Source organism: Pseudomonas fluorescens group sp. PF-1, assembly GCF_054481335.1.
The window spans coordinates 737384-795054 of the sequence record NZ_JBTMNG010000002.1 but is presented as its reverse complement, the minus strand read 5'-3'; the positions used below and the strand labels follow the sequence as shown (position 1 = coordinate 795054).

The following is a 57671-nucleotide window of genomic DNA, read 5'->3' as shown; positions in this document are numbered from 1 at the left end:
TGGCCGACAGCGTTCAGGACATCCACGTTCCGGACATCGGTTCGTCGGGCAAGGCCAAGATCATCGAAGTCCTGGTCAAGGCCGGCGACAGCGTTGAAGCCGACCAGTCGCTGATCACCCTGGAATCCGACAAGGCGAGCATGGAAATCCCGTCGCCTGCCGCTGGCGTGGTGGAAAGCGTTTCGATCAAGCTGGACGACGAAGTCGGTACCGGCGACCTGATCCTGAAGCTGAAAGTCAAAGGCGCCGCACCGGCTGCTGCTCCGGCACCTGCCGCCGCTGCGCCGAGCGCTCCAGCTCCAGCCGCCGCTGCTGCTCCTGCTGCGGCCGCACCGGTTGCTGCCCCGGCTGCAGCTCCAGCCAAGCCAGGCGCCAAGGTTCACGCCGGCCCGGCCGTGCGCCAACTGGCCCGTGAATTCGGTGTCGAGCTGAGCGCCGTGGGCGCCAGCGGTCCACACGGTCGCATCCTCAAGGAAGACGTGCAGGTCTACGTCAAAGCCATGATGCAGAAGGCCAAGGAAGCACCGGCCGCTGCTGCCGGCGCAACCGGTGGCGCCGGCATCCCGCCGATTCCGGTCGTGGACTTCAGCCGCTTCGGTGAAACCGAAGAAGTGCCGATGACCCGCCTGATGCAAATCGGCGCGTCGAGCCTGCATCGCAGCTGGCTGAACATCCCGCACGTGACTCAGTTCGATTCGGCTGATATCACTGAGCTGGAAGCGTTCCGTATCGCTCAAAAAGCCGTTGCAGAGAAGGCTGGCGTCAAGCTGACCATCCTGCCGCTGCTGCTCAAGTCCTGCGCCCACCTGCTCAAGGAACTGCCGGACTTCAACAGTTCGCTGGCGCCAAGCGGCAAGGCGATCATCCGCAAGAAGTACGTGAACATCGGCTTCGCGGTCGACACGCCAGAAGGCCTGCTGGTACCGGTCATCAAGAACGTCGACCAGAAGAGCCTGCTGCAGCTTGCGGCTGAAGCGGCTGCGCTGGCTGCCAAGGCGCGCGACAAGAAGCTTACCGCTGACGACATGCAAGGCGCCTGCTTCACCATTTCCAGCCTCGGCCACATTGGCGGCACCGGCTTCACGCCGATCGTCAACGCGCCGGAAGTGGCGATCCTCGGCGTTTCCAAGGCAACCATCCAGCCAGTCTGGGACGGCAAAGCCTTCCAGCCGAAACTGATGCTGCCGCTGTCGCTGTCCTACGATCACCGCGTGATCAACGGCGCCGCTGCTGCACGCTTCACCAAGCGTCTGAGCGACCTGCTGGCGGACATCCGTACCATCCTGCTGTAACACCGGCCAGCCCTCCTTCACCGGAGGGCCTGTCGCGTTCTGTTTTCCGAGCGCCACGCTCGTACCTCAACCCCGCCAATTTGGCGGGGCTTTTTTTGCCTGCGTTTTTTAATCGAAAAGAATGCCTTCCTACATTTGTGGCTGATATCGCCCACAACTCCAATCCATTTCGGCTCGATATTTTTCAGGGTTCAATAATTAGTCTTAGTTACACCGTTATTGCACACCCCCAAAACAACTTCACCTGACCGAATGGCAGAACGCCGAATGGAATCGAATATGTTCCAACCAACAGTGGGCCCAATTATTGGCCATACGACAACTAACCATGTCCGAATATTCTTGCGCGGAGATAAACATAAGGGCGCCCTGGTATTTGCCGGCATTCGCTATCGACGACGCGGTGAAGAACGCTGGTCAAAAGGCACTTTCGCAAAACTCGACAGCCTGCGCGACATGTCCGAAGTCATTGCGCTCAACGATCTGGCTGCCGACACCGACCATGAATACCAGGCCGGCTGGTTCAGCCCGATGAACCCGGTGCACACCGTGGAGACGGTTCAGGAGCTGCCGCTGCAATGGCCGCGACAGATCCACCGCTTTCGCACCCGCTCCAGCCAGCAGACCCTGCCCAGAGCCTACATTGTGGGGTCTTGCCGCTATCTGCGCATCACCGCGGGCATTGCCGCCGCGCCTCATGTGGGCGACAGGATTTTTGCCTCGATATCCAATGTGGTCGAACAAGCCGAGCCGCCCGTCAGCGCCATGTTAATGACAGGCGATCAGATTTACGTCGATGATCTGAACTTCCTCGCCCCCGACCGGGAACTCGGGGAAATTCTTCACAAGTACCGCGTGGCATTCTCGCAACCGAACATCGCAAAGTTAATGTCCAGCCTGCCAACTTATATGATCCTCGATGATCATGAAATCGAGGACAACTGGCCAGCCAACAAGAACACATTCGACGACGACTTATATGCCAACGCAACAAAGGCCTACGAGTTATATCAAGCCAGCCACAGCCCTGCGTACGAACTTTCTGCCAGCGGGAAAATAAATAGAAAACTGGACAAATATTGGTATCAGTTCACAGAAGGCGATATCGAATGGTTTGTCACCGACAGCAGAACACGGCGCAATCTTTCGGCAGCCGACCGCCGCATTCTGGATGCCGAGCAGGAATACGCATTGTGCAAATGGCTGATCCACAGCCCGGCGCGGGTCAAGTTCGTGGTCACCAGCGTGATGTTCTACCCTGACTGCAAGCGCTCGGACGATGACGCCTGGCAAGCCTTCCCCGAGCAACGGCTACGACTGCTGGAGACGATTCGTACTCACCGCATCAAGAATGTCGTCTTCGTTTCCGGTGACGTCCACGGCTCCCTGACCAGCCGCCTGACCCACAGTGAAGACCCTGACTTCGAACTCCACACCATCGTCTCCTCACCGCTGTGCAACAGCAAAATGCTGCCCTACGCCAAAGCCGAAACCTTCATCCTCGACCAACCCTTGGTCAGAACCGCTGCGGGGGACTATCGCCAGCAACTGACCGGCAAAGTGATCAGCCAGGACAACTTCGCGCACGTGATCGTCGATACGCAGCACATTCATGTGCGCTATCACGATCGGGATGGCAACCTTCTACAGGCGACCCGCATTTCGTTGCGATAGGAGCAAAAGATCGCAGTCCGTGGCACTGCCAAAGAGGTCCGCCATTTCCATATATAGCTGCCAAAAGGCTGCGATCTGTTCTGCCAACACCTTTAATCCTGACGCCGATTGAAGAAATCTTCACTTCGAAGGACATATTCTTATAGCACTTGGCCTTCATGTCTCTTGTCAGTCGGTATCGCAATGATGCAACCTTGCGGCAGGCAACAGTAAAGGGGCGAAAGCCCGGCGCATTCAGCAAATTCGAAGCGAGTTTCCCTCCATGAAAAGCCAACCCGATGCCGCCAGCCGTATGGTGGCCGAGGTAGTGACGCAGTTGCCTGTGCCCTCGCGGCTCGGCATGCTGCGTTTCGAACGGCTGAATGAAGCAAGCTGGGCGCTGCTGTTTCTTGATCCCAATTGCGAACGCCAGTTCGGCCTGCCGGCCATGGAGCTGTGCGCTCTGGTCGGCTCGCCCTACGCCAGCCTGATGGAGCCGGAAGCGCGCTATCAATTGCATGATGCGATCCAGCACCAACTGAGCGAACACTCGCACTACCTGATCCGCTACACCCTGCACACTGCCTCCGGCTCGCTGAACCTGCTGGAAATGGGCGAACCCTACAAGCAACACAATCGACACCTGCTGCGCGGTTACCTGCTGGTGATCGACGGCCTGTTCGAAGATGACCCCTTGCTGCCGGCCCTGGATCTGGAAAACCAGAACTCGCGCCTGCAAATCGCCCTGGAACTCAACCAGCGCGCCCAGCAGGAACAACTGCAGCATCTGGAACGGGCGCGCGCCCAGCAGGACCTGATCCTGCTGCTGACCCGCCAGCGCTACAGCAGCAACAATTCCCTGCAGGAAGCCGCCGAGCTGATTACGCGAAGCGCCTGTGATATCTACGCAATCGACTGCGCCAGCCTGTGGAACCTGGAAGGCTCGATGCTGGTGCCCATCTCGGCCTATCACCGCACCAGCGGGGAATACCTGCTGCCGGCGCCCATCGACGCCAGCCATTTCCCCGACTACCTTGAAGCCTTGCAAACCGGCCGCGCCATCGATGCCCACAACGCCACTCGCGACCCGCGCACCCGGGACATGGCCGAAAGCCTGCTCCCGCGCAATGTCAACGCGATGCTCGACGCCAGCATTCGGGTCGATGGCCAAGTGGTCGGCGTACTGTGCCTGGAGCAATCCGGTGCGACCCGCCTCTGGCAGTCGGACGAAATCGCCTTTGCCGGCGAACTGGCCGATCAGTTCGCCCAGGTCATCAGCAATCACAACCGGCGCACCGCCACCAGCGCGCTGCACCTGTTCCAGCGGGCGGTCGAGCAAAGTGCCAACGCCTTTTTGCTGGTCAATTGCGATGGGGTGGTGGAGTACGTCAACCCGAGCTTCACCGCGATCACCCAGTACACCACCGAAGAAGTCCATGGCCAGCGGCTGTCGGAACTGCCGGCCCTGGAAAACCTCAGCGAACTGTTGTTCGACGCGCCCTCGGCGCTGGCCAAGAGCAACAGCTGGCAAGGCGAATTCAAGAGCCGGCGCAAAAACCTCGAACCCTACTGGGGCCAGCTGTCGATTTCCAAGGTCTACGGCGACAATCGCGAGCTGACCCATTACATCGGCATCTACGAAGACATCACCCAGACCAAGCTCGCCCAGCAACGCATCGAGCGCCTGGCCTACACCGACAACCTGACCAACCTGGGCAATCGCCCGGCGTTCATCCGCAACCTCGACGAACGCTTCGCCCGCGATGCCGACACCCCGATCAGCCTGTTGCTGGTGGACATCGATAACTTCAAGCGGATCAACGACAGCCTCGGTCACCAGACCGGCGACAAACTGTTGATCAGCCTGGCCCGGCGCCTGCGCAACAGCCTTATCCCGAGCGGCAGCCTGGCGCGTTTTGCCAGTAACGAATTCGCCGTGTTGCTGGACAACAGCGACCTGGCGACAAGCCAACAAGTGGCCAATCAACTGCTGGCAACCCTCGACAAACCCATGTTCGTCGACAACCAGTTGATCAGCGTGACCGGCTCCGTGGGCCTGGCCTGTGCGCCACTGCACGGACGCGACCCACAGACCCTGATGCGTAACGCCGGCCTGGCGCTGCACAAGGCCAAGGCCAACGGCAAACACCAGGTGCAAGTGTTCACCGAAGCCCTGAACGCCGAGGCCAGCTACAAGCTGTTCGTTGAAAACAACCTGCGCCGCGCCCTGACCCAGAACGAACTCGATGTGTTCTATCAGCCCAAGCTGTGCCTGCGCAGCGGTCGCCTGCTGGGGATGGAAGCGCTGCTGCGCTGGAATCATCCGGAAAAAGGCATGATCCGTCCGGACCAGTTCATCAGCGTGGCCGAGGAAACCGGCCTGATCATTCCCATCGGCAAATGGATCGCGCGCCAGGCCTGTCGCAAGAGCAAAGAGCTGACCGCCGCGGGCATGGGCAATCTTCAGGTGGCGATCAACCTGTCGCCCAAACAGTTTTCCGACCCGGACCTGGTGGCCTCCATCGCCAACATCCTCAAGGAAGAAGCGCTGCCCGCCCACTTGCTGGAACTGGAACTGACCGAAGGCCTGTTGCTGGAGGCCACCGAAGACACCCACCTGCAACTCGACCAGCTCAAGCGCCTGGGCCTGACCCTGGCCATGGACGACTTCGGCACCGGTTATTCGTCGCTCAGTTACTTGAAAAAATTCCCCATCGACATCATTAAGATCGATCGAAGCTTCATTCACGAAATCCCGGACAACCAGGACGACATGGAAATCACCTCCGCGGTGATCGCCATGGCCCATAACCTGAAACTCAAGGTCGTGGCTGAAGGCATCGAGACCGCCCAGCAACTGGCCTTCCTGCGTCGCCATCGCTGTGACGTTGGCCAGGGCTACCTGTTCGACAAACCGATCCCGGGCTCCGAGCTGATCGAAAAGCTCCAACGCTACCCGCGCGGCCCGATCGCCTGACAGCACACCAGCCCCCCACAGGGTTAGTGCGTAAATGGACGGTATTGGGCACACTGGCGGTCTGACGACATCTCAACCTGACTGAGAGGACTGATAATGGTTCTGCGCTCGGAAATTCTGGTGAACAAAAACGTGCTCCCTACTAAAGAACAAGCTCTGCCCGGCCGCGAAACCCCGATCAAGGTGCCGGACGAACACTTCGTCAACCACAACCCGCTACTGGGTCCGTTCCCCGGCAACGTCGAGTTCGCCATCTTCGGCCTGGGCTGTTTCTGGGGCGCGGAGCGTCGGTTCTGGCAGCGTGAAGGCGTGTACAGCACCGCTGTGGGTTATGCCGGCGGTTTCACGCCGAACCCGACGTACGAAGAAGTCTGCTCGGGCCTGACCGGCCACAGCGAAGTCGTGCTCGTGGTCTACGAGCCGGAAAAAGTCAGCTACGAACAGCTGCTGAAGATGTTCTGGGAACTGCACAACCCGACCCAAGGCATGCGCCAGGGCAACGACATCGGCACCCAGTACCGCTCGGTGATCTACGCCACCAAACCAGAGCAACTGGAGGCGGCGAAGAAGAGCGCGCAAGTGTTCCAGGCCGAACTGACCAAGGCCGGCAAAGGCATCATCACCACCGAAATCGATGAAGCCCCGACCTTCTACTACGCCGAGGCGTATCACCAGCAATACCTGGCGAAAAACCCTGAAGGCTATTGCGGGATTGGCGGTACGGGCGTCACCTGCCCGATTTAATCGGTCAACAAACCTGTAGGAGCGAGCCTGCTCGCGAAAAACCCGGGTGCACCGCGAAGCATCCGGGTTTACGCGTTATCGTTCACGACCTTCGCGAGCAAGCTCGCTCCTACAGGTACAGAATCAACTCTCGGCAATCAGCCAATCCATGCGCCACCCGCCCTGGGTCTGCCCGAGCTTCTCGGACAACCACGGCAGCAACTCACGCAACTCTTCCTCCAGCCCCCACGGCGGATTGGCAATCGCCAGCCCGGAACCGTTCAGGCTGTTGGGCGTATCCAGCGGATGCACCAGCAACTCCACTCGCAGCAACTTCGGCGCACCGGTGCCAGCCAGGTCCTGATAGAAACGGCGCAACGCACGCTGATCCTTCACCGGGTACCAGATCGCCGCCACGGTTTGCCGCATCCGGCCAATCGCCTCTTTCAAGGATGCCGCGCAGCGCTGCATCTCGTCGAGTTTTTCGAACGGCGGGTCGATCAACATCACCGCGCGCTTCTCCGGCACCGGCAGCAAGGCACGCGGCACATGCCAGCCCTCGCCCAAGTGCACCTTGACCCGACGATCGCCGGCCATGTTGTCCTTGAGCAATACGCCGTCTTCCGGGTGCTTCTCATTGAGCAGCACGCGATCCTGAGGACGGGTCAGACGCCGCGCCAACTCCGGCGAGCCCGGGTAATAGCGCAACTGGCCATCCGGGTTCATTTCGTGCAGCACCTGCATGTAATCGGCGGTCAGGAGCGGCAGGTCCGGCTGATCCCACAAACGCGCGATGCCCTCCAGGTACTCACCGGTACGACTGGCCTGATCGCCCTGGAGGTCATACAGACCAATGCCGGCGTGGGTGTCGAGATAGGCAAACGGCTGCTCCTTGCGCGACATCAGGGCGATGAGGCGGGTCAAGGTCAGGTGTTTGAACACATCGGCGTGATTGCCGGCATGGAAGGCGTGACGATAATTCATGGCTGCTCCTGCGAAGGCCGGGAAGTTTACCTTTTACCGGCCGGCAAGTCAGGGGTTGGCGACAGAGCGACCCCCTACACTACAGCGGTGACCGAGCCCGCAACCGCCGCCCAACCACATCCAGCACATCGCAGCCATCGCGCAACGAAATGGCGCAGAGCAAGGCGAAGTCGCTGAGGATGAAAGACTCGCACTCGATCGAACCGCGCATGGACAGGTTTTCAAGCACCTGGGTGACGGCGCGAATGCGGTGATTGGCCGCGTCATACAAAACATCAAGCGGCGCGTGGGTGTCGACAAACAGGGTGGGCATGTCGCTGCAGTTGCTGGTCAATGCCATGAAGCGGTTGTCGGGATGAGGGGTCGGTTTTTCGTAGGGGGGATCGGGGTGAATTTTTTTCATTAGTAGCTCCCAAAGATGAATCGGAGCTGCCATCAGCCTTCCTACAGGCTAGGGTGGCAGCTAAGCGCGGGGTAGGAATATCGAGACCTTTGGGAAAACTCGACCACGCCGAAGCGTGCCCGCGCATAGCCGCCGCAACTGATCTTACGGACGCATATAAACGACCGCAAACCAAGTATTGACGCTACGTGCTTCCCATTGGTGTTGAAGGGTTCCTACACCCCATCACTGAATGGTCAGTGACCGCCAAAGACTACCCATGAAACCGACGCGCCAACAGTTCACGGAAACCGTTACGTTTTGAAGGAAATGTCCGAAGACCTTGCCCGGAATTTTCGCAGCGGACCACATCCACAAAAGAGATTTGAGTCTGTTCAATCCTCTCCCGACCTTGGGCATAAGCCATCACGCCAACTCCCGCTCCGCCTGCGCGGCCAGTTCCGCCTCGCGCTGGGCGATGGCGGCTTCCAGTTCCGGGGAGCGTTTGGCCCACTGCTCGGGAGGCAAGGGTTTTGACCATTCGATGATGTCGGGATAGGGCAGGTCGGGGGGAGGATTCAGTTTCCAGCGTTCAAGCACGTCGATCAGCAGCGTGTTGAAAATGAAGATCCCGCAGAAACCTTCCCACAAGAGGGTTAAAGGCCAGCCTCGCAATTTTGCGGCTTTTACAAGATCGTCCAGATAGGTCGCCCATATCCCTTTAGACCAGTCGAAACGTGCCGTTTGATCCTCGACAGCCTCCGGCCCGATCTCCATGTAACTGCGCATGCACTCCCACAACGCCATCGCCGTGGTCCCGCCGCCGCAGTTGAAGCCCAGTGAAAAATGCTTGTTGTCCTCCCTGGCCTGCGGGTCCGGGTTTTCAAAGCCGATGATTAATAAACCCATTGTGGCGCGACCGGCCTGACTGACCGACGATTGCTGGGTGGCGGCGGCGGTCACGGTTTCCCACGGGACAATCCAGTATTCGCCATCGTCGCGCGGGACGCAGACTTCTCGGCGTTGGCGGTTGAAGCGCACGGGGAGAGGGACTTCGCGGAAGAGGCCTTGGATCAAGATCAGCACAGGAATACCCAAAATAACCGCCCCCAGGATCAAAATACCTTGGCTTAAATCAGGGTCGAGATTTCGAGTGAAGAAAGATATGGCTAAAAACACCATCAGCGTGGGCCACATCACCATCACCGCTGAACCGATGCTGTAATTGCCAATATCAATAAACACCCCGTTCTTGCGCCAGATGATGTTGAGTACGTCCTGTGGTTTTTCTCCGGTGGGTATAGGCAACGGCGCCAGGTAGTCATTGCGCGAAAGCAGCCGTTTCTTCGTGGTGCCTGCCGGTGGCGTGCTCATCGTTTGTCCTTCGGTTGCAGGTAAATCGCGCCGGGGTGGTCCTCGCCGAGCGGGTAGTTCGGCACCCGATCCAGTTCCGGCGTCGGGTCCGCCCATAGGGCTGTCACGCCCGTTGAGTGATTCAGGGTAAAGGCCAGCCCTCGCTCGCCGCCGATGAAGTGTTGGGCACCAAGCATCGCGATCAATGGCGTGCGATAACGCACACGCAGGCCTCGGGTGTGCGCCATCACGCCAACTCCCGCTCGGCCTGCGCGGCCAGTTCCGCCTCGCGCTCGGCGATGGCGGCTTCCAGTTCCGGGGAGCGTTTGGCCCATTGCTCGGGAGGCAACGGTTTTGACCATTCGATGATCTCGGGGTAGAGCAGGTCTGGCGGCGGGTACAGCTTTTTCCTTTGCAGGTAGGTGGCGAGTGGAGCATTGAAGATAAATATGCCAAACACTCCTTCCCACAGCACTGTTAAAAACCAGCCGCGTTCTTTGGCTTTATCGTTCAGGTAATCGATGTAGTAACGCAGGTTGGCGCCGGAGTTAAGCGCTGCAGCCTCCGGTGCGGCTTCCGGACTAACCTCCATGTAGCTACGCATACACTCCCACAACGCCATCGCCGTGGTCCCGCCGCCGCAGTTGAAGCCCAATGAATAGTGCTTATTGTCCTCCCTGGCCTGCGGGTCAGGGTTTTCGAAGCCAATGATCAACAAACCCATGGTGGCTCGACCAGCCTGACTGACCGACGACTGCTGGGTGGCGGCAGCGGTCACGGTTTCCCATGGGACGATCCAGTATTCGCCATCGTCGCGCGGGACGCAGACTTCTCGGCGTTGGCGGTTGAAGCGCACGGGGAGCGGGACTTCGCGGAAGAGGCCTTGGATCAACAAAAAAATCGGGATGACCATGATGCATGCCCCCAACACCAATGCATCTGGATCTTCGAAGAAATAGGCCAACCCCAGGAACAGCATCACCATCGGCCACATCACCATCACCGCAGAGCCGATGCTGTAGCTACCAACATCCAGAAATACGTCATTTTTGCGCCAGATGACGTTGAGCACATCGGAAGGTTTTCTACCTGTGGGGATGGGCAATGGCGCCAGGTAGTCATTGCGCGAAAACAGCCGTTTTTTCGCGGTGCCTGCCGGTGGCGTACTCATCGTTTGCCCTTGGGTTGCAGGTAAATCGCACCGGGATGGCCCTCGCCGAGCGGGTAGTTCGGCACCCGATCCAGTTCAGGCGTCGGGTCCGCCCATAGGGCGGTCACGCCCGTTGAGTCATTCAGGGTGAAGGCCAGCCCTCGCTCGCCGCCGATGAAGTGTTGGGCGCCGAGCATGGCGGTCAATGGCGTGCGATAGCGCACACGCAGGGAAACCGTGGCGGGTTGGGAGCTCAAGACATTGCTCAGTGTGTTGAACGGGCCGCTGAGGCGCAGGCCCTGCCCTTCCTTGAACGGTATCCACTGGCAGGCGCTGCTGGCCAGCCAGTGCGGTGTCAGGTCGCGCCAGGGACGCAGTGGCTTGAAATGATCGCGCCGGCCGGTTTTGATCTGTTCACGGTAGTTCAGGCTGTCCAGCGGATCACCGACCATGCTCAATTCCAGGTAGACACTGTCGGGTTCGGCACCTGGCAAGTCGAGGGTCAGGTGATTGATGGAACTGTAATACTCGAGGCGGGAAGGGCCATTACCGTGGTTGGACTTCAAGTTGCTTTCCATGCTGACCCGAGGCGCATACAGGATGAAGTAGAGCCGGTCGAGCTCATCCTGCTGGGCCTTGGGCGGGATTGGCTGCAGATCGTTGGCCCGCGCCTTTGACCAGCAGCAGTGGTTCAGGAAGTTTTGCAGCGGGGTTTTCTGCAGGAGGCTGGTGATCAGGTGCAATACGCCCAGTATGAGAATCAGCCAGTTCAACGGTCCCATGTACAGCGTGTAACGCAAGATGGCGACATCGACGGTAATTGACCCTGCCAGGGCACGAGCGGTGTAGCCAACCCCTAACAGCGCTTGAGTGCCGAAGGTCGCTATTTGTCCACCGACCACGGTTTGGCGCATCTCCAACCACGGGTCGACTCGGCTTTGGGCACTCTCCAGTTGAATTTTCAGAGAGTTGAACTCTGCGAATGCTGCACCGACTGATAGCAGCCCAATCACTCCACCAAACAGAGTCAGTGTGGGTGCCGCTGACCCATAGAAGTGAAATCTATCCCGCCCCAACCCCTTCCGCACCTGACTATCAACCACCGCCACCAGCGCCGCCCCCGCATACAACGTCGCCGAAACCGTGTCATTGACCCGCCGGCTATCCATCCCCTCCAACACCCCGGCCTGACTCAAATAGTTATTCGCATTGACCACGTTCAACAACAACGCCGCCAACGGCACCACCCCACCACTGTTGGCCACCACCGGCGATTGGATGATCCGCCCCACCTGCCCGGCACCAATGGCCTTACCGGTTGCCCTGGCCCATTGGCCCAGCGCTTCGGCCTGCTGGCCCAACAGCTTCGCCACTGGCCGGCCCGCCTCGGTGACAATCTGCAAGCGCGTGTCGTTGCCCAGGCGCGCGGCGACAAAGATGCCCATCCAGGAACGGCCGAGGCTGCTGTCACCCTTGAGCAGCAACAGCGCCGCCGCCAACCGGTTGACCAGCACGCTCCATTGGCTGCCGACGTCACGGGCCATGTTGGCGATGTCGCGCAGGGTCGGTTCGCTCAACGGCGCCAGCGCCTGATGGGTCGCGCTGAGGTTGTCGGAGGCCAGGGCGGCCGTCAGCTCGCTCAGGCGCGAAGCACTGTTAACGGCCGCATCGATGGAGGGTGTCCAGGCGTTGAACAGTTGCTTCAGGGCGCCGCCGTCAGGGGCGCGGATGTAGTCGGCGTATTGTTCGGCGCCCTGGGCGCGGATGCACTGGGCGGTCAGGCAGCCGGTGGCCAGTTCGGTCAGCCAGCGGCGCGTCTCCAGGTCGTCGTAATCCACGAACCAGGTGCCGCTGTGTGAGCGCTTGAGGTACAGGCCCCGGTCGGCAAACAGCGCGGTGTGACGTTGCTCCAGATGTTGGTAGTGCCCTGCGGCGGTCTGGGTGAACCAGGTGTTCATCGCCTCGAGGTCGATGTATTTGCCGACCTTGGCACTGAAGAGATGGTTATTGAGGTTGGCGTGCTTTTCGGCGCGGTATTCGCGGACGACGAATTCTGCTTCGGTGTACAGGTCCTCCGGAATAAAGGCCCGCACCGGGGCGACGATGGCGGCGATACGTGCGTCGCGCTCGGCGGCCTGGGCCTGGGTGGGCTGCCCGCCGTATCGACGGGCCTGGGTTTCCGCCTTGAGCTCTTCGTCCAGCCGATGCTGGGTGTCGAGCATGACCTGGCCCTGGGCCGGCGTGAGGTTGATCTCATGCGCCTTGTAGCGGTAGCTGATGGACCCGGCCAGTTCGGCGCCGTCCTCGCTGATCAGGCTGCGCACGAACCCGCCGATGCTCAGGCGCAGATTATTCTCGCCCAACCATTTTTCGTGGTTCGCCTCCAGCCATTCCTGTTCGTGATTGATGTCACGCAGCACACCCAGGTCGTCGTCGAGACAGGCGAAAACGGCGAACAGCCCCTCGGTTTGTGCATTGGCGCCGTCCAGCCAGTCCTGAGTGCCCTGCCCCTCCCACGGCTCGGCGCTCCACTGGCCCGGCGGCTGGTCGCTGACGTCGGGGTGCAGGGCCAGGACGCGCTCGCGCTCGCGAGCACGGTGCATGGCGTCGGTGTAGGCCTTGATGTTGCGTGGCGTCGGGTCCTTCATCACGGCCTCGCCCAGTGCGTCGGTATCCTCGGCGCCCCGCTTCAGGTCCGCTTTCAGGGCGCGGGCGAAGGTGTCGGGGAGCAATTCAGCCATCACCTCGGCGGCTTGTTCCAGCGGCGGGCAATGCTTGGCTTGCAGTTCGTTGGCCACGGTACGCAGGGCGATATGGCGCATGTGTTCATGGCGCTTGGCGCTGCTGTCACTCAGCGCCTTGCAGTACTCGGGGTTCAAGGGGAATTCGCTGTAGAGCATCCAGGCATCGTGGATTTTTTCCAACGCCAACCCCGACAGGGGAGCGTTGAGCAGCAGCGTTTCATCCTCGTCCAGTGCCTGTTCCTTGAACTGGCCAGAGCGCGAGACGCCATAACGCTTGAGCGGCCCCTGGTCCTGCCACAGATAAACAAACCCGGCACGCAGGCGTCGCACCGCCATGGGCCGGCCCTGGGTGGACACGCCGGGGGCGCAGCAGGGGTCAGTGGCCTTTTCCTCGGCCAGGGCATAACGCACGGGCACGACGAAAAGCTCCGCCTGGCTGGCGGGGCACGGCATCAGCGTACAGTTGATATCGATGTGAGGCTGCGCCTTGGCGGCGCGCTCGGCCTGGGCGGCTCGATCAAGGCGGGCGAGTTTCTCTGCGTTGGACTTCTGCACGGGTGCACTGGTTTTGTCGCCTGGACCGATAGCCATGTCTTGATATCCCTCTCTGATCGCCTCCCAACCGTGGGAAGCCCGCCACTGTCAGGGATGAGTTACCCCGCCTCGGGCATGAGGCGGGCCAACGCAAAGTACGTGCACACAGAGAGAATTCAAGACGCCCGAGCAAAACAGGAAATGTCCCACAAGCGGTAAAGAAAAAGACGACAAAGCTGGAGGTTAGGGCCAGTGCCTGAACAAAAAAACGGCCCGCACCTTAAAGCTGCGAGCCGTTCTTTTATCAGAGATGGGAAGCGCTCTCCCCATCGCCTATCACTTGTTCAGACGGAAATCTGCCTCGGCAGCAGCAAAGCGCGAAAGCATGCCGCTAGTCGGGTTACCCAGCTTGCTGACGATGTAGATCGCCAGGCTGGCGAAGATGAAACCAGGGATGATTTCGTACAGGCCCAGCAGTTCGAAGTGTTTCCACACGATCACGGTGATCGCGCCGACCAGGATACCGGCCAGTGCGCCGTTGCGGGTCATGTCTTTCCAGATCACCGAGATCAGCACGACCGGGCCGAATGCAGCACCGAAACCGGCCCAGGCATAGCTCACCAGGCCCAGTACGCGGTTGCTCGGGTTGGCCGCCAGGCCGATCGCGATCAAGGCAACCAGCAGCACCATGGCACGGCCGACCCAGACCAGTTCAACCTGGGAAGCGCTTTTACGCAGGAAGGTTTTGTAAAAGTCTTCGGTCAGGGCGCTGGAACACACCAGCAGTTGGCAGCTCAGGGTGCTCATCACGGCCGCCAGGATCGCCGACAGCAGGACACCGGCCACCCATGGGTTGAACAGGATTTTTGCCAGTTCGATGAACACGCGCTCGTGGTTTTCGGTGACGGCACCGGCCACTTCAGGGTGAGCCGAGAAGTAAGCGATACCGAAGAAACCTACCGCAACGGTGCCGCCCAGGCACAGGATCATCCAGGTCATGGAGATGCGACGGGCCTTGGCAATCGATTTGACCGAATCCGCCGCCATGAAACGCGCCAGGATGTGCGGCTGACCGAAGTAACCCAGGCCCCAGCCCATCAGCGAGATGATGCCGATGAAGGTCGTGCCCTTGAGCATGTCGAAGTTGCTTGGATCTTGCGCTTCGATGGCCAGGAACGTGGTATCGACGCCGCCAGTGGCCAGCAGCACGATGATCGGCGTCAGCAGCAGGGCGAAAATCATCAGGGTGGCTTGTACGGTGTCCGTCCAGCTCACTGCCAGGAAACCGCCCACGAAGGTGTAGGCAATCGTCGCCGCAGCACCGGCCCACAGCGCAGTCTCGTAGGACATGCCGAAGGTGCTTTCGAACAGACGGGCACCGGCCACGATGCCGGACGCGCAGTAGATGGTGAAGAACACCAGGATCACGACCGCAGAGATGATCCGCAGCAGCCCGCTTTTATCTTCGAAACGGCTGGCGAAGTAGTCCGGCAGCGTCAGGGCATCGCCGTTGTGCTCGGTCTGCACGCGCAGACGGCCGGCGACGAACAGCCAGTTCAGGTAGGCACCGATGATCAGGCCGATGGCGATCCAGCTTTCGGACAGACCGGACATGTAGATGGCGCCCGGCAGGCCCATCAACAACCAGCCGCTCATGTCGGATGCGCCCGCAGACAGTGCCGTGACGACGCTGCCCAGGCTACGACCGCCGAGAATGTAGTCAGAAAGGTTGTTGGTGGAGCGATAGGCCATGAAGCCGATCAGCACCATGGCTGCGATGTAGATCACGAACGTGATCAGGGTTGGGTTGCTTACGCTCATTAAGTTACGCCCTGGCTTTGTTTTTATGTAGCGGCGGCTGGTGAACCGCTCGCAAACGATGACGTTTGACAGACGATCCGGGATCCCGCGCATTTATGACTGATGTTTCCCCAGGAAAGCCATCAGCCGGTGAACTTGCCATTTGTGGTCGGTTGCACCTTGGGGCGCGAATGCTATTCAACAAAGCAAATAAGGTGCAACCCATTTCTGGAGAATTAGTTGCACCTAATCGGATTTTCAGCAAAAGCAGGCCTTTTTGCTCCCTTTTAGCGCAGTAGATACGACGCGATAGAAGCAAAAGCACCAAGTAGGCACAGTACGCTCGTACCAGAATTTATTTCCTGACGAGCTGCTGAATATTCCGACAAAAAAAGGGTTGCACCCGGTTGCACCTCTTTCGGCGCACGGCTAATCTTGCCGCCAGCTGATGCCACGCAGTCGTGGCAAACATGAGGATAAAAACATGGCTACCACCACCCTTGGGGTCAAACTTGATGACCCGACCCGCGAACGCCTCAAGGCGGCCGCGACCTCGATTGATCGCACGCCGCACTGGCTGATCAAGCAGGCAATTTTCAATTACCTGGAGAAACTCGAGGGTGGTGCAACCCTGACCGAGCTGAACGGTTTGACCAGCAAGGACGCTGACGACACGGGCGACGTCCATGTCGACCACGCGCACCAGTGCTTCCTCGAATTCGCCGAAAGCATCCTGCCGCAATCGGTGCTGCGCGCCTCGATCACCGCCGCTTACCGTCGTCCGGAACCGGAAGTGGTGCCGATGCTGATCGAGCAGGCTCGCCTGCCGGCACCGATGGCCGAAGCCACCAACAAACTCGCCGCCTCGATTGCCGAAAAACTGCGCAATCAGAAGAGCGCTGGCGGTCGTGCCGGCATCGTTCAAGGCCTGCTGCAGGAATTTTCCTTGTCGTCCCAGGAAGGCGTGGCGCTGATGTGCCTGGCCGAAGCGCTGCTGCGCATCCCGGACAAAGGCACCCGTGACGCACTGATCCGCGACAAGATCAGCACCGGCAACTGGCAGCCACACCTGGGCAACAGCCCTTCGCTGTTCGTCAACGCCGCGACCTGGGGCCTGTTGCTGACCGGCAAACTGGTCTCTACCCATAACGAAACAGGCCTGACCTCGTCCCTGAGCCGCATCATCGGCAAGAGCGGCGAGCCGATGATCCGCAAGGGCGTCGACATGGCGATGCGCCTGATGGGCGAGCAGTTCGTCACCGGTGAAACCATCGCCGAAGCCCTGGCCAACGCCAGCAAATTCGAAGCCAAGGGTTTCCGTTACTCCTACGACATGCTCGGTGAAGCCGCGCTGACCGAACACGACGCCCAGAAGTACCTGGCCTCGTACGAACAAGCCATCCACTCGATCGGCAAAGCGTCCCACGGTCGCGGGATTTATGAAGGCCCGGGCATCTCGATCAAGCTGTCGGCCTTGCACCCGCGCTACAGCCGAGCCCAGTACGAGCGCGTGATGGACGAGCTGTACCCGCGCCTGCTGTCGCTGACCCTGCTGGCCAAGCAGTACGATATCGGCCTGAACATCGACGCCGAAGAAGCCGACCGCCTCGAGCTGTCGCTGGATCTGCTCGAGCGCCTGTGTTTCGAGCCGCAACTGACTGGCTGGAACGGCATCGGCTTCGTGATCCAGGCCTATCAGAAGCGCTGCCCGTACGTGATCGACTATGTGATCGACCTGGCTCGCCGCAGCCGTCATCGCCTGATGATCCGCCTGGTAAAAGGCGCTTACTGGGACAGCGAAATCAAGCGCGCCCAGGTCGAAGGCCTGGAGGGCTATCCGGTCTACACCCGCAAGGTGTACACCGACGTTTCCTACATCGCTTGCGCACGCAAACTGCTGTCGGTGCCGGAAGTCATTTACCCGCAGTTCGCCACGCACAACGCCCACACCCTGTCGGCCATTTATCACATCGCCGGGCAGAACTATTACCCGGGCCAGTACGAATTCCAGTGCCTGCACGGCATGGGTGAACCGCTGTACGAACAGGTTGTAGGCAAGGTCTCCGAAGGCAAGCTGAACCGTCCGTGCCGCGTGTACGCTCCGGTCGGCACTCACGAAACCCTGCTGGCCTATCTGGTACGTCGCCTGCTGGAAAACGGCGCGAACACTTCGTTCGTCAACCGCATTGCCGACCAGTCGATTTCGATTCAGGAGCTGGTGGCCGATCCGGTGGCCAGCATCGAGCAGATGGCGACGCTGGAAGGCGGCTTCGGCCTGCCGCACCCGCGCATCCCGCTGCCGCGTGACCTGTACGGCGCCGAGCGCGCCAACTCCAGCGGCATCGACATGGCCAACGAACATCGCCTGGCCTCCCTGTCCTGCGCCCTGCTGGCAACCGCACATAACCACTGGAAAGCGGCGCCCATGCTCGGTTGCGCTTCCAGCACCGAAACACCTGCGCCGGTACTGAACCCGTCCGATCTGCGTGACGTGGTCGGCCACGTGCAGGAAGCCACCGTCGAAGACGTCGACAACGCCATCCAGTGCGCGCTGAACGCCGCACCGATCTGGCAGGCCACCCCGCCCGCCGAACGCGCCGCGATCCTGGAACGCGCCGCCGACTTGATGGAAGGCGAGATTCAGCCGCTGATGGGCCTGCTGGCTCGTGAAGCCGGCAAGACCTTCGCCAACGCCATCGCCGAAGTGCGTGAAGCCGTGGACTTCCTGCGTTACTACGCAGTGCAGGCGCGCAACGATTTCACCAACGACGCGCACCGTCCGCTGGGCCCTGTCGTGTGCATCAGCCCGTGGAACTTCCCGCTGGCAATCTTCAGCGGCCAGGTCGCCGCTGCACTGGCGGCCGGCAACCCGGTACTGGCCAAGCCTGCGGAACAAACCCCGCTGGTCGCCGCTCAAGCCGTACGCCTGCTGCTCGAAGCCGGGATTCCGGAAGGCGTGCTGCAACTGCTGCCGGGTCGCGGCGAAACTGTCGGTGCCGGCCTGGTCGGTGACGAACGCGTCAAGGGCGTGATGTTCACCGGTTCCACCGAAGTCGCTCGCCTGTTGCAACGCAACATCGCCGGCCGCCTCGACAACCAGGGCCGCCCGATTCCGCTGATCGCCGAAACCGGTGGCCAGAACGCGATGATCGTCGACTCTTCGGCACTGACCGAACAAGTGGTGATCGACGTCGTTTCGTCGGCCTTCGACAGCGCCGGCCAGCGTTGCTCGGCCCTGCGGGTTCTGTGCCTGCAGGAAGATTCTGCCGACCGCGTCATCGAAATGCTCAAGGGCGCCATGGCTGAAAGCCGCCTCGGCAACCCCGAGCGCCTGTCCGTGGACATCGGCCCGGTGATCGACGCTGAAGCCAAGGCCGGCATCGAGAAGCACATCCAGGCCATGCGCGACAAAGGTCGCAGCGTGTACCAGGTGGCCATCGCCGATGCCGAAGAAATCAAGCGCGGCACCTTCGTGATGCCGACGCTGATCGAGCTGGAAAGCTTCGACGAACTGCAACGGGAGATCTTCGGCCCGGTGCTGCACGTGGTTCGCTACAAGCGCAAAGACATCGACCAACTGATCGGCCAGATCAACGCCTCCGGCTACGGCCTGACCCTGGGCGTGCACACCCGCATCGACGAGACCATCGCCAAGGTGATCGATAACGTCAACGCCGGTAACGTCTACGTCAACCGCAACATCGTCGGTGCCGTGGTCGGCGTCCAGCCGTTCGGCGGCGAAGGCTTGTCGGGTACCGGTCCGAAAGCCGGTGGTCCGCTGTACCTGTACCGCCTGCTGTCGACGCGTCCTACCGATGCGATCGAACAATCCTTCGCCCGTGGCGACGCCATCGCAGCACCGGACGTTCGCTTGCGCGAATCCATGAGCAAACCGCTGACCGCCCTGAAAGCCTGGGCCGACAGCAACAAGCTCGCCGACCTGAGCGCCCTGTGCGCGCAGTTCGCCGCCCAATCGCAAAGCGGCATCACCCGCCTGCTGGCCGGCCCGACCGGCGAGCGCAACAGCTATGCGATCCTGCCGCGCGAGCACGTGCTGTGCCTGGCGGAAGTCGAAGGCGATCTGCTGACGCAACTGGCAGCGGTATTGGCGGTAGGCGGTTCGGCGGTATGGCCGGAAGCTGAACTGACCAAGGCCTTGTTCGCACGCTTGCCGAAGGACATTCAGGCGCGCATCAAGCTGGTTTCCGACTGGAACAAGGATGAAGTGGTGTTTGATGCGGTTCTGCATCATGGCCATTCCGATCAGTTGCGTGCGGTCTGCCAACAAGTGGCCAAGCGTGCCGGCGCCATCGTTGGCGTGCAGGGCCTGTCGCAAGGTGAAACCAACATTGCGCTGGAGCGTTTGGTGATTGAGCGCGCATTGAGCGTCAACACCGCCGCGGCGGGTGGTAACGCCAGCCTGATGACCATCGGTTAAACCGCAACAAGACCGGGCACCTGCAATGGGTGCCTGGTTTGCGCAATCCCTGTGGGAGCGAGCCTGCTCGCGATAGCGGCCTGTCAGCCACATCTTTTTTGGATGTGCAGCCGTCATCGCGAGCAGGCTCACTCCCACATTTGATTAGCGTTGCCCGCACCCCACCATCACCCTCATCAATCATCCTGTTCAGCCTTTATTCCCACGCCTAGACTCGGCCCATCCCAATAAAAGGTAGGTCGCCATGTCCGAGACGTTGCTCAGTTCCCGCAATCTGGCTTTCGAGCTGTATGAAGTCCTCGATGCCGAGGGCCTGACCCAGCGTGAGCGTTTCGCCGAGCACAATCGCGAAACCTTCGATGCCGCGCTTGGCACCGCCCGCAATATCGCCGAGAAGTTCTTCGCCCCGCACAACCGCAAGGGGGACGAGAACGAGCCGCGCTACGAGGACGGTCAAGCGATCCTGATTCCGGAAGTGAAACCGGCGGTGGATGCCTTTCTTGAAGCCGGCTTCCTCAATGCGGCGCGCAGTTTCGAAGCGGGCGGCATGCAACTTCCGACACTGCTATCCCAGGCCTGCTTCGCGCATTTCCAGTCGGCCAACGCGGCGTCGACCTCGTACCCGTTCCTGACCATGGGCGCGGCGAACCTGATCGAAAGCTTCGGTACCGAGGAGCAAAAGCGCCGCTTCCTGCAACCGATGATCGACGGCCGCTTCTTCGGCACCATGGCCCTGACCGAACCCCATGCCGGCTCATCGCTGTCGGATATTCGGACCCGCGCCGAACCGGCGCCTGACGGCACTTATCGACTCAAGGGCAACAAGATCTTCATCTCCGGCGGCGATCACCCGCTGTCGGAAAATATCGTGCACATGGTGCTGGCCAAGCTGCCGGACGCACCGGCCGGGGTGAAAGGCATTTCGCTGTTTATCGTGCCCAAGTTTCTGGTCAACGATGACGGCAGCCTCGGTCAGCGTAACGACGTTTTGCTCGCCGGGCTGTTCCACAAGATGGGCTGGCGCGGCACTACGTCCACGGCGCTGAACTTCGGCGATAACGGCGAGTGTGTCGGCTATCTGGTGGGTAAGCCGCACCATGGCTTGAGCTACATGTTCCAAATGATGAACGAGGCACGGATCGGTGTCGGCATGGGCGCGGTGATGCTCGGTTATGCCGGTTATCTGTACTCCCTGGAGTACGCCCGTGAGCGTCCGCAAGGTCGCGTGCCGGACAGCAAAGACCCGAACACCGCGCCGGTGGCGATCATTGAGCATGCTGACGTCAAACGCATGCTGCTGACCCAGAAGGCTTACGTCGAAGGCTCGTTCGACCTCGGGCTGTACGCGGCGCGGCTGTTCGACGACACCACCACCCTGGAGACCGAAGCCGAGCGTAAACAAGCCCATGAACTGCTGGATTTGTTGACGCCCATCGTCAAATCCTGGCCGTCGGAGTTTTGCCTGAAGGCCAACGAACTGGCGATCCAGATCCTCGGCGGCCACGGCTATACCCGCGAATACCCGGTGGAGCAGTACTACCGCGACAACCGCCTGAACCCGATCCACGAAGGCACCCACGGCATTCAGTCGCTGGACTTGCTGGGGCGCAAACTGGCACAAAACGGTGGCGCAGGGCTCAAGCAACTGATCCGCCTGATCGCCGACACCGGCAAACGTGCTCACGCGTTTGAATCGCTGACCGCACTGCGCGAGCCGCTGGAGCAACTGGTGGCGCGCCTGCAGGCCGTGACCATCGGCCTGCTGACCGATCTGGCCCAGGGCAAGGTCAACAGCAGCCTGGCGAACTCGGCGCTGTACCTGAAAGTGTTCGGGCATACGGTGATTGGCTGGCGCTGGCTGGAACAGGCGATCCGCGCCGAGGAAGGACTGGCCAAGGGCAACGCGGCGGATGTGAGCTTCTATAAAGGCAAGCTGCAAGCGGCGCGGTACTTCCTGACCTGGGAAGTGCCGGCTTGCCATCATGAACTGGCGATTCTTGAGGCTCGGGATGATGTGTGCCTGGGCATGCAGGATGAGTGGTTCTGATCCCGGCCTTGTGCTGTAGCTAACATCCATTCGCTGGCAAGCCAGCCCCCACAGGAATCCCTGTTGTTCACAAAACCTGTGTTCAACACACAAACCCTGTGGGAGCGGGCTTGCCCGCGAAGGCGTCACCACAGTCAACACATCAACTGAGTTTGAACCCACCCATCTGCCGCGCCAGATCATCCGCCAGCCGCTGCAGCGTCTGACAGTCCTCCCGACAAGCCCGGACCTCCCCCGCCGTCGCCCGCGCCAGATCGGAGATGCCCTGCACGTTGCGATTGATCTCTTCGGTCACTGCCGACTGCTCTTCCGTCGCCGTCGCCACTTGGTGGTTCATGTCGCTGATACGCTCGACCTGCCCGGTAATCGCGGTCAACGACGCCCCGGTACGCTGGCTCGACTCAACCCCGGTGCCGGTCGCGGCCTGCCCGGAATGCATCGACGACACCGCGTTCTCCGCGCCTTGCTTGAGGCTGCCGATCATCTGCTGAATCTCGTCGGTGGACGCTTGCGTGCGTCGTGCCAGGGTGCGCACTTCATCGGCCACCACTGCGAATCCACGCCCCATGTCACCGGCCCGCGCCGCCTCAATGGCGGCGTTCAGCGCCAACAAATTGGTCTGCTCGGAGATGCCGCGAATCACCGCCAATACCTGATCGATAGAGGCCACCTGATTGGCCAATTCGCCCACGGCGCTGGCGGCAACGCCGATTTCATCGGACATGCTTTCGATGTGCCGGATAGACCCACCCACCACTTCCCGAGCCTGCAACGCCTCATCGCGAGCGTTTTGCGAAGCGACGGCTGCATTGCCGGCGTTCTGCGCGATTTCCTGCACGGTCAGGCCCATTTCATGGACCGCCGTGGCGACCATGTCGGTCATTTCCTGCTGACGCCCGGAGCGCTCGGCGGTGTTATCCACCACCCGCGCCACTTGGCCGACCGCTGTGCGCAATTGCTCGCTGGTGGTCAGCACTTCACCGATCATGTTGCGCTGACTGTCGAGGAAGCGATTGAAGCCGCGAGCCAGATCACCCAGCTCATCGGCGCGGCTGGAATCTAACCGATGGGTCAAATCTCCACCACCGCTACCAATGGCCACCAATGCCGCTGTTACCTGACGAATCGGCCTGACCAACCCACGGGCCAGCAACACCACCAGCAACAGGCACACCAGCGCCACCGCCAGGCCAATGCCGCTGCTCATCCACAGGGCGCGACGGGCTTCGGCGTAGATCTGCGACTGCGGCACTTCGGCCACCAGGGTCCAGCCCAGGTCGCGCAGCGGCAGGCTCAATGCCAGGAAATCTTCGCCATCACGCACAAAGCCACTGTGGGTGGCAGACGTTTTGGAGGTAGAGGGTTGACCCATCACCGTTTGGGCGGCTGACGCGCCGATCTGCTCGGCCAAGGTGCGTTTGCCGCTGAACCGAGCCTCGGGATGAACCTGGATCAAACCGTCGGAACGCACGAGATAGACCTTGCCGCGCTCACCGAAGTTGAAATTGTGGATCAGCTCCGACAGCTCTTTCATGCTCAGGCCAAGGCCGGCAACGCCCACGACTTTGCCGGACTTCTCGACTTTAAGGTCGATGAAAAGCGCCAGTTCTCCGGTGGCCGTGTCGTTGTCGATATTGAGGGTGCGCGGCTGGGTGCTGTCGAGGAATGAATAGAACCAGGCATCCTTGGGGCTGGTACGGCTGAGGGTGCGGTCCAGGCCCTTTTCGGTGAAGTAATGGTTGGAGGCAGTGCCAACGATCAGCGCGGTAAAGGCCTTGTGTTCGGCGCGGAGGCCCTCAAGGTAAGCGGTAAATGTGCCGGTCTGGGCACTGTTCTCACCCTCGGCCAGCCAGTCGCGCACCATGCTGTTGCTGGCGATGTCCTTGGCGGCGGTCAGGGGTTGAACGAGGATGCGCTCGATGTCGTTGCGCATCGCTTCGATACTCGACGGCAGCGCCTGCTCGACCAGATAGCGCTCGGCGAGGCGGTTGACCACGAGGGTATAAATGCCAACCACAATCAGAATGCCGACCAGCAGGGCGGTGCCCATGCTCAGGATCAACTGCCATTGAATACTGCGTCGCCAGAACTGCATGGAGCACCCCCAAAGAATAAGAGGCTGAAACACTGCAACAGCCGTGCCGATTGTATACAACAAAATCGACAATTTATTCTTTGGTTGTGCGCAAAGCCGATCAGGCCTGATTGATCGTCTTGGAGATCACTTCAACCGTGGCGCTGACTTGCTCTTGGTAACGGTCGAGTTCGAGCTTGTGTTGCTTCTGCATTTCGATCTGCTGCGAGCACAGGTTCATCGCGGCCAGCACCAGCAGGCGGTCACCGATCAGCGTCGGGTACTTCCTTTTGGTGTCGGCCAGGGCAGCCTTGAGCATCATTGCAGCGTCCAGCAGGGTTTGCTCTTCCCCGGCCGGCGCCTTGATCGAATAGTCCTCCCCCAGAATCGAGACGACTCTTACCCCTGCGGCGTTGTAACTCATGCGCTGACTGGGCCTGCGCTGACGCGCTCAACCAGAGCCTGGATGCGGGCTGCGGTGGCGCCTTGCTTCTCTTCCTGTTCCATCAGGCTCAGTTGCAGGCTTTCGTTTTCATCTTTGGCCTGGGCCAGTTCTGCGCTCAGGGCCTGGTTGGTGCTGAGCAAGCCCTGGTTCTGTTGCACCAGGTCACTGACCAGTTGTTCCAATTGGCTAAGGGATGCTTCCAACATTTTGATTTTTCCGGGGTTTTCAAAGGGCGCGTACGATAAAGAAAAGTCACGGTGGATGCCAGGGTTATACGGGCGCAAAGCCTTGATCTTCCTGACGGCGACTGTCCTCGCGAGTTTTAAAGACTGTGATTGGCTCATCTGGTTCCTGCACTTCGTCGCCAGCCCTTATGTAGGAGCGAGCTCGCTCGCGATGGTGGTCAACGATTACGCGTTCTTCCAGACAGCCCGCGTAATCGTTGACCACCATCGCGAGCAGGCTCGCTCCTACAGATAACGACCGGTTAACGGCAAAAACCGCGCAGGGGCTCAAGACTTGAGACGCATGACCGATAAGCCCTCCATACGTCAGCCTCGGCACCGCTCAGGTGCGCCTTTTTCGGTAACCGCCATGTCCCTTCGAAATATAAATATCGCTCCACGGGCGTTCCTCAGCTTCGCCCTGATCGGCGGCTTGATGATGATTCTGGGGGTGTTTGCCTTGAATCAGATGAGCAAGATCCGTGGCGCCGCCGAAGAAATCACCTTGAACAGCGTGCCGAGCATCCAGAGCCTCGATGAGTTCACCCAACTCACCTTGCGTCTGCGCGTGCTGTCGTATCGCTTGCTGGTCAATCGCGAACCGGACGTCCAGCAAAAAACCATGGAACTGCTGGAGACGCGCAACCAGCAGATCCACGCCGCACAAGCGACCTATGAAAAACTGATCGCCAGCCCGCAGGAACGCGCGGCCTACGATCAATACGTGCAACTGCTGGGGCAATACCGCCAGATCGAAGACCGGATGAAGACCCTGTCGCGCAACAATCAGGTCGATGAACTGCGCAACCTGCTCAACACCGATTTGCTGAACAACTCCGAGGCTGTGAACGCCGTGTTGAACCGTCTGCTGGAGATCAATACCCAGCAGACCCGCGACACTAACCAGCAGGCCGCCGATCAATATGATTCGGCGTTCGATCTGGTCATCGCCTTGCTGGTGGCCGCCACCGCACTGACCCTGGCCCTCGCCTGGTTGCTGACCAATAGCATCACCAAACCGATCGCCAATGCCCTGGGTGCCGCCGAGAGCATCGCCGAAGGCAACCTGACTCGCCCGATTACGGTCGATGGCGAGGACGAGGCTGGCCGCCTACTGGCGGCGATGGCGAAGATGCAGGACAAACTGCGCGACACCCTGTTGCGCATTTCCGGCTCGGCCACGCAACTGGCCTCTGCCGCTGAGGAACTCAACAGCGTCACCGACGAAAGCGCTCGCGGCCTGACCCAGCAAAATAACGAGATCGAACAGGCCGCCACCGCAGTCAACGAAATGACCAGCGCCGTGGAAGAAGTCGCGCGCAATGCCGTCAGCACCTCCGAAGCCTCGCAGAGCGCCACCGCGTCTGCCGGGGATGGCCGTGATCTGGTGCAGGAAACCGTCAGCGCCATCGAACGCATGAGCGCCGATGTGCAAAGCACCGCGACCCTGATCGGCGATCTGGCCAATGAGTCCCGCGACATCGGCAAGGTGCTGGATGTGATTCGCGGGCTGGCCGACCAGACCAACCTGCTGGCGTTGAACGCCGCGATCGAGGCTGCTCGTGCAGGTGAAGCCGGTCGCGGCTTTGCCGTAGTGGCGGACGAAGTACGGGCCCTGGCCCATCGCACCCAACAGTCCACCAGCGAAATCGAACGCATGATCGGCAGCATCCAGAGTGGCACCGAGCACGCGGTGGATTCGATGCGAAACAGCACCGAGCGCGCCGAGTCGACCCTGAACATCGCCCGTGGTGCCGGAATGTCGCTGGACACCATCAACAGCGCCATCGTCGAAATCAACCAGCGCAACCTGGTCATCGCCAGCGCCGCTGAAGAGCAGGCGCAGGTGGCCCGTGAAGTGGACCGCAACCTGGTGAACATCCGTGACCTGTCGGTGCAATCGGCCACCGGTGCCAACCAGACCAGTGCAGCCAGTAGCGAACTGTCGCGTTTGGCGGTTGACCTGAACAGCATGGTCGGGCGCTTTAGTCTGTAACCGCTCTCTGTAGGAGCGAGCCCGCTCGCGATGATTTCAATGACGACGCGTTGAGTCAGGCAGCACGCGTTATCGTTGACGTCCATCGCGAGCAAGCTCGCTCCTACAGGGTTCTGCGTTTCAAAAGCTTTTTGACAGCATCACATTTCAACAGGTTAGAATCGCTGGCACGCAGACTGCATGGTCAGTTTGTGCCCGCCTTTCAGCTTTCCGGAGTACTGCCTTTGAATGCGACGACCATCAACAGCCTGTTCTTGATCGGCGCGTTGCTGGTAGGTGCGAGCATTCTGGTGAGCTCACTTTCCTCGCGCCTCGGCATCCCGATTCTGGTGATCATCCTGGCCGTCGGCATGTCCGCCGGCGTCGATGGCGGTGGCATTATTTTCGACAACTACCCGACGGCCTATCTGGTCGGCAACCTTGCACTGGCCGTGATCCTGCTCGATGGCGGGTTACGCACCCGGGTCTCGAGTTTCCGCGTGGCGTTGTGGCCGGCGCTGTCGCTGGCGACCATCGGCGTGTTGATTACCACCGGGCTGACCGGCATGGCCGCCGCCTGGCTGTTTGACCTCAATCTGATTCAAGGCTTGCTGATCGGCGCCATCGTCGGCTCCACCGACGCCGCGGCAGTGTTTTCGCTACTGGGCGGCAAAGGCCTGAACGAGCGGGTGACCGCGAGTCTGGAAATCGAATCCGGCAGCAACGACCCGATGGCGGTGTTCCTGACCGTGACCTTGATCGACATGCTCGCCAGCGGCCAGACCGGCCTGCACTGGAGCCTGCTGACCCACCTGCTGCGCGAGTTCGGTATCGGTGGCCTGATTGGCCTGGGCGGCGGCTGGCTCATGCTGCAATTGGTCAACCGCATCAATCTGGCCACCGGCCTCTATCCGATCCTGGTCATCGCCGGGGGCCTGGTGGTGTTTGCCCTGACCAACGCCTTGCATGGCAGCGGCTTCCTGGCGGTGTACCTGTGCGGCCTGGTGATCGGCAACCGTCCGGTGCGCAGTCGCCACGGCATCCTGCACATGCTCGACGGCATGGCCTGGCTGGCACAGATCGGCATGTTCCTGGTGCTGGGGCTGCTGGTCACGCCCCATGACCTGCTGCCGATTGCACTGCCGGCACTGGGCCTGGCGCTGTGGATGATTCTATTTGCCCGACCGCTGTCGGTGGTGATCGGCCTGCTGCCGTTCAAGGCGTTCCATGGCCGTGAAAAAGCATTCATCTCCTGGGTCGGCTTGCGCGGCGCGGTGCCGATCATTCTCGCGGTGTTCCCGCTGATGGCCGGCCTGCCCAACGCCCAGCTCTACTTCAACCTGGCGTTCTTCATCGTGCTGGTCTCGCTGCTGGTGCAGGGCACCAGCCTGCCTTGGGTGGCGAAGCTGTTGAAAGTGACCGTTCCGCCGGAGCCCGCGCCGATCTCCCGCTCCGCCCTGGAAGTGCACGTCACCAGCGAGTGGGAATTGTTCGTTTATCGCCTCGGTGCCGAGAAATGGTGCATCGGCTCGCCCCTTCGCGAACTGAAAATGCCCGAAGGCACCCGCATCGCCGCCCTGTTTCGCGGCCAGCAACTGCTCCATCCGTCGGGTAGTACGGTGCTTGAAGTCGATGATTTGCTCTGCGTCATCGGCCATGAACACAACCTTCCGGCCCTCGGAAAACTGTTCAGCCAGGCACCGCAGCGGGGTCTCGATTTGCGCTTCTTCGGCGACTTCGTACTCGAAGGAGATGCCCAGTTGGCCGCGGTTGCGGCCCTGTACGGGTTAAAACTCGAAGGCATCGACCCGGACATGTCCCTGGGCCACTTCATTGCCCAGAAAGTGGGCGGCGCTCCAGTCGTCGGCGACCAGGTGGAGTGGAACAACACGATCTGGACCGTCGCGGTGATGGAGGGGAACAAGATCGCCAAAGTAGGCGTCAGATTCCCCGAAGGAAGTCGCCCGGGGCCCGGACTCTTCCTCTAAACTCCATTCTTCGTTTCGCTTTTTGATCGGTCACTATGTCAAGCCTGCGCACCTTTTTCGTCATGGTCCTCCTGGGCCTGAGTCTCTCCGTCGGTACGTTACAAGCCGCCGAACCGCCCACCCGCGAAGCCGTGCAGGCGAGCCTGGACAAGATCGCCGACCGAAAACTGCCGGAAGCCGATCAAAAGGCCCTGCAATCGGTCCTGCAAAACACGCTGACACAGCTCAACAACCGGCGTGATTACGAGCAGAAACTGAGCGATCTCAAGCAGCAGTTGGCCAACGCCCCCAAACAGACCATTGAAAACCAGCGCGAATTGACGCGTCTGAAGGCCACCAGTGTCGTGCCGGTGGCGCAACGCTTCACCAAAGAGTCGATTCAGCAACTCGAGCAAATGCTGACCGAGCGCTCGACCCAGCAAAGCGATTTGCAAAAAGCCCTGGGCGATGCCAACAGCCTGATCATTACCGCGCAGACGCGCCCCGAGCGCGCCCAGGCGGAAATTTCCGCCAGCCAGACGCGTATCCAGCAGATCAACAACATCCTCAAGACCGGCAAGGACAGCGGCAAGACCTTGAGCGCCGAGCAGCGCGACCAGCTCAATGCCGAGCTGGCGGCACTCAATGCGCTGATTCCGCTGCGTCGCCAGGAACTGGCCGGCAATACCCAACTGCAGGATTTGGGCAACAGCCAGCATGACTTGCTCTCGGAAAAATCCGACCGTCTCGATCATGAAATCCAGGAGCTGCAAAACCTGATCAACCAGAAGCGTCTGGCCCAATCCCAGGAAACGGTGACGCAGCAGTCCATCGAAGCGCAGAAGGCCGGGGGCAGCAGCCTGCTGGCCACCGAAAGCACGGCCAACCTGAAGCTCTCCGACTACCTGCTCAAAAGCACTGACCGCCTCAACGAGGTCACCCAGCAGAACCTGCAAACCAAGCAACAGCTGGACAGCGTGACCCAGAGCGATTCCGCCCTGGACGAGCAAATCAGCGTGCTCAAGGGCAGCCTGCTGCTGTCCAAGATTCTCTACAAGCAGAAACAGGCGCTGCCGCGCCTGAGGGTCGATCGCAATCTGGCCGACCAGATCGCCGACATTCGCCTGTACCAGTTCGAAGTCAGCCAGCAACGGGAATTGCTCAGCAACCCGGCCACTTATGTCGACAACCTGCTGTCGACCCAGCCGCCGGAGCAAGTGACCCCGCAACTGCGCAAAAGCCTGATGGAACTGGCCACCACCCGCGTCGACCTGCTAGAGCGCCTGAACCGTGAACTGAGCGCGATGCTCAATGAATCGATCACGCTGCAACTGAATCAGAAGCAACTGCTCAGCACCGCGCAAAGCCTGCGGGCGACGCTGGATGAGCAGATGTTCTGGATTCCCAGCAACAAACCGCTGGACCTCGAATGGATGCGCAGCGTGCCGGAACGCCTGCAACGCCAGGTCGATAGCCTGCCGTGGGCCTCAAGCCTGAGCGAACTGATCGATGGTCTGACCCAGCGACCGCTGCTGTTCCTGCCCCTGGCGCTGTTGATCGGTGCCCTGCTGTGGCGACGCAAGAGTCTGTATGCGCGCCTGAACAAGGTTCACCAGGACATCGGCCACTTCAAGCGCGACAGCCAGTGGCACACGCCCCAGGCGATCCTGATCAACATCCTGCTGGCGATGCCGGTCTCGCTGGGCCTGGCCTTGTGCGGCCTGGCCCTGCAAATCGACGCCCGAGGGCAGAACGCCAGCATGGGCGCAGCGTTGCTGCAAATGGCCGGGGCCTGGCTGGTGTTCTACACCGCCTATCGGATACTCGCGCCGGGCGGTGTGGCAGAACTGCATTTCCGCTGGGAAAAGCCCCAGGTCGAATTCCTGCGCGGCTGGATCCGCCGTCTGGGCATGGTCGTCATGGCACTGGTCACGGTGGTGGCGGTGGCCGAACTGCAACCGGCGGCGCTGGCCGATGACGTGCTCGGCATGCCGGTGGTGCTGACCTGCTATGCCTTGATGACCTTGTTGCTCAGCCGCCTGCTGATCAGCAGCCCGAACCACGAAACCGCTTCATTGTTCCGCAAAGCGCTGGGGATTCTGTTCACGGCGCTGCCGGTCGCCTTGTTCGTCGCCGTGTGCTTCGGCTACTACTACACCGCGCTCAAACTCAGCGACCGCTTGATCAATACCCTCTACCTGCTGATGTTCTGGCTGGTGATCGAGGCCACCTTCGTGCGCGGCCTCAGCGTGGCCGCCCGGCGCCTGGCCTACCAGCGCGCCCTGGCCAAGCGTCAGGCGGCCAAAGAGGCCGGCGACGGCGAAGCGGTCATCGAAGAACCGACCATGGACATCGAAAAGGTCAACGAACAGTCCCTGCGCCTGATCCGCCTGGCACTGCTCGGCGGCTTCATGGCAGCGCTGTATTGGGTCTGGGCTGACTTGATCACCGTGTTTTCGTACCTGGACAACATCACCCTCTACGAATACACCAGCGGCACCGGCGCCAACATGAGCATGGTGCCGATCAGCATTGGCGACATGCTCGGCGCACTGATCATCATCGGCATCACCTTCGCCCTGGCGCGCAACTTGCCGGGCCTGCTGGAAGTGTTCGTGCTGTCGAAGCTCAACCTGGCCCAGGGCAGCGCCTACGCCACCACCACACTGCTGTCCTATGTGATCGCTGGCGTCGGTTTCGTCTCGACACTGTCGACCCTTGGCGTGAGCTGGGACAAGTTGCAATGGCTGGTGGCGGCCCTCTCGGTCGGCCTCGGTTTCGGCATGCAGGAGATCTTCGCCAACTTCATCTCCGGCATCATGATCCTGTTCGAACGCCCGGTGCGGATCGGCGATACCATCACCATCGGCAACCTGTCGGGTACGGTGAGCAAGATCCGCATCCGTGCCACCACCATCACCGACTTCGACCGCAAGGACATCATCGTCCCGAACAAGACGTTCATTACCGGGCAATTGATCAACTGGTCGCTGACCGACACCATCACCCGGGTGACCCTCAAGCTCGGTGTCGATTACGGCTCCGATCTGGACCTGGTGAAGGAACTGCTGCTCAAGGCCGCACGGGAAAACCCGCGCGTGCTGAAGGAACCGGAACCGAACGTGTACTTCCTGAATTTCGGCGAAAGCACCCTCGACCACGAATTGCGCATGCACGTGCGCGATCTCGGCGACCGCAATCCGGTGATCGACGAGGTCAACCGCTTCATCAACCGCGAGTTCAAGAAGCAGCACATCAACATCTCGTTCCGGCAGATGGAGGTCTACCTCAAGAACCTCCACGGTGAGGAATACAAGTTGGTGCCGGTCGAACCGGAAACCAAAACCATCGCGCCGCCGATCGATGGCAAACCGCAGCAAGAGCCGCCCGCCGCCAAACTCGACTAACCGGCCATTCCCCAGCAGAATGCTCGGACATTCTGCTGGAGACGGCCTTTGAAAGCCCTCGACGAACTGACCTTCGATAATCGCTTCGACCGCCTGGGCGACGCGTTTTCCGCCCATGTGTTGCCCGAGCCCATCGACAACCCGCGTCTGGTCGTGGCCAGCCCTGCCGCCATGGCGCTACTGGACCTCGACCCGGCCGTCGCTGAAACCCAAGAGTTCGCCGAGTTGTTCAGCGGCCACAAGCTGTGGGCCGATGCCATTCCCAGGGCAATGGTCTACTCCGGTCATCAGTTCGGCTCCTACAACCCGCAGCTGGGCGACGGTCGCGGGTTATTGCTGGGCGAGGTGTACAACGAGGCCGGCGAACATTGGGACCTGCACCTCAAGGGTGCCGGCCAGACGCCCTTTTCGCGCACGGGCGACGGACGGGCGGTGCTGCGCTCGTCGATCCGTGAATTCCTCGCCTCCGAAGCCCTGCACGCCCTGAACATCCCGACCACCCGGGCGCTGTGCGTGATCGGCTCGGACACGCCGGTCTGGCGCGAGAAGCAGGAACGGGCAGCCATGGTCCTGCGCCTGGCACCGAGCCACGTGCGCTTCGGGCATTTCGAGTATTTCTACTACACCAAACGTCCCGAGCAGCAGAAAGAACTGGGCGACCACATCCTCGCCATGCACTTTCCAGAGTGCCTGGAACAGCCGGAACCCTACCTGGCGATGTTCCGCGAGATCGTCGAGCGCAATGCCGAACTGATCGCCAAATGGCAGGCGTACGGCTTTTGCCACGGGGTGATGAACACCGACAACATGTCGATCCTGGGCATCACTTTCGACTTCGGCCCGTTCGCCTTCCTCGACGACTTCGACGCCAACTTCATCTGCAACCACTCCGATGATCAGGGCCGCTACTCCTTCAGCAACCAGGTGCCCATCGGCCAATGGAACCTCAGCGCCCTGGCTCAGGCCCTGACGCCGTTCATCAACGTCGAGGCCCTGCGCGAAACCCTGGGGCTGTACCTGCCGCTGTTCCAGGCCCATTACCTCGACCTGATGCGTCGCCGCCTCGGCCTGACCACGGCCGAAGACGATGACCAGAAACTGCTGGAGCACTTGCTGCAACTGATGCAGAACAGCGGCGTCGATTACAGCCTGTTCTTCCGCCGCCTGGGCGAAGAATCACCTGAAGCAGCCGTCGCTCGCTTGCGCGATGACTTCGTCGACCTCAAGGGTTTCGATGCCTGGGGCGAGCGGTACATCGCCCGGGTCGCCCGGGAGGGCGAGCTGGATCAGGCACAACGCCGTGCCCGGATGCATGCGGTCAACCCGCTGTACATCCTGCGTAACTACCTGGCACAAAAGGCCATCGATGCGGCGGAACGTGGCGATTACTCGGAAGTCCGACGGCTGCACGCGGTGCTGAGCAAGCCGTTCGAGGAGCAACCGGGGATGGAAAGCTACGCCGAACGGCCGCCGGAATGGGGCAAGCATCTGGAGATCAGTTGTTCGTCTTGAGGCCAGCCAGATAGTGCATTGCCAATCGCTGGAGTTGCGGTGTCAGTGGTTACGGTGCCTGAGTCTCGGCAGGTCGCTCGCCGCTCCTGAACAAAACGAAATCGTACTCGCTGTCATCCGTGGCAGCGGTCTTGATGACGTATGCAAGGGCAAAACCGACCCCCACCAATACCGCGGGGAATCCAGGGAACGGGGAACTGCCAAAGGATATGACGTAGATACTTGTGGCCAAGCCAAGCAAGAAGTACGGCCCCATAATCATCACCGCTAACTTACCGACGCGAGCGGCAGTCTGAAACTTATGGTCCAAACTCTGGCGGTCGGCTTCATCGAGCAGCAGATCCGAACTGCACTGATCGCAGTGGATGGGTTGCTGCTGGACGAGATTGGACGCTTGTTGATAGGTGGGTTTGAGTGAAAAGTTGCAATGACCGCAACTCATATTCACATCGTTGTATGGCGTGGAACCGGCATCCGAAGCAGGCTCATTCGTTTGGGTCATGGCAGTTTAATTCCTTCTAGTTGACCATACCGGCCGAAAAACGCGCGCATCTTAGCAACGCAGGCCTGCCACCCATTTGCATTCTTGGTAACTTGATATTTACCCGCGCGCCTCCACTTAACCCACTTCTTAGAGATTTTGCGGAGCTGCGCGCATGACCGACCCACTCCTCATCCCCTGCCCCCACTGCAACGGCCTCAACCGCATCCCGGCCGAACGCCTGAACGACCACCCCAAATGCGGTCGCTGCAAGGCCGAGGTTCTGCTGAACAAACCGTTTGAGTTGAAACAAGGCGATTACGCCAGCCAGATCAAGGGCGATTTGCCGCTCCTGGTGGACGTTTGGGCGGACTGGTGCGGGCCGTGCAAGTCCTTTGCACCGGTGTTTGAGCAGGCGGCCGGGCAATTGGCGGGCAAGTGTCGACTGGCCAAGCTGGACAGCGAGGCGAACCAGCAATTGTCGGCGCAGTTGGGCATTCGCTCGATTCCGAGCCTGATTCTGTTCAAGAACGGCCGGGAAGTCGCACGTCAGAGCGGGGCGTTGCCGTTACCGCAGCTGATGAGCTGGCTGCGTAGCCAAGGGATCTGAATGACACCTGCTCGCGATGGCGCTTGATCAGTCAACAGAGACGTTGAATGTGAAGCCCTCATCGCGAGCAGGCTCGCTCCCACAGGTTTTTTTGCAATCAGAAAGGATCAGGCGTTTTCCAGCAGATTGTGCAGTTCAACGAACTGCTGGGTCAGCTTGTGCCGCGGGTCGAGATGGATCAGCGGCGTATTGGCCTGGTGGGATTCGCGCATCCGCACCGAAGTGGCCAGGTACACCGGCAATACCGGCAGGCCTTCGGCGATCAGTTCGTCAAGGATTTGCTGCGGCAGGCTGGCACGCGCCTGGAACTGGTTGACCACGATGCCCTCGACTTCCAGCCCTTCGTTGTGGTCCTCCTTCAATTCTTCGATTTCCGCCAGCAGACCATAGAGGGCCTGGCGCGAAAAACTGTCGCAATCAAAGGGGATCAACACACGATCGGCGGCAATCAGTGCCGATACCGCGTAAAAATTCAGCGCGGGCGGCGTGTCGAGGTAGATACGGTCGTAATCTTCGCCGAGTTCTTCGAGCAACTTACGCAGCTTGTTGATCTTGTGCTTGGCTTCAAGCTTTGGCTGCAAATCCGCCAGCTCGGCCGTGGCCGTGATGACGTGCAGGTTATCGAACGGGGTTTCGTAGATATCGACCTTGTTCTTTTTGGAGAACGGCCCGGAAGACAGGGTTTGCTTGAAAAAGTCGGCAATACCCATCGGGATATCATCGCCGGTAAGTCCCGTCAGATACTGAGTGGAGTTGGCCTGGGCATCGAGGTCCACTAACAGGGTGCGATAACCCTCGCTGGCACTGACCGCCGCCAAATTGCAGGCAATACTGGACTTGCCTACGCCACCTTTCTGATTGAACACCACGCGCCGCATTGTCAAAACCTCCGTGTATCAAAGAATGACCGAGTGTAGTGGTCCTCGACGCTGCTTCGCTACCTCGTTGGAGAGGGACTGCACGCTCAGTGGCTAGCCCGCCTCAAAAAACGGCATGAATCACCGACAGAACCGACAAACGGGCCGCGCAATAATCGGAATAATTGTCAAATGTTCAATTTTTGCGAACGGGTTCTGTACATAACGTTGAGCAAAATGTAACCAGTATTTGCTACGCGTTCGCCGCACCGCGATAATGCGCGCCACTCGGCGCCAAGCGCCGCGCGGGTGAGTCGTGGCTTTCAGTCATCACCGCGTCAAGCAAGCCCGCAAGGGCGGGATGAATGTCTGTGATCAACTTCAACATCGCCCAATGGCGCGCGTGGGCCCCGGGACTCGAGAGCGTGGACGATTGGCAGGCCTGGTGCCGACAGCCCGTCGTGCTGCCCGGCAGCGATGCAGCCCCTGACGTGTCGTTTCTGCCGGCGATGCAGCGCCGGCGTCTCAGCCGTCTGGCGCGGATGGCCTTCAGTGTCGGCTGGCCATTGGCCGAGGGTCGCCAGGACTTGCCGCTGGTCTTCATTTCCCGTCACGGCGAAACCCCTCGGACCTTCGACATCCTCAGCGACCTGGCCGCTGAGCAGCCGCTGTCGCCGACCCAGTTCAGCCTTTCCGTGCACAACGCGATTATTGGCCTGTGGTCGATCATGCGCGGCGAAACCAGCGAAATGACCGCCCTGGCCGCGGCTGGCGATGGCCTGGAAAATGGCATGCTGGAGGCTGCGGCACTGCTGAACGAAGGCGCGCCCGCAGTATTAGTGATCATCACCGAAGAACAACCGCCCCAGGCTTACTCGACCTGGATCGACGATGTGCCGTTCCCGTATGCCGTCGGCCTGCTGATCACCCCCGGAAATGACTGGCAGCTGTCCCTGAACAGCCCCACGGATGCGTTGTCCAACGTTCGCTGGCCCCATGCGCTGAATCTGTTGTGCATGCTGCTGGGCCGGCAAACCACCTGCCAACATGCCTGGAAAAATCGTGTATGGACCTGGCAACGCAGCCCGTGACCGAAAAAAACCGCGACGCCTATTACTGGCGCCTGCTGGCGACCGCCGCAAGCTTCACCCTGTTCGGGATGGGCGGGATGTGCCTGCGCCTGGTGATTTTTCCGCTGCTCGGCTGCCTGCCGGCCGATGCCCGGACCCACCGCTTGCGCGCGCGCCAGACCGTCAGTCGCTGCTTCTGGTTTTTCGTCCGTTTCATGGCCCGTGCCGGTGTGCTGACCTACGACATACAAGGCGCGGAAAAACTCGGCCGTCCGGGGCAGATGATCATCGCCAATCACCCGTCGCTGATCGACGTGGTGTTCCTGATTGGCCTGGTGCGCCACAGCAACTGTGTGGTCAAGCAGAGCCTGTGGGAAAATCCGTTCACCCGCGGTCCGTTGCGCCGCACCGACTACATCAGCAACGACGGCAGCATGGAGATGCTCGATGCCGCCGCCGATGCACTGAAAAACGGCCAGACCCTGATCATCTTTCCCGAAGGCACCCGCACCCAACCCGGCCAGGCGCCGGCCTTTCATCGGGGGGCTGCGGCAATAGCGCTGCGGGGTGCGAAAATCCTCACCCCGGTCGTTATCAAGGTCAGCCCGACCACATTGACCAAGGCCGAGCCCTGGTATCGGATCCCGAAACGACGCGTGCACTTCAGTTTTCGTGTCGGGGCCGATATAGACCCACAGGCCTTCGCCGCGCTGGGCCCGGCTCCGCAGGCCTCGCGCAAGCTCAACGACTATCTGCATTCTTACTTCATTAAGGAGCTCGCCGAAGATGAGCGATCTGCACACTAAGCACCTGGTGCTGGAAATAAAAGACCTGATCATCGAAGCCCTCGGCCTCGAAGACATCAGCGCCCAAGACATCGGCGACGACCAGACGCTGTTTGGCGAAGGCCTGGGCCTGGACTCGGTAGACGCGCTGGAACTCGGCCTGGCGATCCAGAAAAAATACGGCATCAAAATCGATGCCGACGCCAAGGACACGCGTAATCACTTCAGCAACGTGGCGAGCCTTGCGGCGTTCGTCACCGCAAAACAGGCAGCTTGAGACCGGACCATGCAAACTCGTGACGACATTTTCAACACCCTGCGCGATGCCTTGGTGGAGCTGTTCGAGCTGGAGCCCGAGCGTGTGAGCCTCGAATCCAACCTGTATCAGGACCTGGAAATCGACAGCATCGACGCAGTCGACCTGATCGATCACATCAAACGTCAGACCGGCAAGAAAATCGCCGCCGAAGAATTCAAATCGGTGCGCACCGTCAGCGACGTGGTCGAGGCGGTCTACCGTCTGGTTCAACCGGCCGCATGAGCCGATTGATTGGCCTCGGCCTGCTGCTGGCGGGCCTGCTGTACCCCTTTGCGGTGTATTTCGGCATGGAGCACTTCGCCCCATGGCAGTTCGGACTGCTGCTGGGCAGCCTGTGGCTGGCCCGCGCACTGACCGGTCGGCAACGACCCGGTAGCCGGTGGATGGCCGTGGTGGCGATCGTGTTCTGCCTGTTGCTGGCGCTGTTCGACAGCCCACTGCTGTTGCGCTGGTATCCGGTGCTGATCAGCGGTTTCATGTTGGCGCTGTTCGGGCTCAGCCTGATATACGGCCCGCCCATGGTCGAACGCTTGGCCCGTCTGCGTGAACCGCACCTGCCGGCCAAAGGCGTTCGTTACACCCGCCAGGTGACCATCGCCTGGAGCGTTTTTTTTCTCTGCAACGGTTTGTGTGCTGCCGCCCTGACACTGTGGGCGCCGCTGAGCTGGTGGATGTTATACACCGGCCTGATTTCCTACGGATTGATAGGCCTGATGTTTGCCATTGAATGGCTAATACGACAACGGGTACGAGGCCGCCCATGAATTGGATAAAACTTGAGCAGCTGTTGCTCAAGGCTGAAGCGGATCGTGCCGTAACGGCCGAACCCCCGCTCAATCACGCACAACTGTGCGCCCAGGCCCTGAGCCTGGCCGCCGGCCTGCAAGCCCAGGGTGTGCAGCGCGTTGCCGTGCACCTTGAAGACGCCGCCGACCTGGCGATCGCCCTGCTCGGTGCCTGGCGTGCCGGCGTCAGTGTCTTGCTGCCGACCGATCTGCAAGCCCAGACCCGCCAGCGCTGGTCGAGCGACGTCGATCTGTGGCTGACCGATCAGCCCGATGACGCGCACCTGTCCGATTTCAACGCGCCGCCCCTCAGCGCCGCGGCACTGGACCTGGACCGCTGTTCGCTGAGCCTGTGCACGTCTGGCTCCAGCGGCGAACCCAAGCGCATCGACAAAACCCTGCGCCAACTGGTCAACGAAGTCCAAGCCCTGGAGCAACTGTGGGGCGCCGACCTGGGCCCGGCCTGCATCATTGGCAGCGTGGCGACTCAACACATTTACGGCCTGCTGTTTCGGGTGCTGTGGCCGCTGTGTGCCGGACGTCCGTTCGTGCGCAAGCAACTGGCCTTTCCGGAAGACCTGCAACGCGCCAGCCGCGAACACCCGGCCTTTGCCTGGGTCGCCAGCCCGGCGCTGCTCAAGCGCATGGGCGACAACCTCGACTGGCAAGCCTTGAGCGCGGTGCGCCGGGTATTTTCGTCTGGCGGCGCACTGCCGGTGGATGCTGCACTAAGCCTGCACCAACGCCTGCATCAATGGCCGACGGAAATCTTCGGCAGTTCGGAAACCGGCGGGATTGCCTGGCGTCAGGGCCACGATCTCTGGCAGCCCTTCGCCGACGTAGCACTGAGCCAGGACACTGACGGCGCCCTGCTGATCACCTCGCCTTACTTGCCGGCCGGTCACGTCGAACACACCGCCGACGCGGCGCGCATCGCGGCCGATGGCCGTTTCGAACTGCTCGGACGGCTGGACCGGATCGTCAAGCTGGAAGAAAAGCGCATCTCCTTGCCAATGCTGGAAAAGGCCTTGATGGACCATGAGTGGGTCGTCGAAGCACGGCTTGGCGTGGTTCAGGAAAACCGCGCCTCCCTGGGTGCGCTGCTGGTCCTGAGCGAATCCGGTCTGCATGCCCTGCGCAATCAAGGCCGACGCACCCTCACCCAGGCACTGCGCCAACACTTGAGCCAGCATTGCGAAGCCCTGGCCCTGCCACGGCGCTGGCGCCTGCTGCGACAACTGCCGCTGAACAGCCAGGGCAAACTGCCGCAGGCCGATGTCGAAGCCCTGTTGTTGGCGCCGCGTCCCAAGGCACCAGAGGTGCTGGAGCAAGTCGAAACTGAAGGCGAGTGGAGCCTGCAACTGGCCGTGCCGCCCGACCTCGCCTACTTCAGCGGGCATTTCCCCCGGGCGCCGGTGTTGCCCGGTGTGGTGCAAGTGGAGTGGGCGCTGAAGCTCGGCCAACAATTGATGAACCTGCCGGAAAAATTCGCCGGCATGGAAGTGCTGAAGTTCCAGCAACTGGTGCGCCCCGGCGATGAAGTCCAGTTGCACCTGCGTTTCGACCCGGTGCGCAGCAAGTTGTACTTCGCCTACCGCAATGAAACCGCCACCTGCTCCAGCGGGCGGATTTTGCTGGAGGCTGCGCATGTGTAGCTTTGGTGAGTGCTGCGCACTCAATCGCGAGCAGGCTCGCTCCCACATTGAATTTGTGAACAACGCAGCGCCTCTGTGGGTGCGAGCTTGCTCGCGATGCGGTCACCTCGGACTTTCGGGTGAAAGCCAACATGCATAACCCCTGCGCCGTCATCCCGGTCTACAACCACGAAACCGCCATCACCACCGTGGTCGACGCCCTGCTCGCCAGTCATCTGCCGTGCATTCTGGTGGACGACGCCAGCGATAAATCCTGCGCCGACGTCCTGGATCAACTGGCCCTGCGCGACGATGTTCACCTGATCCGCCTCGCCACCAATCAGGGCAAGGGCGGCGCAGTGATGACCGGTATGCGCGAAGCGTCGCGCCTGGGTTTCAGCCATGCCTTGCAGGTGGATGCCGATGGCCAGCATGACTTGCAGGACGTCACACGCTTTATCGAACTGTCCCGTGCCCATCCCGACGCCGTGATCTGCGGTTATCCGCAGTACGACGAGAGCGTGCCCAAGGGTCGTTTGTATGCGCGCTACCTGACGCACGTCATGGTCTGGATCAACACCCTGTCGTTGCAGATCCGCGACTCCATGTGCGGTTTCCGCGTCTATCCGTTGCCGCCGACCCTGGCGCTGATCGAGTCGACGAAAATCGGCAAGCGCATGGATTTCGACTCGGACATCCTGGTGCGCCTGGCCTGGCGCAATCTGCCCATGGCGTGGCTGCAAACCAAAGTCCATTACCCGCTGGACGGCGTTTCGCACTTCCGGATGTTCCACGACAACGTACTGATTTCGAGCATGCACACCCGGCTGTTCTTCGGCATGTTGCTGCGTTCGCCCCTGATCCTCTGGCGGCGGTGGCGCACATGAACACAGACAAGCAACACTGGGCCGATCGCGAGGAGCGCGGCAGTTTCTGGCTGATGAAGTTCACCGCGTTCGCCGCCAAAGTGCTCGGTCGGCGTCTGCTGAGCCCGTTGCTGTACGGCATTGTGCTGTACTTTTTCCTGTTCGGCCGCAGCGCTCGCCACAGCGCCTGGCAGTACCAGCAACGGCTGGCTGACTGGAGCGCTCGCCCCGATTTGCGGCCGAACCAGTGGCGGATATTTGGCCAGTTCATGGCGTTCGCCGATTCCATGCTCGACAAGCTCGATGTGTGGAACGGCAAGTTGAGCATCGAACAGATCGAAATCATCGACCCGGCATTGCTGCGCAACCAGTTGCGAGGCACTCGCGGGCAGATGCTGGTGGGCGCGCACCTGGGCAACCTCGAAGTGTGTCGCGCACTGGCGGAGATCGGCGAGAAGGTCACGATGAACGTGCTGGTGCATACCAAGCACGCCGAACATTTCAACCGCTTGCTGGGTGAAGCCGGCGCGACCAATCTGCGCCTGATCCAGGTCAGCGAGCTGGATCCGGTAATCATGCTGCAACTGCATGAACGCCTGGAGCGCGGCGAATGGCTGGCCATCGCCGGCGACCGCGTGCCGCTGCATGGCGGGCGTAGCGTGACCGTGGACTTCCTTGGTTATCCGGCAAAGTTCCCGCAGGGGCCGTGGCTGCTGGCCGGCCTGTTGAAATGCCCGGTCAACCTGCTGATGTGCGTGAAGAAACCCGATGGCGACTATAGGCTGACCATCGAACCCTTCGCTGACGCCATCACCTGGAAGCGCAGCGACCGCGAGCAGGTCATTCATCAGTGGGCTTCCCGCTATGCCGAGCGCCTGAGTCACTATTGCCTCGAAGCCCCTCAACAATGGTTCAACTTTTACCCTTTCTGGAAGACCGATGACGACGCCAACGCTTGAGCCGGTAACCTTCGGCGAACTCCCTTTGCGCATCGAAGACGTGCTGGCCCTGGCCAACCGTCAGGTGCCGACGCAGTTGCAAGGCGACCCCGAGTTCCGTCGGCGCATCGCCAAGGGTGCGCAATTCCTCGATTCCCTGCTGGACAAGGAAGGCGTGATCTATGGCGTGACCACCGGGTACGGCGACTCCTGCGTGGTGGCGGTGCCGCTGCATCACGTCGAAGCGCTGCCGCGTCATCTGTACACCTTCCATGGTTGCGGGCTGGGCAAACTGCTCGATGCCCAGGCCACTCGCGCCGTGCTGGCGGCGCGCTTGCAGTCGCTGTGCCACGGCGTGTCCGGCGTTCGGGTGGAATTGCTGGAGCGCCTGCAAGCGTTCCTCGAACACGACATCCTGCCGCTGATTCCGGAAGAAGGCTCCGTAGGCGCCAGCGGTGACTTGACGCCGTTGTCCTATGTGGCCGCGACCCTGTCCGGCGAGCGCGAAGTGATGTTCCACGGCGAACGCCGTCAAGCCGCCGACGTGCATCGTGAACTTGGTTGGCAGCCGCTGGTGCTGCGGCCCAAAGAAGCCCTGGCCCTGATGAACGGCACCGCCGTCATGACCGGCCTCGCTTGCCTGGCCTACGCCCGTGCTGACTACCTGCTGCAACTGGCCACGCGCATCACCGCGCTGAACGTGGTCGCCCTGCAAGGCAACCCGGAGCATTTCGACGAACGCCTGTTCGCCGCCAAGCCACACCCCGGGCAGATGCAAGTGGCCGCGTGGCTGCGCAAGGACCTGGCGATCGACGCGCCAACCGCACCGCTGCATCGCCTGCAGGACCGCTATTCCCTGCGCTGCGCGCCCCACGTCCTCGGCGTGCTGGCCGACAGCCTGAACTGGCTGCGCTCGTTCATTGAGATCGAACTCAACAGCGCCAACGACAACCCGATCATCGATGCCGAGGCCGAACGCGTACTGCACGGCGGGCACTTCTACGGCGGCCACATCGCGTTCGCCATGGACAGCTTGAAAAACCTCGTGGCCAACGTCGCCGACCTGTTGGATCGACAACTCGCGCTGCTGGTGGACGAGCGTTACAACCACGGCCTGCCGAGCAACCTGTCCGGCGCCAGCGCCGACCGCGCGATGCTCAACCACGGCTTCAAGGCCGTGCAGATCGGCACCAGCGCCTGGACCGCCGAAGCCTTGAAAAACACCATGCCGGCCAGCGTGTTCTCGCGCTCCACCGAGTGCCACAACCAGGACAAGGTGAGCATGGGCACCATCGCCGCCCGCGATGCCATTCGCGTACTGGAACTGACCGAACAGGTGGCCGCCGCCACGCTACTGGCCGCCAACCAGGGCGTCTGGCTGCGCGCCCAGGCCGAAGGCGCCCGGCCGTTGCCGCCGGCCCTGGCAGCCATGCACGAAGCACTGGCCCAGGACTTCCCACCGGTCATCGAGGACCGCGCGTTGGAAGGTGAATTGCGCCTGTGCCTGCAACGTATCGCTGAACAACACTGGAGGCTGCATGCGTAGCAAGGGAGTGCTTCACACCGATACGGAAATCCTCGTGCCGTTCTTTGACGTCGACAGCATGAACGTCGTCTGGCACGGCCACTACGTCAAATACCTGGAAGTCGCCCGCTGCGCCTTGCTCGACAAGATCGGCCACAACTACAGCGCCATGTCCGACTCGGGCTATGCCTGGCCGGTGATCGACCTGCAGTTGCGCTACGTGCGCGGCGCGGTATTCGGCCAGAAGCTGAACGTGCGGGCCAATCTGGTGGAGTGGGAGAACCGTCTGAAGATCAACTACCTGATCAGCGACCTGGAAACCGGCGAACGCTTGACCCGCGCCGTTTCCGTGCAGGTGGCCGTCAGCATGCACAACCGCGAAATGCAGCTGGCCTCGCCCAAGGTGTTCACCGACGCTGTCGAGAGGATGCTGGCATGATTTTCTGCCTCCCCCGTTCCCCTGCAGGAGCGAGCCTGTCGAATCGTCGCACCGTCGCGATGGTCGCTGACGATGACGCTGGGCACCTGACACTCCGCGACGCTCTCAGGTATTTCGCGAGCAAGCTCGCGCCTGTGGTGTTCTGCATGTTGCTGGGCATTCCGGGGCTGGCCAACGCCTTCGACCTGCAACAGCTCAGCGATCAACTGGCCAGGCCCGACGTCATCCACGGCAACTTCATCCAGGAAAAACACCTGCGCGCCCTGCCCCAGCCGCTGACCAGCAAGGGCACCTTTGTCCTGGCGAAAAACCACGGTCTGTTGTGGCTGCTCAAAACGCCGCTGCAACAGGATTACCGCATCACCGACCAAGGCATTGCCCGGCGCGATGCCAGCGGTTGGCAGATGTTGCCGGGCAAGAGCGCCGGGGCCGAGCAGAACCGTCTGTTCCTCGCTGTTCTGCAAGGCGATAGCAGCGGGCTGCAACGGGATTTCGAACTGTCACTGAGCGGCGAAGCGCAGGACTGGCGGCTGACGCTGGTGCCGCGCTCGATGCTGCTCAAGCAGGTGTTCACCCAGATCAACATCATCGGCGGCGAACTGGTGCACAGCATCGAGCTGCTGGAAACCCAGGGCGACAGCACCTTGTTGCGCATGCAGGACAGCACCAGCGCCCAACCGTTGAGTGACGCGGAGCAACACGACTTTGCCGAGTGAACGCGCGCTTCCCCGGCTGTTCCTGATCCTGCTGCTGGCGGTACTGGCACTCGCCGGCTGGCAATGGCGTAACGGTGCACCGCTGTCGGCCAACCTGATGGAACTGGTGCCCGGCACGACGCCGGACGCGCTGGAACTGCGCGCTGAACAACGTATGCAGGAACCGCTGAACCGCGAGATGCTGGTGCTGGTCGGCCATACCGACCGCCAACAAGCCATCGCCATGGCGCACAAACTGGGCGATCAATGGCAGGCCAGCGGGCTGTTCGAGAAGGTCCAGTGGAACCTGCAAGCCGACTTGCCGGCCTTGCGCACGCAACTGCTGCAAGGCCGACTGGCGATGCTGTCGGCAACGGATCGCCAGCAATTGATCGAACATCCGGACGCTTTTATCCAGCAGCGGGTGCAAGCACTGTTCGACCCGTTCACCGGTTTCAGCCTGGTGTCGAGCCAGGACGACTGGCTCGGCCTGACCGGGCGCATCCAGAACAGCCAGCCGCAGCACGGTTCGGTGCAACTGGACATCGGCAGCGGTGCCTTGATCGCCGATGCCGATGGCAAAAGCTGGGTGCTGCTGCGCGCGCGAACCACCGGCAACGCCTTCGACATGAACCTGCCGCTGCAAGTGGCCGACCTGCTCCAGCACAGTCGTGAACAAGCGGCCGAGTCTGACGTGCAACTGCTCGCGGCCAGCGGCTTGCTGTACGCCGCCAGCGGGCAACGACAAGCCGCCCGAGAGATGACCTGGGTCGGCGGCGGTGCCACGGTGGGGATTCTGTTGCTGCTGTTGCTGGCCTTCCGCCGCTGGCGCGTGTTGCTGGCATTTTTTCCGGTGCTGGTGGGCATGCTGTTCGGCGCGGTGGCTTGCGTGACGGTGTTCGGCCACATGCATGTGATGACGCTGGTGCTGGGTTCGAGTCTGATCGGCGTGGCGGTCGACTACCCACTGCATTACCTGTCCAAAAGCTGGAGCCTGAAACCCTGGCACAGTTGGCCGGCCCTGCGCCTGACCTTGCCCGGCTTGACCCTGAGCCTGATCACCAGCGCCATCGGCTACCTGGCCCTGGCCTGGACGCCATTTCCGGCGCTGACGCAGATCGCGGTGTTCTCTGCGGCGGGTCTGCTGGGGGCCTATTTGTCCGCCGTGTGCCTGCTGCCGGCGTTGCTCAAGGGTGTGGATCTGCGTCCGGCGCAATGGCCGCTGCGGGTTTGCGAGTTTTTGCTGGGGGTACGTGAAGCGTTGCTCCAGCGCCTGCGCACGCCCGTGCTGTTTGCACTGCTGATTGCCTTCTGCGTCGGCGGCCTGTTGCACCTCGGGACCCGCAATGACATTCGCCAATGGGTCGGCACACCGCAGCAATTGACTGACGAAGCCCAGACCATTGCCCGCATCACCGGCTATCAGCCCACCAGTCAGTTCTTCCTGGTGCGCGCCGCCAATCAACAGGAATTGCTCGAACGCCAGACCGCCCTGAGCGAACGCCTGGATCAGCTGATCAACCTGAATAAGCTTCAGGGTTACCTGTCACTCACCCAACTGGTGAGCCCGCCGAGTGAACAGCACCGGGTGCGCGAAGCATTGAGCACCTTGCCGGGCGTCTGGCAGCCGCTGCTCGACGTCGGCGTGCCGGCCGAGGCGCTGCAAGCGGAGCTGAAAACCTTGCAGGCGCTGCCTGTCGAAGACATCGACGCGGCGCTGGCCGGCCCCCTGGCCGAACCCTATCGGGCGCTGTGGCTGGGGCCGACCGATGATGGCGTGGCGGCGATGGTCAGCCTGCAAGGCCTGAACAACCCGTCACTGCTGCGCATCCAGGCACTGGACCTGCCAGGGGTGCAGTTGGTCGACCGGCTCGGTGAACTGAACGACCTTTTCGCCGCCACCCAGATCAGTGCCGCCGAACTGAAACTCGCCTCATGCGCGCTGATTGTGCTGGTGCTGATGCTGCCGTTTGGCCTCGGCGGTGCGTTGCGCATTGTCTCCCTGCCACTGCTGGCGGCACTGTGCAGCCTCGCCAGCCTCGGTTGGCTGGGGCAGCCGTTGACCCTGTTCAGCCTGTTCGGCCTGCTGCTGGTGACGGCCATCAGCGTCGATTACGCGATCCTCATGCGTGAGCAGGTCGGCGGCGCCGCCGTGAGCCTGCTGGGCACTCTGCTGGCGGCGCTGACCACCTGGTTGTCGTTCGGCCTGCTGGCGGTGTCGAGCACGCCAGCGGTGAGCAACTTCGGTCTGTCGGTCAGCCTGGGCCTGATCTTCAGCTTCATGCTCGCCCCCTGGGCCGGAAAACACAGGCCATCGCCCACCCTTGAGGAGCCGGCACCATGATGGTCGCGTTGTTTTGGGCGATGGCCCTGGCGTTGTTTGCCGTGGCGACCCGACTGGGCCGGCATCTGGGCTTGATCCCGATCGTCAGCCAGTTATTGCTGGCAACCGTTGGCCTGCCGCTGCTGATGTATTTCTGGATCAAACCCCACTGGCAGTTGAGCGGTGCGGCGCTGGTGTCGCCGATCTGGCTGAAGAACCTCTACAGCCTGAGTTTCGCGCTGCTGCTGGGCTACATCCTCAGTGACGTGATCGACCTGCACCTGGATCGCCAGAGCCTGAAAATCGCCCTGCCGAGTTTCTGCATTCCGTTTGCCTGCGGCCTGGCCGCGGCGTTCTGGCTGCTGCCACCGCAGCCGTGGATCAGCTCGCTGGCGGTTGGCCTGTTGTTCGCCATTACCGCGATTCCGGTGTTGTACCTGTACCTTCGGCATATCAATTACCCGCCTGCCGCCACCCGGCGCCTGGTGCAGACAGCGATCCTCATCGACCTCACTTGCTGGACCTTGTTCGCCATCGCCCAGGGCACGCTGCACCTGAGCAGTTTGCTGCTGCCGCTGGCCGGCGCCTGTCTGCCGGTGCTGCTGCGCCTGCTCGGCCTGCGCCAGGCGTGGCTGTACAGCGGGTGTTTTTTCGCGCTGCTGGTGGTGGCCGAACACTACAAGCTCAATGCGTTGATTTTCGGTATCGGTTATCTGCTGCTCATGGCCGCCCTGAAGGCACCGCTGATACTGCCGTTTCCGGTGCGCTGGATGATTTTTCTGCAGACGTACATCGCCATCCCGCTGATCCTCACGTTCGGCATCGTGCAGATCAATGTGCACAGCGCCATGGACAGTCTTGGCTGGGTGCAACTGGCAGCCCTGCTGCTGTTACCGATTGCCAGCAAAATGCTCGGCAACTGGCTCGGCCTCGGCTGGGCCGGTGCTTCGTTCCAGGGCGCCAGCCGCTGGCGGGAAAGCGTGTTGCTGAACATTCGCGGCTTGAGTGAGATCGTGTTTCTCAACTTGCTGTTGCAACAACAGCTCATCGGCCCGGCGCTGTACTTTGCGCTGATGCTGATGGGCCTGATCGCGACACTGCTGCCGGCACTGGCCGGCATGCACCGGATTCCCCTGAAAGCTGCCGCCTCGGCAAGGAGCCCCCATGCCCACCGTTGAAATGGAACGTCGCCAGATTGTGGTCATCGGCGCAGGCCCTTCGGGTGCCATCGCCGCCGCGCTGCTCAAACGCCAGGGTCATGATGTGCTGGTGATCGAGCGTCAGCATTTCCCACGCTTTTCCATCGGCGAAAGCCTGTTGGCGCACTGTCTGGACTTCGTCGAAGAGGCGGGCATGCTGGACGCCGTCAATGCGGCGGGGTTCCAGGTGAAAACCGGCGCTGCGTTTGCCTGGGGCGAGCGTTACAGCGCGTTCGATTTCGGTGACACCTTTACCCAGGGCAAGCCGACGACCTTCCAGGTCCAGCGCGCCGACTTCGACAAACTGCTGGCCGATCAGGCCGCGCTGCAAGGCGTGGAAATCCGCTACGGCGAAGCCATCGTCAGTGTCGAGGTCGATCTGCCGCACCCGCAGCTCGGCGTGCGTCGCGAGGACGGCAGCGAATACCGCATCAAGGCTGACTTCATGCTCGACGCCAGCGGTTACGGTCGTGTGCTGCCGCGCTTGCTCGACCTCGAAGCGCCGTCGAATTTCCCGGTGCGCCAGGCGGTGTTCACCCATATCGAAGACGGCATCGACAGCCCGACCTTCGACCGCACCAAGATCCTCGTCACCACTCATCCCGACAAACGCGATGTCTGGTTCTGGACCATCCCGTTCAGCAACGGTCGCTGCTCGGTTGGCGTGGTCGCTGCCGCGGAGCATTTCGAGGGCCGTACCGATAACCTGGACGATTGCCTGCGCGGTTTCATTGCCGAGACGCCCAGCCTGTCCGGTGTGCTGAACAACGCGGTGTGGGATACGCCCGCGCGGTCCATCGGCGGCTACTCGGCCAACGTCAAAAGCCTGCACGGTCCGGGCTTTGCGTTGCTGGGCAATGCCGCAGAGTTCCTCGACCCGGTGTTTTCGTCCGGCGTGACCATTGCCATGCGTTCGGCGAGCATGGCCGCCGGCGTCCTGCACCGGCAGTTGCAAGGTGAAACCGTCGACTGGGAAAAGGAATTCGCCAAGCCGCTCAAGCGCGGGGTCGATACCTTTCGTTGCTACGTCGAAGGCTGGTACGCCGGGACCTTCCAGGACGTGATTTACCACGAGGGCAGCGCCGGGGAGATCCGCCGCATGATCAGCTCGATTCTGGCCGGCTACGCCTGGGACGAGCGCAACCCGTTCGTCAGCGAAGCCAAACGCCGCCTGAAAGTGATTTCCCAACTCTGCGCACGGGATGCGACATGAGCTACTTGAGCGACAACTACGTCGAAGAAACCCGTTTCGGCCTGTGGTTCCTGCGCAGCTACACCTGGCAGTACCGCGTGCTGCGCGTGGCGATCGACGATTTGCGCAGCCTGTTCAGCGAGGCGCTGCCGAGCCATCCGGTGCTGCTGGACGCGGGCTGCGGTCAAGGCAAGTCGTTCAAGTACCTGCAGCAGACTTTCATGCCCGAACGTCTGATTGGCGTGGACGCCGACCCCCACAGCCTGAACCAGAGCCGTGAAGAAGCGGTCTATCAGGGTATTGCCGTGGAGTTGATCGGCAGCGACTGCGCCACCCTTGCCGTACCGGACGCCAGCGTCGACCTGCTGTTCTGTCACCAGACGTTCCATCATCTGGTGGAACAGGAAAAGGCACTGGCCGAGTTCTACCGCGTGCTCAAGCCGGGCGGCTACCTGATGTTCGCCGAATCCACCGAGGCTTACATTGATACCTGGGTGATTCGCTGGTTGTTCCGGCATCCGATGCACGTGCAAAAAAGTGCCGAGCAGTATCTGGAGATGATCCGAGGCCAGGGTTTTGAATTCGGTCCGCAGAATGTGTCTTATCCGTACCTCTGGTGGAGCCGCGCCAAGGATTTCGGTCTGCTGGAACGCTTGGGCCTGTGCCAGCCAAAACCCTTTGGCCAACGGGAAGAAACCCTGGTCAACGTGGTGGCGCGCAAACCGTTGAAAGGTGGAGTTTGATGTTCACCATCCGTCACTCAGAACGCATGACCTGTGGGAGCGAGCCTGCTCGCGATAGCGGTGGATCAGTCACCCTGAATGCCGACTGTAATGCCGTCATCGCGAGCAGGCTCGCTCCCACAGGGATAGCGGGTGTTCTGCGATTTCTGCTGTTTGCCGCGGCCCTGCTGCTGAGCGCTTGCGCCAGCCAGCCGCCGCTGCCCGAGCAAACTCCGAACCTGTCGCTGCCGCTGCAACTGCATATCCAGCGCCTGCAGGCCGAACAACGCCAGGACTGGGTGCTGGTGATCCAGCGTGAAGGCCCGGGCATCCGCTGGTCGATGATGGACCTGCTGGGCATCCCGCAGGCACGTCAGAAGCTGGTCGACGGAACCTGGCACGCCGACGGCCTGCTGCCGCCCAACCCCGAAGCCCGGGAGCTGTTCGCGGCGCTGCTGTTTGCCCTGACGCCCAAGGACGAGTTACAGGGCAACTATCCCGCTGCCTGGCAACATGGCACGCAACGCTCCCTGCCCGAACGCTGGGACGTTCGTTATTCACAACCGATGAGCTTTGAATTGAACCTGCCCAAAGGCCCGAAATACCAAGTCACGCCCCTGAGCGGGGAGGCACCATGACCGCCTACCTGAATGCCCTCGGCGTGATCTGCGCCCTGGGCCGCGACAAGCAGGAAGTCGCGCGTAACCTGTTTGCCGGCGATTGCTCCGGCATGCGCAGCGAAGCCGGCTGGGTACCGGAACGGTCGTTGCCGGTAGGCGCGGTTGCAGGCGAGCTGGCGGCGATTCCACCCGAGTTGATCCGGCAACGCAGCCGCAACAACCAATTGCTGCTGGAAGCCGCCCTGCAAATTCGCCCGGACATCGACCGCGCGATCCAGACCTACGGCCGCGACCGCATCGGCATCGTGCTGGGCACCAGCACCTCGGGCATCGACGAAGCCAGCCAGAGCCTGAGCCATTACATTCGCGAGCAGCAGTTCCCGGCCGACTACGACTACCAGCAACAGGAACTCGGTGCACCGGCCAATTTCCTCGCCGACTGGCTGCAGGTGAGTGGGCCGGCCTACGTGATTTCCACGGCCTGCACCTCCAGCGCCCGTGCCCTGATGAGCGCCGAGCGTCTGCTGGACCTGGGTGTGTGCGACGTGGTGCTGTGCGGTGGCGTCGACACCCTCTGCAAGCTGACCCTCAACGGTTTCTCGGCGCTGGAAGCGGTGTCCGGGCAGCGCTGCAACCCGTTTTCGCGCAACCGCAACGGCATCAACATCGGCGAAGCCGCCGTGCTGTTCCTGATGAGCAAGCAGCCCGGCGACGGTCAAGCGATTGCCCTGCTGGGCAGCGGCGCCAGCTCGGACGCGCATCACATTTCCGCACCGGAACCGAGCGGCCGTGGAGCTCAGGAAGCGATGCGCAAAGCCTTGAATCGCGCCGGACTGCAACCGCAACAGATCGGCTACCTGAACCTGCACGGCACCGCCACCCCACACAACGACGCCATGGAAAGCCATGCCGTCGCGGCCGTGTTCCCTGAAGGGGTGCCCTGCTCTTCGACCAAACCCATGACCGGCCACACCCTCGGTGCCGCCGGGGCGCTGGAAGCGGCGTTCTGCTGGTTGAGCCTGAGCACCGGCAATAAAGAACACGCCCTGCCGCCGCACGTCTGGGATGGCCAGGCGGACCCTGAACTGCCCACCCTGAATTGGGTGACCCCGGCCACGCGCCTGACGTCCACTGGTCCCCGCTACCTGATGAGCAATTCCTTCGCTTTCGGTGGTAATAACGTCAGCCTGATTATCGGAGACGCCCCATGATTGACTGGCCGCTCGCCGAACTGCTGCCCCACGCTGGCGACATGATCCTCATCGAGCAGATCCTGGCGTTCGATGAAGAGCAGATCCACACCCGTCTCACCGTCAGGCCCGATGGCCTGTTCAGCCAACCGGACGGCAGCCTGCCAGCCTGGGTCGGCATCGAACTGATGGCCCAGAGCGTCGCCGCCTTCGCCGGTTGCCATGCGCGCCAGCGCGGCGATGCCATAGCGCTCGGTTTCCTGCTCGGCAGTCGTAAATTCGAATGCAACGTCGAAAGCTTTCCGGCCGGCACCGAGCTGACCATCCACGGCCTCCGCTCGCTCGAAGACGATAACGGCATGGGCGTGTTCGAATGCCACATCAATGCGCCGGGCATTCACGCCACCGCCCGTCTGAACGTGTATCGCCCGCCCCAGCCGACTCAATATCTTTCCGAGCCCGAAGGCTCGTCACAAGGAACACAACCATGACTGAATCCGTACTGGTCACCGGTTCCAGCCGTGGTATCGGCCGCGCCATCGCCCTGCGCCTGGCCCAGGCCGGGCACGATATCGTGTTGCATTGCCGCAGCGGCCTGGCAGACGCCGAAGCCGTGAAGGCCGACATCGAAGCCTTGGGGCGCCAGGCCCGTGTCCTGCAATTCGACGTGGCCGACCGCGCCCGCTGCAAAGCCATCCTTGAAGCCGACGTCGAGGCCCACGGCGCCTATTACGGCGTGGTGCTCAACGCCGGCCTGACGCGCGACGGTGCTTTTCCGGCCCTGAGCGAGGATGATTGGGATGTGGTGATGCGCACCAACCTCGACGGTTTCTACAACGTTCTGCACCCGGTGATGATGCCGATGATCCGTCGTCGCGCCGCCGGGCGAATTGTCTGCATTACCTCGGTGTCCGGGCTGATCGGCAACCGTGGCCAGGTTAACTACAGCGCCTCGAAGGCCGGCTTGATCGGTGCGGCGAAGGCGTTGGCGATCGAGTTGGGCAAGCGCAAAATCACCGTCAACTGTGTCGCACCCGGCCTGATCGACACAGCCATGCTCGATGAAAACGTGCCGGTGGAAGAACTGATGAAAATGATCCCTGCTCAACGCATGGGCACCCCTGAAGAGGTGGCCGGTGCGGTGAATTTCCTGATGTCGGCGGAAGCCTCGTACATCACCCGGCAGGTTCTGGCCGTCAACGGAGGCCTGTGCTGATGAAGCGCGTCGTCGTCACCGGCATGGCCGGCATCACGTCCCTGGGCAGCGATTGGGAAACCATCGTCGGCCACTTCGCGGCCAACCGCAGCGGCATCCGTCGCATGGATGAATGGGATCGCTTTACCGAACTCAACACCCGTCTGGCCGGCCCCATCGACGACTTCAAGGTGCCAAGCCACTGGACGCGCAAGCAACTGCGCAGCATGGGCCGGGTGTCGCGGCTTGCGGTGGGTGCGGCGGAGATGGCGCTGGCCGACGCCGGGCTGTTGGGCGATGAATCGATCAAGGACGGACGCATGGGCGTGGCCTGCGGCTCATCGACCGGCAGCACCGACGAGATCAAAGCGTTCGGCAACATGCTGCTCAACTCGGTCGCCGAGGGCCTGAACGCCAACTCCTACGTGCGGATGATGCCGCACACCACGGCCGCCAATATCAGCATTTTCTTCGGCCTCACCGGCCGCCTGATCCCGACGTCCAGCGCCTGCACCAGCGGCAGCCAGGGCATCGGCTATGCCTACGAGGCGATCAAGTTCGGCCGCCTGCCATTGATGCTGGCCGGTGGCGCCGAAGAACTGTGCCCGACCGAAGCCATGGTCTTCGATGCGCTCTACGCCACCAGCCTGAAAAACGACGCCCCGCAAACCAGCCCACGCCCCTACGACAAGGGGCGCGATGGCCTGGTGATCGGTGAAGGTGGCGGCATGCTGGTGCTCGAAGAACTCGAACACGCCCTGGCCCGTGGCGCGCACATCCATGCCGAGATCGTCGGTTTCGGCAGCAACGCCGACGGCCAGCACACCACCCGTCCGGAGCTAGTCACCATGCGCCGGGCCATGGAACTGGCGCTGGAAGACGCCGGACTCAAGCCGTCGGACATCGGCTACGTCAACGGCCACGGCACCGCCACCGAACAGGGCGACATCGCCGAAACCCTGGCCACCAGCAGCCTGTTCGGCGAGCACATGCCGATCAGCTCGCAAAAAAGCTTCCTCGGCCACACCCTCGGCGCCTGCGGCGCACTGGAATCCTGGTTCAGCATCGAAATGATGAACCGCGACCTGTACGTCCACACCCTCAACCTCGACGAAGTCGACCCGCACTGCGGCAAACTGGATTACCTGCGCGGCGAGTTTCGGCAGATGAGCAACCAGTACGTGATGAACAACAACTTTGCGTTTGGCGGGGTGAATACTTCGTTGATTTTCAAGCGCTGGGCGTAAGCAGCCCACCTGTAGGAGCGAGCCGGCTCCGGGCGGCTCGTTCCTACAAAGGTTTTCGCTTCCCCGCATGTTCAGGGTGGATCGAGTGTATTCAGCACCCGACTCAGATCTTTAAGCTGCACCTCCACTCGATGCAACGTGACCTCCTGCTACATACTTATTAAATAACGACCTTGCGCCATACGCGGGCAATACATTGAACACAGCAAAACACATCTTTATCGCTATCTGAATGTAAATAATATTCAAAATATCATTGGTTTCCATCGTGCCATAAAACGCAATAAAGCAAAAAATAAAACTATCTATTATTACAGCAAAAAAGGTACTAAAAAACACTCGCAAAAATAAAAATCTTGAACTAGTCAACTCCTTTATCTTACACAACAAATAAGAATTTACATATTCAGAAAAAAGAAAGGATACGGATGAGGCTATCAACGCAGACGATACATGGCTGATAACCTCACCATAAGGTACATCAAGCTTCCAACTGGGTAATCCGGGGAGATAGCTACTGAGGGTTAGCAAAAGAAGAATAAATGCATTACTTACAAAGGCAAAAAATATAGCTCGCCTTGCAAGTTTAAGCCCATACGACTCGTTCAATAGATCAACAATTAAAAAAGTTAAGGGATAGAGAAAAACACCGGGCGTCACAACAACATCAAAATATTCCAAATAGACAAGCTTTGTTGCAGCGACGTTAGTAAAAATATAAATAGCAAACAACATTAAATTTAGAGCAACATAAGTCATCCAGGACCGTTCATGACGATCACTGACTTCATACGCAGTTAATACCGCCCCACCAGAATAAAATTTCCTATATACACCCTTAACTTCAACCCTACTTAAATCATCAAGCATCTCACTCTTCAGCAAATCACCAAGCTTTACCTTAATTATTTTCCCCGTGGAGACTATCATAATCGCAGCCAAGCCCTTGTTATTCTCAAACCCCAACAACTTGTATTTATTACTCACAGAAGAGTCACCCATTAAATCTTTCCTCTATTACCTCACCCACAACGCGAATAGCATCACTGTCAAAACAAGCGCCGCCAGTTAAAAATAACTTTTTTGTCGACTCATCGTATGCCAACACTTCCCTACCATCATTCGAAGGTCCTTTTTTCACTATCAAAAGATCACCTGGACCATTCACCTCGCTAATTTTACTCTCCAAAAGAACTCCAATTAAATTACAAGCAACTCCAAAATAATAAGTCAATGGATGAGTTGCAGCGAGCTCGCCGATTCTCTTGTCCATATTTTGAACAAGCAAACTTTCTTTAATTATGGGAACTGCCGCCGGATTCATATTCCCATGAAGTGAAATACTGCTTTCTACAATCTCCCTCTCTTCAAAATCAACCGTCTCTATTTCATGATAAGACACACCAAAAAAGTCGGAAATTTTGCGAATGGTAGACTGTTGAACATTGACAACTCTCCCTTCCAGAATGTTATAGATGGTCGTTCTGGTCAAACCACTGGAATTGCACAAAGACAGCTGTGTCTCTCCACGACTTTTTATCAAGTACTTGATATTACTCTTCAACCTTTCCGTTTTTTCTTTTTTCAACATTAAATCAACACCACTTTATCGCCAGGACAAAATACCTACAGAGGTAAATTTTGTGAGGGACCAGCATCTACACGCCCGTCCGCCGTACAAAAATAATATTGCAAGCGCAGCAAACAACCGTCAAATAATGTTTCACGAAAGCATTGCAAGAACAAGCTGACAGGCTCGACCTACCTGATTAAAGGATATTTCCTACAACCCATTAAGACCAATAGCGAAACTACTTACAGAATCAAAGAAGTCACTTCCAAGCATAAAAAATGAAGCATTTATTTACACAGATGTTCATTTATTTGATTAACAAATCTGAATTTTCTGGTAATAAATCCTCCACTCCGTTAATTCATGCATAACTAAAAACCATGGCTGATTGACGGGATTGGATTCGCACTTCACTTTTTGCAAGGAGCACCGCCATGAAAAAACCCACCCAAAACTCGCCTGATCCTTCAGCTTTCGAAACAGTCGATATTTCCAAGCTCTCGGAAATTACCGAACCTCTCGTTAGCGCCCGCCTGCGCAATCCAAAGCATCCGGACCCGGTCAGCCAGGTATTCACCATCGTCCCGGATGTGGACACGATATCCCTGCTCTGCCATGCCTGTGAGACCCTGGCCTCGCTTAACGTCATGAGCACTGACCTCGCCTGCGAACTCGAAAGCTCTCGCCGCAACGTTGCGCTGGCGATTCAGCAGATGGCTGTACTAGCCGAACTGTTAGTCAACCGAGCGCTGGACAATCTCGACCCACCCGGCGGCTTGCCTGAAAAATCGCCAAACAGCCATCGCTGAGTCGTCGCGTTTTTTTACCCAATGGAGATTTCTTGTCATGGATAGATACATGCCTGTCACTGGCATCGACTGCACCATCCCATCGTTGCTGATCGACACCCAAGCACCACTGGACGTGCTGCACGAAACCGCGGCTTACCGCATTCGTACCGCAACTCAACTGCTGGAAAGCTTTGCATCCAGCGAGGGTGTTCACAGTGAACTGGCGCGTGTGTTGGTGACATCACTGCGCGATGGCTGTGATTTGATGGATGTCGTCGGGCGACGGTTACGGGGGCAGCTTTCGGCGTAGAAAAACGGGGCGTCACGCACTGCGGCAAGCTGAACTACCTGCGCGGCGAGTTTCGGCAGATGAGCAACCAGTACGTGATGAACAACAATTTTGCGTTTGGTGGGGTGAATACTTCGTTGATATTCAAGCGCTGGGCGTAAGCAATATCTTTCTTTGTAGGAGCGAGCCCTGCTCGCGAAAGACGTCCGAACGCCGCGGTCATTCAGGCACCACGCGTTATCGTTGACGTCCATCGCGAGCAGGGCTCGCTCCTACAATGGTTTATGGCGGATCGAGTGTATTCAGCACCCGATTGACCGCCAGCTCTCCCAGCATGATCAATTGCTGGATCCCCACCAGGGTGTCGCTCTGCGACCCCTTCAGGTTCCTGGCGAAATCCATGGCCATCACGTTGGCGGAGGCCAGGGACACACAGGCGTGTTCCAGCAGGGTGTGGTTGTCGATAGCGGGGTCGATGAGGAAGATGCTGCTCGGCCGGTGTGGCGCGTGCGGACCGGTGTCCGGTGAATGTTCTGAATCGGTCATGATTGAGCGTCCTGTAGCAGATCGGGCCGACACCTCATCGCGACTGATCAAAAGGGTGGCAGCTGTACGCAGGTTAGTAGACCGGCCGATGTACCCCGG

Annotated in this window: 48 protein-coding genes and 2 pseudogenes (1 of these 50 cut by a window edge); 34 read left to right on the top strand and 16 right to left on the bottom strand. The window is 60.6% G+C overall.

Annotated elements, in window-relative coordinates; all coding sequences use genetic code 11:
• The 4 genes from aceF to msrA form a co-directional block, all read left to right on the top strand.
• Positions 1-1292, top strand: partial view of a dihydrolipoyllysine-residue acetyltransferase gene (aceF, locus tag ACX3YD_RS18350; protein ID WP_458960689.1) — the 3' portion only. Its footprint begins 676 nt before the window's first position; only the last 1292 of its 1968 coding nucleotides appear in the window; its start codon lies beyond the left edge, outside the window; its stop codon occupies positions 1290-1292.
• Positions 1293-1571: 279 nt separating this feature from the next.
• Positions 1572-2966 (top strand): alkaline phosphatase D family protein, encoded by a 1395-nt coding sequence (locus ACX3YD_RS18345; RefSeq protein WP_458960688.1) that lies wholly within the window; start codon positions 1572-1574, stop codon positions 2964-2966.
• A 262-nt stretch (positions 2967-3228) separates the two neighbouring features.
• A complete protein-coding gene (locus ACX3YD_RS18340) occupies positions 3229-5922 on the top strand; it encodes a putative bifunctional diguanylate cyclase/phosphodiesterase (RefSeq protein WP_458960687.1) in 2694 nt (897 codons plus the stop codon).
• Positions 5923-6018: 96 nt separating this feature from the next.
• A complete protein-coding gene (msrA, locus tag ACX3YD_RS18335; protein WP_103403367.1) occupies positions 6019-6666 on the top strand; it encodes a peptide-methionine (S)-S-oxide reductase MsrA in 648 nt (215 codons plus the stop codon).
• Positions 6667-6789: 123 nt separating this feature from the next.
• Here msrA and ACX3YD_RS18330 read toward each other — a convergent pair whose 3' ends face one another.
• The 7 genes from ACX3YD_RS18330 to putP all read right to left on the bottom strand — a co-directional run bounded on the left by ACX3YD_RS18330 (position 6790) and on the right by putP (position 15613).
• Entirely contained in the window at positions 6790-7629 is an 840-nt protein-coding gene (locus ACX3YD_RS18330) for a 23S rRNA (adenine(2030)-N(6))-methyltransferase RlmJ (protein WP_103403368.1), read from the bottom strand.
• Between the two features lie 79 nt (positions 7630-7708).
• Positions 7709-8032, bottom strand: a complete 324-nt coding sequence (locus ACX3YD_RS18325; protein WP_458960686.1) for a hypothetical protein — start codon at positions 8030-8032, stop codon at positions 7709-7711.
• 405 nt (positions 8033-8437) lie between these two features.
• Positions 8438-9385 (bottom strand): hypothetical protein, encoded by a 948-nt coding sequence (locus tag ACX3YD_RS18320; RefSeq protein ID WP_458960685.1) that lies wholly within the window; start codon positions 9383-9385, stop codon positions 8438-8440.
• Positions 9382-9612, bottom strand: a complete 231-nt coding sequence (locus ACX3YD_RS18315; protein ID WP_458960684.1) for a hypothetical protein — start codon at positions 9610-9612, stop codon at positions 9382-9384. Before ACX3YD_RS18315 ends, ACX3YD_RS18320 begins: the two co-directional genes overlap by 4 nt.
• Positions 9612-10535 carry a hypothetical protein gene (locus ACX3YD_RS18310; RefSeq protein WP_458960683.1) on the bottom strand — a complete coding sequence of 308 codons (924 nt, stop codon included), beginning with the start codon at positions 10533-10535 and terminating at the stop codon, positions 9612-9614. Before ACX3YD_RS18310 ends, ACX3YD_RS18315 begins: the two co-directional genes overlap by 1 nt.
• Positions 10532-13849, bottom strand: a complete 3318-nt coding sequence (locus ACX3YD_RS18305) for a toxin VasX (RefSeq protein WP_458960682.1) — start codon at positions 13847-13849, stop codon at positions 10532-10534. The genes ACX3YD_RS18310 and ACX3YD_RS18305 overlap by 4 nt, the downstream gene beginning before the upstream one ends.
• Positions 13850-14128: 279 nt before the next feature.
• Entirely contained in the window at positions 14129-15613 is a 1485-nt protein-coding gene (putP, locus tag ACX3YD_RS18300; RefSeq protein ID WP_103404522.1) for a sodium/proline symporter PutP, read from the bottom strand.
• A 463-nt stretch (positions 15614-16076) separates the two neighbouring features.
• Between putP and putA the strand changes: the two genes are divergently transcribed.
• Together putA and ACX3YD_RS18290 are read left to right on the top strand one after the other, a co-directional pair.
• On the top strand, positions 16077-20030 hold the full coding sequence (gene putA, locus ACX3YD_RS18295; RefSeq protein WP_458960681.1) for a trifunctional transcriptional regulator/proline dehydrogenase/L-glutamate gamma-semialdehyde dehydrogenase: 3954 nt from the start codon (positions 16077-16079) through the stop codon (positions 20028-20030).
• Between the two features lie 244 nt (positions 20031-20274).
• Positions 20275-22077 (top strand): acyl-CoA dehydrogenase, encoded by a 1803-nt coding sequence (locus tag ACX3YD_RS18290; protein ID WP_458960680.1) that lies wholly within the window; start codon positions 20275-20277, stop codon positions 22075-22077.
• Positions 22078-22219: 142 nt separating this feature from the next.
• On the opposite strand, the gene ACX3YD_RS18285 is transcribed toward ACX3YD_RS18290, so the two are convergent.
• From ACX3YD_RS18285 to ACX3YD_RS18270, 4 genes and pseudogenes are all read right to left on the bottom strand, one after another.
• Positions 22220-22951: a methyl-accepting chemotaxis protein gene (locus ACX3YD_RS18285; protein WP_458962060.1), complete on the bottom strand. Its 732-nt coding sequence runs from the start codon at positions 22949-22951 to the stop codon at positions 22220-22222.
• 135 nt (positions 22952-23086) lie between these two features.
• A pseudogene (locus ACX3YD_RS18280) lies at positions 23087-24127 on the bottom strand (HAMP domain-containing protein); the annotation flags it as partial.
• Positions 24128-24272: 145 nt separating this feature from the next.
• Complete coding sequence (locus ACX3YD_RS18275; RefSeq protein ID WP_047536567.1) at positions 24273-24575, bottom strand: cell division protein ZapA; 303 nt, start codon at positions 24573-24575, stop codon at positions 24273-24275.
• Positions 24572-24802: a hypothetical protein gene (locus tag ACX3YD_RS18270; RefSeq protein ID WP_047536565.1), complete on the bottom strand. Its 231-nt coding sequence runs from the start codon at positions 24800-24802 to the stop codon at positions 24572-24574. The genes ACX3YD_RS18275 and ACX3YD_RS18270 overlap by 4 nt, the downstream gene beginning before the upstream one ends.
• A 322-nt stretch (positions 24803-25124) precedes the next feature.
• Here ACX3YD_RS18270 and ACX3YD_RS18265 point away from each other — a divergent pair.
• The 5 genes and pseudogenes from ACX3YD_RS18265 to selO form a co-directional block, all read left to right on the top strand.
• A pseudogene (locus ACX3YD_RS18265) lies at positions 25125-25961 on the top strand (MCP four helix bundle domain-containing protein); the annotation flags it as partial.
• The gene (locus tag ACX3YD_RS18260) at positions 25944-26816 is read left to right on the top strand and encodes a methyl-accepting chemotaxis protein (RefSeq protein WP_442961754.1); all 873 of its coding nucleotides are present in this window, start codon (positions 25944-25946) and stop codon (positions 26814-26816) included. The pseudogene ACX3YD_RS18265 and the gene ACX3YD_RS18260, both read left to right, overlap by 18 nt.
• Positions 26817-27040: 224 nt before the next feature.
• Positions 27041-28783, top strand: a complete 1743-nt coding sequence (locus ACX3YD_RS18255) for a potassium/proton antiporter (RefSeq protein WP_458960679.1) — start codon at positions 27041-27043, stop codon at positions 28781-28783.
• Positions 28784-28818: 35 nt separating this feature from the next.
• A complete protein-coding gene (gene mscK, locus ACX3YD_RS18250) occupies positions 28819-32169 on the top strand; it encodes a mechanosensitive channel MscK (RefSeq protein ID WP_458960678.1) in 3351 nt (1116 codons plus the stop codon).
• A 48-nt stretch (positions 32170-32217) separates the two neighbouring features.
• Complete coding sequence (gene selO, locus ACX3YD_RS18245) at positions 32218-33681, top strand: protein adenylyltransferase SelO (protein WP_458960677.1); 1464 nt, start codon at positions 32218-32220, stop codon at positions 33679-33681.
• Between the two features lie 49 nt (positions 33682-33730).
• Here the strand turns inward: selO and ACX3YD_RS18240 are convergent, their stop codons facing one another.
• Positions 33731-34183 (bottom strand): hypothetical protein, encoded by a 453-nt coding sequence (locus ACX3YD_RS18240; protein ID WP_458960676.1) that lies wholly within the window; start codon positions 34181-34183, stop codon positions 33731-33733.
• Positions 34184-34337: 154 nt separating this feature from the next.
• On the opposite strand from ACX3YD_RS18240, the gene trxC reads away from it, so the two are divergent.
• Positions 34338-34772: a thioredoxin TrxC gene (trxC, locus tag ACX3YD_RS18235; RefSeq protein ID WP_458960675.1), complete on the top strand. Its 435-nt coding sequence runs from the start codon at positions 34338-34340 to the stop codon at positions 34770-34772.
• Between the two features lie 107 nt (positions 34773-34879).
• Here the strand turns inward: trxC and ACX3YD_RS18230 are convergent, their stop codons facing one another.
• Complete coding sequence (locus ACX3YD_RS18230; RefSeq protein ID WP_047536553.1) at positions 34880-35650, bottom strand: ParA family protein; 771 nt, start codon at positions 35648-35650, stop codon at positions 34880-34882.
• A gap of 344 nt (positions 35651-35994) precedes the next feature.
• Between ACX3YD_RS18230 and ACX3YD_RS18225 the strand changes: the two genes are divergently transcribed.
• From ACX3YD_RS18225 to ACX3YD_RS18130, 20 genes are all read left to right on the top strand, one after another.
• Positions 35995-36720 (top strand): beta-ketoacyl synthase chain length factor, encoded by a 726-nt coding sequence (locus ACX3YD_RS18225; protein WP_458960674.1) that lies wholly within the window; start codon positions 35995-35997, stop codon positions 36718-36720.
• Entirely contained in the window at positions 36696-37505 is an 810-nt protein-coding gene (locus ACX3YD_RS18220) for a lysophospholipid acyltransferase family protein (protein ID WP_458960673.1), read from the top strand. Before ACX3YD_RS18225 ends, ACX3YD_RS18220 begins: the two co-directional genes overlap by 25 nt.
• Positions 37486-37761 (top strand): phosphopantetheine-binding protein, encoded by a 276-nt coding sequence (locus tag ACX3YD_RS18215; protein WP_103404509.1) that lies wholly within the window; start codon positions 37486-37488, stop codon positions 37759-37761. Before ACX3YD_RS18220 ends, ACX3YD_RS18215 begins: the two co-directional genes overlap by 20 nt.
• A 9-nt stretch (positions 37762-37770) precedes the next feature.
• Complete coding sequence (locus tag ACX3YD_RS18210; RefSeq protein ID WP_028622164.1) at positions 37771-38025, top strand: acyl carrier protein; 255 nt, start codon at positions 37771-37773, stop codon at positions 38023-38025.
• The gene (locus tag ACX3YD_RS18205; protein ID WP_103404508.1) at positions 38022-38567 is read left to right on the top strand and encodes a COG4648 family protein; all 546 of its coding nucleotides are present in this window, start codon (positions 38022-38024) and stop codon (positions 38565-38567) included. Before ACX3YD_RS18210 ends, ACX3YD_RS18205 begins: the two co-directional genes overlap by 4 nt.
• Positions 38564-40243 (top strand): AMP-binding protein, encoded by a 1680-nt coding sequence (locus ACX3YD_RS18200; protein ID WP_458960672.1) that lies wholly within the window; start codon positions 38564-38566, stop codon positions 40241-40243. The genes ACX3YD_RS18205 and ACX3YD_RS18200 overlap by 4 nt, the downstream gene beginning before the upstream one ends.
• A 131-nt stretch (positions 40244-40374) precedes the next feature.
• Positions 40375-41109: a glycosyltransferase family 2 protein gene (locus ACX3YD_RS18195; protein WP_103404526.1), complete on the top strand. Its 735-nt coding sequence runs from the start codon at positions 40375-40377 to the stop codon at positions 41107-41109.
• Positions 41106-42047, top strand: coding sequence for an LpxL/LpxP family acyltransferase (locus tag ACX3YD_RS18190; protein ID WP_458960671.1), 942 nt, complete (start codon positions 41106-41108; stop codon positions 42045-42047). The genes ACX3YD_RS18195 and ACX3YD_RS18190 overlap by 4 nt, the downstream gene beginning before the upstream one ends.
• Entirely contained in the window at positions 42028-43572 is a 1545-nt protein-coding gene (locus ACX3YD_RS18185; protein ID WP_458960670.1) for an HAL/PAL/TAL family ammonia-lyase, read from the top strand. The genes ACX3YD_RS18190 and ACX3YD_RS18185 overlap by 20 nt, the downstream gene beginning before the upstream one ends.
• Positions 43565-43990 (top strand): acyl-CoA thioesterase, encoded by a 426-nt coding sequence (locus tag ACX3YD_RS18180; RefSeq protein ID WP_458960669.1) that lies wholly within the window; start codon positions 43565-43567, stop codon positions 43988-43990. Before ACX3YD_RS18185 ends, ACX3YD_RS18180 begins: the two co-directional genes overlap by 8 nt.
• A complete protein-coding gene (locus ACX3YD_RS18175; protein ID WP_458960668.1) occupies positions 43987-44706 on the top strand; it encodes an outer membrane lipoprotein carrier protein LolA in 720 nt (239 codons plus the stop codon). Before ACX3YD_RS18180 ends, ACX3YD_RS18175 begins: the two co-directional genes overlap by 4 nt.
• Positions 44696-47029, top strand: a complete 2334-nt coding sequence (locus ACX3YD_RS18170; protein ID WP_458960667.1) for an MMPL family transporter — start codon at positions 44696-44698, stop codon at positions 47027-47029. Before ACX3YD_RS18175 ends, ACX3YD_RS18170 begins: the two co-directional genes overlap by 11 nt.
• Entirely contained in the window at positions 47026-48186 is a 1161-nt protein-coding gene (locus tag ACX3YD_RS18165; protein WP_458960666.1) for a sodium:proton antiporter, read from the top strand. Before ACX3YD_RS18170 ends, ACX3YD_RS18165 begins: the two co-directional genes overlap by 4 nt.
• Positions 48173-49420 (top strand): NAD(P)/FAD-dependent oxidoreductase, encoded by a 1248-nt coding sequence (locus ACX3YD_RS18160; protein WP_458960665.1) that lies wholly within the window; start codon positions 48173-48175, stop codon positions 49418-49420. Before ACX3YD_RS18165 ends, ACX3YD_RS18160 begins: the two co-directional genes overlap by 14 nt.
• Positions 49417-50142, top strand: coding sequence for a class I SAM-dependent methyltransferase (locus ACX3YD_RS18155; protein WP_103404499.1), 726 nt, complete (start codon positions 49417-49419; stop codon positions 50140-50142). The genes ACX3YD_RS18160 and ACX3YD_RS18155 overlap by 4 nt, the downstream gene beginning before the upstream one ends.
• On the top strand, positions 50142-50759 hold the full coding sequence (locus ACX3YD_RS18150; RefSeq protein WP_458960664.1) for a hypothetical protein: 618 nt from the start codon (positions 50142-50144) through the stop codon (positions 50757-50759). The genes ACX3YD_RS18155 and ACX3YD_RS18150 overlap by 1 nt, the downstream gene beginning before the upstream one ends.
• Positions 50756-51952, top strand: a complete 1197-nt coding sequence (locus ACX3YD_RS18145) for a beta-ketoacyl-[acyl-carrier-protein] synthase family protein (RefSeq protein WP_458960663.1) — start codon at positions 50756-50758, stop codon at positions 51950-51952. The genes ACX3YD_RS18150 and ACX3YD_RS18145 overlap by 4 nt, the downstream gene beginning before the upstream one ends.
• A complete protein-coding gene (locus tag ACX3YD_RS18140; RefSeq protein ID WP_458960662.1) occupies positions 51949-52422 on the top strand; it encodes a hotdog family protein in 474 nt (157 codons plus the stop codon). Before ACX3YD_RS18145 ends, ACX3YD_RS18140 begins: the two co-directional genes overlap by 4 nt.
• Entirely contained in the window at positions 52419-53147 is a 729-nt protein-coding gene (gene fabG / locus ACX3YD_RS18135; RefSeq protein ID WP_458960661.1) for a 3-oxoacyl-ACP reductase FabG, read from the top strand. Before ACX3YD_RS18140 ends, fabG begins: the two co-directional genes overlap by 4 nt.
• Positions 53147-54373: a beta-ketoacyl-ACP synthase gene (locus ACX3YD_RS18130; protein ID WP_103404496.1), complete on the top strand. Its 1227-nt coding sequence runs from the start codon at positions 53147-53149 to the stop codon at positions 54371-54373. Before fabG ends, ACX3YD_RS18130 begins: the two co-directional genes overlap by 1 nt.
• 111 nt (positions 54374-54484) lie before the next feature.
• Here ACX3YD_RS18130 and ACX3YD_RS18125 read toward each other — a convergent pair whose 3' ends face one another.
• Positions 54485-55375 (bottom strand): queuosine precursor transporter, encoded by an 891-nt coding sequence (locus ACX3YD_RS18125; RefSeq protein WP_458960660.1) that lies wholly within the window; start codon positions 55373-55375, stop codon positions 54485-54487.
• Complete coding sequence (locus ACX3YD_RS18120; protein ID WP_458960659.1) at positions 55368-55964, bottom strand: helix-turn-helix transcriptional regulator; 597 nt, start codon at positions 55962-55964, stop codon at positions 55368-55370. Before ACX3YD_RS18120 ends, ACX3YD_RS18125 begins: the two co-directional genes overlap by 8 nt.
• Positions 55965-56380: 416 nt before the next feature.
• On the opposite strand from ACX3YD_RS18120, the gene ACX3YD_RS18115 reads away from it, so the two are divergent.
• Positions 56381-56755 (top strand): DUF6124 family protein, encoded by a 375-nt coding sequence (locus ACX3YD_RS18115; RefSeq protein ID WP_458960658.1) that lies wholly within the window; start codon positions 56381-56383, stop codon positions 56753-56755.
• Between the two features lie 37 nt (positions 56756-56792).
• Complete coding sequence (locus ACX3YD_RS18110; protein ID WP_458960657.1) at positions 56793-57047, top strand: hypothetical protein; 255 nt, start codon at positions 56793-56795, stop codon at positions 57045-57047.
• Between the two features lie 261 nt (positions 57048-57308).
• Here ACX3YD_RS18110 and ACX3YD_RS18105 read toward each other — a convergent pair whose 3' ends face one another.
• A complete protein-coding gene (locus tag ACX3YD_RS18105) occupies positions 57309-57572 on the bottom strand; it encodes a DUF6124 family protein (RefSeq protein ID WP_103404495.1) in 264 nt (87 codons plus the stop codon).
• Positions 57573-57671: the final 99 nt, after the last annotated feature.

What these genes read in the sequence shown, in the direction of transcription:
- ACX3YD_RS18110 (WP_458960657.1), top strand. Translation starts at nt 56,793, where the DNA reads ATGGATAGATACATGCCTGTCACTGGCATCGACTGCACCATCCCATCG.
- ACX3YD_RS18225 (WP_458960674.1), top strand. Translation starts at nt 35,995, where the DNA reads ATGTCTGTGATCAACTTCAACATCGCCCAATGGCGCGCGTGGGCCCCG.
- ACX3YD_RS18200 (WP_458960672.1), top strand. Translation starts at nt 38,564, where the DNA reads ATGAATTGGATAAAACTTGAGCAGCTGTTGCTCAAGGCTGAAGCGGAT.
- fabG (WP_458960661.1), top strand. Translation starts at nt 52,419, where the DNA reads ATGACTGAATCCGTACTGGTCACCGGTTCCAGCCGTGGTATCGGCCGC.
- ACX3YD_RS18285 (WP_458962060.1), bottom strand. Translation starts at nt 22,951, where the DNA reads ATGGTCGCCACGGCGGTCCATGAAATGGGCCTGACCGTGCAGGAAATC.
- ACX3YD_RS18210 (WP_028622164.1), top strand. Translation starts at nt 37,771, where the DNA reads ATGCAAACTCGTGACGACATTTTCAACACCCTGCGCGATGCCTTGGTG.
- ACX3YD_RS18260 (WP_442961754.1), top strand. Translation starts at nt 25,944, where the DNA reads ATGGCGAAGATGCAGGACAAACTGCGCGACACCCTGTTGCGCATTTCC.
- ACX3YD_RS18140 (WP_458960662.1), top strand. Translation starts at nt 51,949, where the DNA reads ATGATTGACTGGCCGCTCGCCGAACTGCTGCCCCACGCTGGCGACATG.
- ACX3YD_RS18165 (WP_458960666.1), top strand. Translation starts at nt 47,026, where the DNA reads ATGATGGTCGCGTTGTTTTGGGCGATGGCCCTGGCGTTGTTTGCCGTG.
- ACX3YD_RS18130 (WP_103404496.1), top strand. Translation starts at nt 53,147, where the DNA reads ATGAAGCGCGTCGTCGTCACCGGCATGGCCGGCATCACGTCCCTGGGC.
- ACX3YD_RS18190 (WP_458960671.1), top strand. Translation starts at nt 41,106, where the DNA reads ATGAACACAGACAAGCAACACTGGGCCGATCGCGAGGAGCGCGGCAGT.
- ACX3YD_RS18180 (WP_458960669.1), top strand. Translation starts at nt 43,565, where the DNA reads ATGCGTAGCAAGGGAGTGCTTCACACCGATACGGAAATCCTCGTGCCG.
- ACX3YD_RS18230 (WP_047536553.1), bottom strand. Translation starts at nt 35,650, where the DNA reads ATGCGGCGCGTGGTGTTCAATCAGAAAGGTGGCGTAGGCAAGTCCAGT.
- ACX3YD_RS18320 (WP_458960685.1), bottom strand. Translation starts at nt 9,385, where the DNA reads ATGAGCACGCCACCGGCAGGCACCACGAAGAAACGGCTGCTTTCGCGC.
- ACX3YD_RS18340 (WP_458960687.1), top strand. Translation starts at nt 3,229, where the DNA reads ATGAAAAGCCAACCCGATGCCGCCAGCCGTATGGTGGCCGAGGTAGTG.
- ACX3YD_RS18120 (WP_458960659.1), bottom strand. Translation starts at nt 55,964, where the DNA reads ATGTTGAAAAAAGAAAAAACGGAAAGGTTGAAGAGTAATATCAAGTAC.
- ACX3YD_RS18310 (WP_458960683.1), bottom strand. Translation starts at nt 10,535, where the DNA reads ATGAGTACGCCACCGGCAGGCACCGCGAAAAAACGGCTGTTTTCGCGC.
- ACX3YD_RS18155 (WP_103404499.1), top strand. Translation starts at nt 49,417, where the DNA reads ATGAGCTACTTGAGCGACAACTACGTCGAAGAAACCCGTTTCGGCCTG.
- ACX3YD_RS18145 (WP_458960663.1), top strand. Translation starts at nt 50,756, where the DNA reads ATGACCGCCTACCTGAATGCCCTCGGCGTGATCTGCGCCCTGGGCCGC.
- ACX3YD_RS18175 (WP_458960668.1), top strand. Translation starts at nt 43,987, where the DNA reads ATGATTTTCTGCCTCCCCCGTTCCCCTGCAGGAGCGAGCCTGTCGAAT.
- ACX3YD_RS18150 (WP_458960664.1), top strand. Translation starts at nt 50,142, where the DNA reads ATGTTCACCATCCGTCACTCAGAACGCATGACCTGTGGGAGCGAGCCT.
- ACX3YD_RS18215 (WP_103404509.1), top strand. Translation starts at nt 37,486, where the DNA reads ATGAGCGATCTGCACACTAAGCACCTGGTGCTGGAAATAAAAGACCTG.
- ACX3YD_RS18185 (WP_458960670.1), top strand. Translation starts at nt 42,028, where the DNA reads ATGACGACGCCAACGCTTGAGCCGGTAACCTTCGGCGAACTCCCTTTG.
- ACX3YD_RS18205 (WP_103404508.1), top strand. Translation starts at nt 38,022, where the DNA reads ATGAGCCGATTGATTGGCCTCGGCCTGCTGCTGGCGGGCCTGCTGTAC.
- ACX3YD_RS18270 (WP_047536565.1), bottom strand. Translation starts at nt 24,802, where the DNA reads ATGTTGGAAGCATCCCTTAGCCAATTGGAACAACTGGTCAGTGACCTG.
- ACX3YD_RS18115 (WP_458960658.1), top strand. Translation starts at nt 56,381, where the DNA reads ATGAAAAAACCCACCCAAAACTCGCCTGATCCTTCAGCTTTCGAAACA.
- putA (WP_458960681.1), top strand. Translation starts at nt 16,077, where the DNA reads ATGGCTACCACCACCCTTGGGGTCAAACTTGATGACCCGACCCGCGAA.
- msrA (WP_103403367.1), top strand. Translation starts at nt 6,019, where the DNA reads ATGGTTCTGCGCTCGGAAATTCTGGTGAACAAAAACGTGCTCCCTACT.
- ACX3YD_RS18325 (WP_458960686.1), bottom strand. Translation starts at nt 8,032, where the DNA reads ATGAAAAAAATTCACCCCGATCCCCCCTACGAAAAACCGACCCCTCAT.
- putP (WP_103404522.1), bottom strand. Translation starts at nt 15,613, where the DNA reads ATGAGCGTAAGCAACCCAACCCTGATCACGTTCGTGATCTACATCGCA.
- ACX3YD_RS18330 (WP_103403368.1), bottom strand. Translation starts at nt 7,629, where the DNA reads ATGAATTATCGTCACGCCTTCCATGCCGGCAATCACGCCGATGTGTTC.
- ACX3YD_RS18315 (WP_458960684.1), bottom strand. Translation starts at nt 9,612, where the DNA reads ATGGCGCACACCCGAGGCCTGCGTGTGCGTTATCGCACGCCATTGATC.
- trxC (WP_458960675.1), top strand. Translation starts at nt 34,338, where the DNA reads ATGACCGACCCACTCCTCATCCCCTGCCCCCACTGCAACGGCCTCAAC.
- ACX3YD_RS18195 (WP_103404526.1), top strand. Translation starts at nt 40,375, where the DNA reads ATGCATAACCCCTGCGCCGTCATCCCGGTCTACAACCACGAAACCGCC.
- ACX3YD_RS18275 (WP_047536567.1), bottom strand. Translation starts at nt 24,575, where the DNA reads ATGAGTTACAACGCCGCAGGGGTAAGAGTCGTCTCGATTCTGGGGGAG.
- ACX3YD_RS18305 (WP_458960682.1), bottom strand. Translation starts at nt 13,849, where the DNA reads ATGGCTATCGGTCCAGGCGACAAAACCAGTGCACCCGTGCAGAAGTCC.
- ACX3YD_RS18290 (WP_458960680.1), top strand. Translation starts at nt 20,275, where the DNA reads ATGTCCGAGACGTTGCTCAGTTCCCGCAATCTGGCTTTCGAGCTGTAT.
- ACX3YD_RS18105 (WP_103404495.1), bottom strand. Translation starts at nt 57,572, where the DNA reads ATGACCGATTCAGAACATTCACCGGACACCGGTCCGCACGCGCCACAC.
- ACX3YD_RS18160 (WP_458960665.1), top strand. Translation starts at nt 48,173, where the DNA reads ATGCCCACCGTTGAAATGGAACGTCGCCAGATTGTGGTCATCGGCGCA.
- mscK (WP_458960678.1), top strand. Translation starts at nt 28,819, where the DNA reads ATGTCAAGCCTGCGCACCTTTTTCGTCATGGTCCTCCTGGGCCTGAGT.
- ACX3YD_RS18345 (WP_458960688.1), top strand. Translation starts at nt 1,572, where the DNA reads ATGTTCCAACCAACAGTGGGCCCAATTATTGGCCATACGACAACTAAC.
- ACX3YD_RS18240 (WP_458960676.1), bottom strand. Translation starts at nt 34,183, where the DNA reads ATGACCCAAACGAATGAGCCTGCTTCGGATGCCGGTTCCACGCCATAC.
- ACX3YD_RS18125 (WP_458960660.1), bottom strand. Translation starts at nt 55,375, where the DNA reads ATGGGTGACTCTTCTGTGAGTAATAAATACAAGTTGTTGGGGTTTGAG.
- ACX3YD_RS18220 (WP_458960673.1), top strand. Translation starts at nt 36,696, where the DNA reads ATGGACCTGGCAACGCAGCCCGTGACCGAAAAAAACCGCGACGCCTAT.